37 protein-coding genes, 4 tRNA genes and 2 pseudogenes (1 of these 43 running past the window's edge) are annotated in these 57671 nt (G+C 40.5%); 22 read left to right on the forward strand and 21 right to left on the reverse strand.

The window, feature by feature from the left end; translation table 11 throughout:
• From A9267_RS07965 to A9267_RS07995, 7 genes are all read left to right on the forward strand, one after another.
• Positions 1–7538: Ig-like domain-containing protein (locus tag A9267_RS07965; protein ID WP_156669125.1), on the forward strand; the 7538-nt coding region annotated here is incomplete at its 5' end.
• Positions 7539–7627: 89 nt separating this feature from the next.
• A complete protein-coding gene (locus A9267_RS07970; RefSeq protein WP_055026136.1) occupies positions 7628–9805 on the forward strand; it encodes a type I secretion system permease/ATPase in 2178 nt (725 codons plus the stop codon).
• Positions 9802–11184: an HlyD family type I secretion periplasmic adaptor subunit gene (locus A9267_RS07975; RefSeq protein WP_065108841.1), complete on the forward strand. Its 1383-nt coding sequence runs from the start codon at positions 9802–9804 to the stop codon at positions 11182–11184. The genes A9267_RS07970 and A9267_RS07975 overlap by 4 nt, the downstream gene beginning before the upstream one ends.
• A 25-nt stretch (positions 11185–11209) precedes the next feature.
• Positions 11210–12631 carry a TolC family outer membrane protein gene (locus A9267_RS07980; RefSeq protein ID WP_065108842.1) on the forward strand — a complete coding sequence of 474 codons (1422 nt, stop codon included), beginning with the start codon at positions 11210–11212 and terminating at the stop codon, positions 12629–12631.
• A complete protein-coding gene (locus A9267_RS07985; protein ID WP_055026139.1) occupies positions 12631–13227 on the forward strand; it encodes an OmpA family protein in 597 nt (198 codons plus the stop codon). Before A9267_RS07980 ends, A9267_RS07985 begins: the two co-directional genes overlap by 1 nt.
• 24 nt (positions 13228–13251) lie before the next feature.
• Positions 13252–13962 carry a transglutaminase-like cysteine peptidase gene (locus tag A9267_RS07990; RefSeq protein ID WP_065108843.1) on the forward strand — a complete coding sequence of 237 codons (711 nt, stop codon included), beginning with the start codon at positions 13252–13254 and terminating at the stop codon, positions 13960–13962.
• An 8-nt stretch (positions 13963–13970) separates the two neighbouring features.
• Positions 13971–15893: a bifunctional diguanylate cyclase/phosphodiesterase gene (locus A9267_RS07995; protein WP_065108844.1), complete on the forward strand. Its 1923-nt coding sequence runs from the start codon at positions 13971–13973 to the stop codon at positions 15891–15893.
• A gap of 124 nt (positions 15894–16017) precedes the next feature.
• On the opposite strand, the gene A9267_RS08000 is transcribed toward A9267_RS07995, so the two are convergent.
• From A9267_RS08000 to A9267_RS08015, 4 genes are all read right to left on the reverse strand, one after another.
• A tRNA-Pro gene (locus A9267_RS08000) sits at positions 16018–16094 on the reverse strand.
• Positions 16095–16256: 162 nt separating this feature from the next.
• Positions 16257–16333: transfer RNA gene (locus A9267_RS08005), tRNA-Pro, on the reverse strand.
• 30 nt (positions 16334–16363) lie between these two features.
• Positions 16364–16439, reverse strand: a tRNA-His gene (locus A9267_RS08010).
• A gap of 38 nt (positions 16440–16477) precedes the next feature.
• Positions 16478–16554, reverse strand: a tRNA-Arg gene (locus A9267_RS08015).
• A 261-nt stretch (positions 16555–16815) separates the two neighbouring features.
• On the opposite strand from A9267_RS08015, the gene A9267_RS08020 reads away from it, so the two are divergent.
• Positions 16816–19449: a sensor domain-containing diguanylate cyclase gene (locus A9267_RS08020; protein WP_065108845.1), complete on the forward strand. Its 2634-nt coding sequence runs from the start codon at positions 16816–16818 to the stop codon at positions 19447–19449.
• A 27-nt stretch (positions 19450–19476) separates the two neighbouring features.
• Here the strand turns inward: A9267_RS08020 and rep are convergent, their stop codons facing one another.
• A complete protein-coding gene (gene rep / locus A9267_RS08025) occupies positions 19477–21489 on the reverse strand; it encodes a DNA helicase Rep (RefSeq protein ID WP_055026165.1) in 2013 nt (670 codons plus the stop codon).
• Between the two features lie 229 nt (positions 21490–21718).
• Here rep and ubiK point away from each other — a divergent pair, with 229 nt between their 5' ends.
• Positions 21719–21973 carry a ubiquinone biosynthesis accessory factor UbiK gene (ubiK, locus tag A9267_RS08030; protein WP_055026143.1) on the forward strand — a complete coding sequence of 85 codons (255 nt, stop codon included), beginning with the start codon at positions 21719–21721 and terminating at the stop codon, positions 21971–21973.
• Positions 21974–22054: 81 nt separating this feature from the next.
• Here the strand turns inward: ubiK and A9267_RS08035 are convergent, their stop codons facing one another.
• From A9267_RS08035 to ilvC, 7 genes are all read right to left on the reverse strand, one after another.
• On the reverse strand, positions 22055–23209 hold the full coding sequence (locus A9267_RS08035) for a pyridoxal-phosphate-dependent aminotransferase family protein (RefSeq protein WP_065108846.1): 1155 nt from the start codon (positions 23207–23209) through the stop codon (positions 22055–22057).
• Positions 23210–23441: 232 nt separating this feature from the next.
• Positions 23442–24977: a threonine ammonia-lyase, biosynthetic gene (gene ilvA, locus A9267_RS08040; RefSeq protein ID WP_231919060.1), complete on the reverse strand. Its 1536-nt coding sequence runs from the start codon at positions 24975–24977 to the stop codon at positions 23442–23444.
• Positions 24978–25019: 42 nt separating this feature from the next.
• Positions 25020–26879, reverse strand: coding sequence for a dihydroxy-acid dehydratase (gene ilvD / locus A9267_RS08045; protein ID WP_065108848.1), 1860 nt, complete (start codon positions 26877–26879; stop codon positions 25020–25022).
• 124 nt (positions 26880–27003) lie between these two features.
• Positions 27004–27939: a branched-chain amino acid transaminase gene (locus tag A9267_RS08050; protein ID WP_065108849.1), complete on the reverse strand. Its 936-nt coding sequence runs from the start codon at positions 27937–27939 to the stop codon at positions 27004–27006.
• A 35-nt stretch (positions 27940–27974) separates the two neighbouring features.
• On the reverse strand, positions 27975–28241 hold the full coding sequence (gene ilvM / locus A9267_RS08055; RefSeq protein WP_065108850.1) for an acetolactate synthase 2 small subunit: 267 nt from the start codon (positions 28239–28241) through the stop codon (positions 27975–27977).
• Complete coding sequence (ilvG, locus tag A9267_RS08060; protein WP_065108851.1) at positions 28238–29926, reverse strand: acetolactate synthase 2 catalytic subunit; 1689 nt, start codon at positions 29924–29926, stop codon at positions 28238–28240. Before ilvG ends, ilvM begins: the two co-directional genes overlap by 4 nt.
• A 593-nt stretch (positions 29927–30519) precedes the next feature.
• Positions 30520–32001 carry a ketol-acid reductoisomerase gene (gene ilvC, locus A9267_RS08065; protein WP_055026150.1) on the reverse strand — a complete coding sequence of 494 codons (1482 nt, stop codon included), beginning with the start codon at positions 31999–32001 and terminating at the stop codon, positions 30520–30522.
• A 201-nt stretch (positions 32002–32202) separates the two neighbouring features.
• On the opposite strand from ilvC, the gene ilvY reads away from it, so the two are divergent.
• Complete coding sequence (ilvY, locus tag A9267_RS08070) at positions 32203–33075, forward strand: HTH-type transcriptional activator IlvY (RefSeq protein WP_055026151.1); 873 nt, start codon at positions 32203–32205, stop codon at positions 33073–33075.
• 37 nt (positions 33076–33112) lie between these two features.
• On the opposite strand, the gene A9267_RS08075 is transcribed toward ilvY, so the two are convergent.
• A complete protein-coding gene (locus tag A9267_RS08075) occupies positions 33113–34123 on the reverse strand; it encodes a substrate-binding domain-containing protein (protein WP_065108852.1) in 1011 nt (336 codons plus the stop codon).
• 368 nt (positions 34124–34491) lie between these two features.
• Between A9267_RS08075 and A9267_RS08080 the strand changes: the two genes are divergently transcribed.
• The 3 genes and pseudogenes from A9267_RS08080 to A9267_RS08090 all read left to right on the forward strand — a co-directional run.
• Positions 34492–35739, forward strand: coding sequence for a YjgN family protein (locus A9267_RS08080; protein WP_080917011.1), 1248 nt, complete (start codon positions 34492–34494; stop codon positions 35737–35739).
• Between the two features lie 28 nt (positions 35740–35767).
• A complete protein-coding gene (locus A9267_RS08085) occupies positions 35768–36793 on the forward strand; it encodes a M48 family metallopeptidase (protein WP_065108853.1) in 1026 nt (341 codons plus the stop codon).
• Positions 36794–36932: 139 nt separating this feature from the next.
• Positions 36933–37592, forward strand: a pseudogene (locus A9267_RS08090) (magnesium chelatase domain-containing protein); the annotation flags it as partial.
• A gap of 26 nt (positions 37593–37618) precedes the next feature.
• On the opposite strand, the gene A9267_RS08095 reads toward A9267_RS08090, so the two are convergent.
• Positions 37619–38569: a reverse transcriptase family protein gene (locus A9267_RS08095; RefSeq protein ID WP_065108854.1), complete on the reverse strand. Its 951-nt coding sequence runs from the start codon at positions 38567–38569 to the stop codon at positions 37619–37621.
• Complete coding sequence (locus tag A9267_RS08100; protein WP_065108855.1) at positions 38547–38855, reverse strand: helix-turn-helix domain-containing protein; 309 nt, start codon at positions 38853–38855, stop codon at positions 38547–38549. Before A9267_RS08100 ends, A9267_RS08095 begins: the two co-directional genes overlap by 23 nt.
• A 1193-nt stretch (positions 38856–40048) precedes the next feature.
• Here A9267_RS08100 and A9267_RS08105 point away from each other — a divergent pair.
• The 3 genes from A9267_RS08105 to A9267_RS08115 all read left to right on the forward strand — a co-directional run bounded on the left by A9267_RS08105 (position 40049) and on the right by A9267_RS08115 (position 41888).
• A complete protein-coding gene (locus tag A9267_RS08105; RefSeq protein ID WP_065108856.1) occupies positions 40049–40738 on the forward strand; it encodes a hypothetical protein in 690 nt (229 codons plus the stop codon).
• Positions 40739–40951: 213 nt separating this feature from the next.
• Positions 40952–41323 carry a hypothetical protein gene (locus tag A9267_RS08110; protein WP_065108857.1) on the forward strand — a complete coding sequence of 124 codons (372 nt, stop codon included), beginning with the start codon at positions 40952–40954 and terminating at the stop codon, positions 41321–41323.
• A gap of 49 nt (positions 41324–41372) precedes the next feature.
• Positions 41373–41888, forward strand: coding sequence for a hypothetical protein (locus A9267_RS08115; protein ID WP_065108858.1), 516 nt, complete (start codon positions 41373–41375; stop codon positions 41886–41888).
• A 134-nt stretch (positions 41889–42022) separates the two neighbouring features.
• Here the strand turns inward: A9267_RS08115 and A9267_RS08120 are convergent, their stop codons facing one another.
• Positions 42023–43612, reverse strand: coding sequence for a hypothetical protein (locus A9267_RS08120; protein WP_065108859.1), 1590 nt, complete (start codon positions 43610–43612; stop codon positions 42023–42025).
• A 278-nt stretch (positions 43613–43890) separates the two neighbouring features.
• On the opposite strand from A9267_RS08120, the gene A9267_RS08125 reads away from it, so the two are divergent.
• Positions 43891–44184, forward strand: a complete 294-nt coding sequence (locus tag A9267_RS08125) for a hypothetical protein (RefSeq protein WP_065108860.1) — start codon at positions 43891–43893, stop codon at positions 44182–44184.
• 87 nt (positions 44185–44271) lie between these two features.
• Here the strand turns inward: A9267_RS08125 and A9267_RS08130 are convergent, their stop codons facing one another.
• On the reverse strand, positions 44272–46095 hold the full coding sequence (locus A9267_RS08130; protein WP_065108861.1) for a recombinase family protein: 1824 nt from the start codon (positions 46093–46095) through the stop codon (positions 44272–44274).
• Between the two features lie 47 nt (positions 46096–46142).
• Between A9267_RS08130 and A9267_RS08135 the strand changes: the two are divergent.
• From A9267_RS08135 to A9267_RS08150, 4 genes and pseudogenes are all read left to right on the forward strand, one after another.
• Positions 46143–47012, forward strand: a pseudogene (locus tag A9267_RS08135) (YifB family Mg chelatase-like AAA ATPase); the annotation flags it as partial.
• A 142-nt stretch (positions 47013–47154) separates the two neighbouring features.
• Entirely contained in the window at positions 47155–48051 is an 897-nt protein-coding gene (locus A9267_RS08140; RefSeq protein WP_065108862.1) for an acyltransferase, read from the forward strand.
• Positions 48052–48055: 4 nt separating this feature from the next.
• The gene (locus A9267_RS08145; RefSeq protein ID WP_065108863.1) at positions 48056–48988 is read left to right on the forward strand and encodes an acyltransferase; all 933 of its coding nucleotides are present in this window, start codon (positions 48056–48058) and stop codon (positions 48986–48988) included.
• A gap of 382 nt (positions 48989–49370) precedes the next feature.
• Complete coding sequence (locus tag A9267_RS08150) at positions 49371–53825, forward strand: EAL domain-containing protein (RefSeq protein ID WP_082972291.1); 4455 nt, start codon at positions 49371–49373, stop codon at positions 53823–53825.
• Between the two features lie 79 nt (positions 53826–53904).
• Here the strand turns inward: A9267_RS08150 and A9267_RS08155 are convergent, their stop codons facing one another.
• On the reverse strand, positions 53905–54996 hold the full coding sequence (locus tag A9267_RS08155) for a branched-chain amino acid aminotransferase (protein ID WP_065108865.1): 1092 nt from the start codon (positions 54994–54996) through the stop codon (positions 53905–53907).
• Between the two features lie 360 nt (positions 54997–55356).
• Between A9267_RS08155 and zapB the strand changes: the two genes are divergently transcribed.
• A complete protein-coding gene (zapB, locus tag A9267_RS08160) occupies positions 55357–55557 on the forward strand; it encodes a cell division protein ZapB (protein ID WP_055026159.1) in 201 nt (66 codons plus the stop codon).
• On the opposite strand, the gene A9267_RS08165 is transcribed toward zapB, so the two are convergent.
• From A9267_RS08165 to A9267_RS08175, 3 genes are all read right to left on the reverse strand, one after another.
• Entirely contained in the window at positions 55554–55766 is a 213-nt protein-coding gene (locus A9267_RS08165) for a DUF1107 domain-containing protein (protein WP_055026160.1), read from the reverse strand. The two genes, zapB and A9267_RS08165, sit on opposite strands and share 4 nt — an antisense overlap.
• 399 nt (positions 55767–56165) lie before the next feature.
• Positions 56166–56780: a thiol:disulfide interchange protein DsbA/DsbL gene (locus tag A9267_RS08170; protein ID WP_065108866.1), complete on the reverse strand. Its 615-nt coding sequence runs from the start codon at positions 56778–56780 to the stop codon at positions 56166–56168.
• A 175-nt stretch (positions 56781–56955) separates the two neighbouring features.
• Positions 56956–57671: the 3' portion of a serine/threonine protein kinase gene (locus A9267_RS08175; RefSeq protein WP_082972285.1), read on the reverse strand. 328 nt of this gene lie beyond the right edge of the window; 716 of the gene's 1044 nt are visible here — the last part of the coding sequence; its start codon lies beyond the right edge, outside the window; the stop codon is at positions 56956–56958.

Raw genomic sequence — 57671 nt, forward strand, 5'->3', positions numbered from 1 at the left:
ACGACACTGAAAACCTTGATGCCCTTTCAAGCAACATCACCGTTGATTTAGTCATCGATGGCGATAATAACGGTGACATCACTGGTACATCACAAGATATTCCAGCAGGCGGCACGGTCACTCTGGTGATCACCGATATTGCTGGCACAGCAATTACCATCACCGATGTGGCTGTTAATGCAGATGGCACTTACTCTGTTGATAATGTTGACCTATCAACGCTTGTGGATGGCGACATCACAGTTGTTGCAACTGCAACCGACAGCAACGGTAATGACCTGTCTGCCAATGACACTGAAAACCTTGATGCTGTTGATGCTGAGCTAACAGTAGACTTAGTGATTGATGCATCGAACCAAGGTGACATCACTGGTACATCACAAGATATTCCAGCTGGCGGCACGGTCACTCTGGTTATCACCGATATTGCTGGCACAGCAATTACCATCACAGATGTGGCAGTAAACGCGGACGGCACTTACTCTGTTGATAATGTTGACCTATCTACGCTTGTGGATGGCGACATCACAGTGGTCGCAACTGCAACCGACAGCAACGGTAACGACCTGTCTGCCAACGACACTGAAAACCTCGATGCCCTTTCAAGCAACATCACCGTYGATTTAGTCATCGATGGCGATAATAACGGTGACATCACTGGTACATCACAAGACATTCCAGCAGGCGGCACGGTCACTCTGGTGATCACCGATATTGCGGGCACAGCAATTACCATCACCGATGTGGCTGTTAATGCAGATGGCACTTACTCTGTCGATAACGTTGACCTATCAACGCTCGTGGATGGCGACATCACAGTGGTCGCAACCTCAACCGACAGCAACGGTAACGATTTATCGGCCAACGACACTGAAAACCTTGATGCTGTTGACGCTGAGCTAACAGTAGACTTAGTGATTGATGCATCGAACCAAGGTGACATCACTGGTACATCACAAGACATTCCAGCGGGTGGCACAGTCACTCTGGTTATCACCGATATTGCGGGCACAGCAATTACCATCACCGATGTAGCCGTTAATGCAGATGGCACTTACTCTGTCGATAACGTTGACCTATCAACGCTTGTGGATGGCGACATCACAGTGGTGGCAACCTCAACCGACAGCAACGGTAATGATTTATCGGCCAACGACACTGAAAACCTCGATGCTGTTGATGCTGAGCTAACAGTAGACTTAGTGATTGATGCATCGAACCAAGGTGATATCACTGGTACTAGTCAGGACATTCCAGCTGGCGGTACAGTCACTCTGGTTATCACCGATATTGCGGGCACTGCAATTACCATCACTGATGTGGCTGTTAATGCAGATGGCACTTACTCTGTTGATAATGTTGACCTATCAACGCTTGTGGATGGCGACATCACAGTGGTTGCAACCGCGACTGATTCAAACGGTAACGACCTGTCTGCCAATGACACTGAAAACCTTGATGCCCTTTCAAGCAATATCACCGTTGATTTAGTCATCGATGGCGATAATAACGGTGACATCACTGGTACATCACAAGACATTCCAGCAGGCGGCACGGTCACTCTGGTGATCACCGATATTGCGGGTACTGCAATTACCATCACAGATGTGGCAGTCAATGCCGATGGCACTTACTCTGTTGATAACGTTGACCTCTCTACACTTGTGGATGGCGACATCACAGTTGTTGCAACCGCGACTGATTCAAACGGTAACGACCTGTCTGCCAACGACACTGAAAACCTCGATGCTGTTGATGCTGAGCTAACAGTAGACTTAGTGATTGATGCATCTAACCAAGGTGACATCACTGGTACATCACAAGACATTCCAGCTGGCGGCACGGTCACTCTGGTTATCACCGATATTGCTGGCACTGCAATTACCATCACCGATGTGGCTGTTAATGCAGATGGCACTTACTCTGTCGATAACGTTGACCTATCTACGCTTGTAGATGGCGACATAACAGTGGTGGCAACCGCAACTGATTCAAACGGGAATGACCTGTCTGCCAATGACACTGAAAACCTTGATGCTGTTGATGCTGAGCTAACAGTAGACTTAGTGATTGATGCATCTAACCAAGGTGACATCACTGGTACATCACAAGATATTCCAGCTGGCGGCACGGTCACTCTGGTTATCACCGATATTGCTGGCACAACAATTACCATCACAGATGTAACTGTAAACGCCGATGGCACTTACTCTGTTGATAACGTTGACCTCTCTACACTTGTGGATGGCGACATCACAGTGGTGGCAACTGCAACTGACAGCAACGGTAACGATTTATCGGCCAATGACACTGAAAACCTTGATGTCACTGACGGCTCTATCACTGTCGCCTTAACGGTTAATGATGGAACTGAAACAGCAAATATTTCTGGTAGCACTGTCGATGTAGCCCCTGGAAGCACTGTAACGCTGACTCTCACAGATATCACTGGCGCAGTGCAAGTAGTGACTGGTGTAACCGTTGATAATGACGGTAACTATACAATTTCAGGTGTCGATATCTCTGGTTTAGCAGATGGTGATATCACCGTCGATGCTTCTGCTGAAGATCGTAATGGCAATACTGTTAGTGCAGATGATACTGACGAATTAGATTCGACCGCACCAACATTAGACATCACTGTCGCAGACGCCACTCTTGAGTTTGGTGTTTCAACCCTGGTTACATTTACATTTAGTGAGGCAGTCACTAACTTTAACTTAGTTGATGATGTCGTTGTTTCGGGTGGTACACTTACTAATCTCGTTACAAATGATGGCGGTGAAACTTGGACAGCCACATTCACTCCAACTGATGGTTACAGCGGCCCTGCTAGTATCACTGTGAATGACGATACCTACACAGATTTATCAGGTAACTTAGGTTCCGGTGATAGTGAAAACCTCACCATTGCAGATAACACAGTTGATGCCGTTGATGATGCTGTTGGCACCATATTCACAACGTCAGCAGACTCAGCCAATAACTGGGTAAGCCCAGTAAATGCTGATGGAGAAGCCGACTTTACTATCAGCGCAAGAAATGCTGATGGCAGCGTTGGCGCAATCTCAGTCAATGCCGCTGATAACCACATAGGCGTTGCTGGCTCGCCACGATCTGCTGGTCAAATTTCAGGACAAATTGAATATGACTCTGAAACAGGCACATCTGAAGCCATAATCATTGATTTCAATGGTCTTGTTAATCAAGCAGAATTTAGTGTTTCACGTATGTTCGCTGATGAAAATAGTGGTGAACAAGGTACATGGTACGCTTACTATAATGGCCAATTAGTGGCTTCTGAAACCTTCACAACCTCAACCGGTACAACAGGTAGTTTTACCATCAATACCGGTAACCTGGTATTTGACCAATTAGTCTTTGAGGCAGCGCCAACAATTAGCGAAGCCAACGGCGGCGCAGCACTCGCAGACTCATCTGATTACTATTTAGATTCTGTTACTGTTACAGGCCCTGCATTAGTCGATGCGTACGTTGTGCAAGAAGATTCAACCTTGGTCATTAGCGATGTTTCTGAAGGGTTATTTGCTAATGATAGTGATGCGCAAAACCATGACTTTGACATCAGTCATGTCAACGGTAACGCATACGTCTACGGGCAAGAGATTACGCTAACTAGCGGTGCTAAACTCATTATTAATGCTGACGGGACATACACCTATGATGTTAATGGTGCATTCGACAGTCTAACTGCAGGTGAATTAGATACTGATACATTTACATATACGCTAACTGATGAATATGGCGCTGTCGACACCGCCACAGTTACCATCAACATTGTTGGTGTTAACTTAGTGCCAGAAACAGTTGCAGATCAATTAGCAGTACTTGAAGGTGAATCGCTATTATTTAGTGCATCAGATCTACTCATCAATGACACAGATCCTGAAGGTGACAGCTTATCAGTAACTCGATTTGCTCCTGGCAACTCTGACGTCGATAGCATTGATGCGACACAAGCAGGACAAAGCTTCACCACCACACTGGGTGGCACCATCACAATTAATAGCGATGGAAGCTATACGTATGAAGCACCACAAAACCTCGACCATACAAGTAGCGATACACTGGTTGATAGTTTCTATTACCAAGCTACCGATGGAACTGGTGCCTCCTCTTGGACCCAAGTATCAATTGATGTAAATGATACAGCTCCTGTAGCTGAAGATGATACAGACCATGTTGGCTTTGGTGGTTTAGCATTTGGTGATGTCATCACGGCAGCAGGAACCGATGGCTCCGGAATTGATAACCTTGGCGCTGATAGTGCACAGATAACAAGTGTGACGTTTGGTGACGTGACTTATAACGGTTTTGATGCTGATGGAAACCTGACTATCACCACAGATAAAGGTGTACTCACCATCAACCAAGATGGTAGTTATCAATACCAGTCAACCCAAACTGATACGATTATTGATAGCTTATCATTCAATGACTTGGTCAATAATAATGGGGTTTCATTATATGGCTTTGGCAGTGGAGCATCGTTTAATTTCGATAGCTTAGGAGTGCCTGGTAATAACGTCGGAGATAATGGTTCTAGAATTGGGGTCAGCAACTCTACCATTAGCAATGGCGAACAACTTGTTATTGACCTTGGCTCTGAAGCTCCTTTCAATGCGTTAGACATTAGCTTAACCAATGTCGGTAACTCTGAAAGCGTCATTTGGACCGTTTATGATGCAGATGGCAATCTAGTAGAGACAGGCACAACGAATAGTAATAGCCTTAATATCTCTACCAGCTCGCCATTCCAATATCTGGTACTTTCAGCAAATTCAGGTACAACATATGGCCTTAATGCAATCACAGCTTCTTCCATTGGTGATGGTGTGATTTCTAGTGAGGAGTTTACTTACCAGCTCACAGATATTGATGGTGATTCAAGTACAGCGATATTAACTGTAAACCAAGATTCGACCCCACTTGCTGAAAATAATGCCGCTATTGTATCCGAAGCAGGTTTGGCAGGCGGTACTGAAGAAGGAACCAATTCGCACATTGCAACCGGCAACTTACTTGATAATGACTCTGGTGTTAGTAGTAGCACAGTCATTACAAGTATTGAAGGTGTCGTACCTGTCAATGGCATTATCTCAATAACGACGGCAGATGGTGTATTAACCGTTTACACCGATGATAGCAACGGCTTTAGAGCAGGTGACTATCAGTATGAATTAACCTCTTCAAATGCAACCAGTAACGATGTTTTAGAGAACTTCAATTATGTCATCGAAAACGGTGTAGGTGACACGAGCAGTGCCACGTTAACGGTATCAATTACTGATGATAAGCCGATGGTGAATGATATTGAGCAGAACTTGCAAGCAAGTGCTGCACCTATCACAACAAACTTGACCTTAGTATTAGATGTATCAGGCAGTATGGACAACAGTGCAGGTAATGGTAAAACTTACCTAGAAACAGCAATTGAATCATTAACAGCACTTATCAATGAGGTCGACTCAACGGGTAATGTGAATGTTCAAATTGTTGCTTACTCAGATTCTGTTAGTAATTCTAGCTGGCTAATTGATGATATCGATAGCGCCATTAATTACTTAAATGCATTACAAGCTGGCGGTGGTACATATTACGATAGCGCCTTGAATGAAGTGATGTCGAATGTTGTCTTACCACCAGCAGACCAAAGCTTTGTTTACTTTATCTCTGACGGTGTACCTTCAAGTGGACACAATATTGATGGAACTTTACAGGGTAACTGGGAAAGCTACCTTGATACTTATTATGATATTTCATTCGGTATCGGTATTGGCAATGCAGATTTAGATGAAATTTACCCAATTTCTTACCCTCAAACGACTGAAATAACAGAAGAAGAGCATGCGATCAAAGTTAACGATGCTGACGATTTAACGAATACAATTCTTGATTATTTCGAGTCCAATGCCGTTAGCGGCAGTTTAGGTATTCTCGGTACTAGTTCTACGGGTGTATTAGTTGGTGCCGATGGCGGTTATGTTAACCAAATCGTTGTCGATAACACGACTTACTCGATTAATATGGCAGATCCGATCCAAGTTATCACCACTGCGCTTGGCGCGACATTCACCATTGATTTCTCAACTGGTGAATATAGTTACTTTATTGATTCGACAGAAAACATTCTTAATGAGCAAGAAAATATCGAAGTCACAATTATCGATAATGATGGTGACTCAGATACATTGAACCTAGCTATCAATATCGATTACTACGCTTCACTCGATGCCAATGTAAATAATGTCATTACTAACCAAGCTCAGGGCAGTAATATCACGATTGCAACTGAGTATTTAACCCATGGAGATGCAACACCAAGCGATGCTCAGGTAACAAGTGTCAACGGAACCAATGCTTCATTAGCAAACGACGCTGTCACTGTTACTGCCGCAAATGATGAAGATTCTTTTGAATATACTTTGACAGGCAATGGTGCCAGTGACACAGCTGAAGTGTCCATTGATTATCAAAATTCCAATGTCCTCACAGGTACAGCAGAAAACGATATTATCATTGCGACGTCGACTGCTGTTAATTCGGCATCGTCTTTGATTAAAGCGACAGTGAAATCTGGAAATACCTATAACGCTTCCAACCAGTTCGGTTTTGAAGCTGCATTGCTCGCTGCAGGAATATCTATCACCCAAATAGAAATTAATCTCAGAGGTGGAGGAGATACTAATGCGATAGTAGACGTCAGTCAGTCTAATTTAGTAAAAGGAACTGACTCTGTTGGCATTAATGACAGTGATTCAAATATCTTTGCCAATATGACGCAAGATAGCGGAACACTGACCGCTGTATTTACGGCAGGAGACTTCACGAACGGAGATGAATTCTGGTTTGCGTTTGATACCGATAATTTAGGTAGTGACACTGGCGCAAGTTTAGTTGGTGCGACATTCACGATTACCTTAAGTGACGGAACCATCCAAACTGGTACGTATATTTCCGATGGAAATTCAGGAGCAACGGGCAGCTTGTACTTTGCTGACGCGATTCTTGAAGGCGGAGCCGGTGATGACGTACTCATTGGCGGTGAAGGTAACGATCTGCTTATCGGTGGTTTAGGTGATGATTTGCTTATCGGTGGCTTAGGTGATGATGTCTTAATTGGCGGTGAAGGAAGTAACACCTTCGCATGGAATGCCAATGACACCGGCAGTGACACAATCACTGACTTCGACACCAGTAAAGATAGCTTAGATTTACGCGATTTATTGGTGAATGAAGATCTATCTAACTTAGAAGACATGCTGAGCTTCAGTTACGACGGTAACAATACCACTATTGATGTCGACGTTAATCTAGATGGCACTGCTGATCAAAAAATCGTGCTAAACGGTGTCGATTTAACTGACATCTACGGTAGTTCAGCTAATGGCGAAATCATTAACGGACTGCTAGATGACGGCGCTTTAATCGTCGATACATCAGATAACGCACCCGCACAAAATGCTGCTGCAATCGATCCATTGGAAAATAACCTGGATGGTAATATTATTCCTTAAATACAACAATTTGTTGACGCTACGTAGTAATATGTTAGCGTCTGCACATTGTGCTTAACAAAACTATAATTACAAAGGATAAGTAATAAGTGCCAGCAACTGCGTCTGACCAACAAGAACAGTGGACGATTTCGGCTTCACAGCGAACAACTGTCGATCCCCTGCTTGATTGTCTTGTGTTAATGACTGAACATTTTGGTTCGCCTTGCTCAAGTGATTCACTTGCGGCAGGCTTACCATTGACTAGTGCTGTCATTACTCCAGAGTTACTGCCACAAGCCGCTTCTCGTGGCGGTTTATCTGCAAAATTGACCCGTAAAGATTTAAATCAAATCTCGGATATTTTGCTACCTTGTATTTTATTATTGAAAGATAAAAAAGCCTGTATTTTACGAAAAATTGATATTGATGCGGATCAAGTCACTATTCAATTGCCAGAAACAGGCGGACAAGAAACCCTCACAGTAGAAGAACTCGAAACCCTTTATGTGGGTTATTTATTTCTTGTGAAGCAGGAGTTTCGTGGAGATAACAGCTTTGATGTTCATATCCATGACAATAGCACTCACTGGCTAATTCAAAGTATTAAAGACTCTGCTCCCATTTATCGAGACGCATTAATCGCTTCAGTATTAGTCAACCTGTTTGCACTGGTATCTCCTCTATTTATCATGAATGTCTATGATAAAGTGGTGCCCAACCTAGCATTTGAGTCTTTATGGGTATTAGCGATTGGGGCAGGAATCGCCTATTTGTTTGATTTAATTCTACGTCAGCTTCGTAGTTACTTGATTGATATAGCTGGTAAAAAAGTTGACATTATTGTGTCTTCAAAGTTATTTGCCAAAGCCATTGGAATCCCACTATCAAAACGCTCTCCCAGTGTCGGCGGTATGGCTCGACAGCTCAGTGAATTCGATAGTATTCGTGAAATTTTAACCTCAGCAACCATTACAACATTGGTTGATTTACCTTTTGCACTCTTGTTCGTGACCATTATATATATTGTGGCGGGAGACCTAGCCGTCATTCCAGTAATAGGCGGTATTATCATTATTGGTTTTACGCTCTTTATTCAGCCCAAACTCAAAGCTGCTATTGAAGAAAGTAACCGTTTCTCAAGCCTCAAACATGGTCATTTAATTGAAAGTCTCACAGCTCTTGAATCGATTAAAGCCAATGGTGCTGAAGGGCTTGTTCAAAAAAGCTGGCAGCAGATGATAGGCCATACTGCTAACTGGCAATTAAAATCAAAAAAACTAACAAACTCAGTCAGTAATGTTGCTAATTTTATTGTACAGCTCACCGTGGTTTGCGTCGTTATATTAGGGGTTTACCGCGTCGCTGATAATGCAATTTCAATGGGTGGCATCATTGCAGCGGTGATGCTTTCAAGCAGAGCGATTTCACCCATGGCACAGTTAGCAGGTCTGATTACGCGAGGGAATCAAACTGCCAGCTCATTGCGACAACTTGATGAAGTAATGAATCAAGAAGAAGAATTTGAAAATAAAGGCCATCTCGTTAGCAAACAGCGCTTACAAGGTAAAATTGACGCAGATAATGTCGCATTTACTTTCCCAGAAGCTGAAAAACCGGTTTTACATCCACTTTCTGTGCATATTAAGCCAGGTGAGAGAATTGCCATCATTGGCCGCAATGGTTCAGGTAAAAGTACCTTAGCAAAACTGCTGGTTGGTCTGTATAAACCAACACAGGGTAGCCTTCGATATGACGGATTAGATTCAGGTCAAATTCACCCAAGTGACTTACGCAGTAACTTTGGCTACTTACCGCAAGATGTCACCTTATTTCATGGTTCAATTAAAGACAATATCTTGTTTGGGACCCGTCAAGTCACCGAACATCAACTGATCCGAGCGGTGCAACTATCTGGGGTCAGTATGTTTACCAACCTTGAGTCAGAAGGCTTAGATCAACAAGTTGGTGAAGGTGGCTTATCGCTCAGTCGTGGCCAACGACAAACTGTGGCTCTTGCTCGAGCGACACTCAATGACCCACCCGTACTATTAATGGACGAACCTACTGCTAGCCTAGATGCACGAGCAGAAAAACAATTTATTCGTTCAATGGAACATGTCAGTAAAGACCGCACACTATTACTGATTACCCATAAAATGCATTTATTGCGTTTAGTGGATCGCATTATTGTCTTAGACAAAGGCCATGTAATAGCTGATGGGCCAAAAGACAGCATTTTAGAAAAGCTCAATAATGGATTACTTGCAGGAGGTCGTGCCTCATGAGTAATAAATTATCGAATCACGACTTAGAGATGGTTGATGATGTCTATGGCGCCATGATGACAGACTCCCCTCGTGGCCATAGTCTTATCATATGGTCACTGGCAGCCATGACCTTATGTTTCTTTATTTGGTCTTATTTTTCTGAGTTAGATCAAGTGACATCTGGAATGGGAAAAGTGATCCCCTCCTCTCAAATTCAACTTATTGATAGTCTCGATGGCGGTGTACTGCAAGAGATATATGTGCAAGAAGGTATGATCGTCACTAAAGGGCAACCACTAGTTAAAATTGATGATATTCGTTTTCGTTCAGACTTTGCCCAACAAGAACAAGAAGTGTATAGCTTACAAACCAATGTTATACGCATGCGCACTGAACTTGATAGCATCGTTATTTCTGATATGTCGTCTAACTGGCGAGAACAAGTCAAAATCACCAAACAACCTTTAGTGTTCTCTGATGAAATTATTGAACAAGAACCTGACTTAGTTAAAAACCAGCAAGCAGAATACTCAGGCCGTCTTGACAACCTTACCAATCAACTGGAAATTTTGGTGCGTCAAATACAACAGCGCCAACAAGAAACAGAAGAGCTGACGTCTAAAATCTCTACGCTAACTAAAAGTTACCAGCTTATTTCTCGTGAGCTTAAATTAACGAAACCATTAGCCCAAAAAGGGATTGTACCCGAAGTTGAGTTACTTAAACTCGAACGTACGGTCAACGACATCCAAGGTGAATTAAAAACAATGCGCTTATTGCGCCCTAAGCTAAAGGCATCGATGGATGAGGCAATTTTAAAACGACGTGAAGCTGTATTCGTTTATGCTGCTGATTTACGTGCCAGTTTAAACGAGATGCAAACTAAGCTTTCTCGTATGAACCAAGCCCAAATTGGTGCTTTTGACAAAATTAATAAAGCTGTGATTACTTCGCCGGTAAACGGAACCATTAAAACATTACATATCAATACTCTAGGTGGCGTAGTTCAACCCGGAGAAGAGATTATTGAAATCGTACCTTCAGAAGATCAGCTATTAATCGAAACTAAAATTACACCACAAGATATTGCATTTTTGCACCCAGGCTTACCCGCTGTCGTCAAAGTCACTGCTTATGATTTTACCCGTTACGGCGGCCTTAAAGGCACTGTTGAACATATCAGTGCAGACACCAGTCAAGATGAAGAAGGCAATAGCTTCTATACTATACGTGTCAGAACTGAAGAATCGAATTTAACAAAAAGCGATGGCACAAAGATGCCAATTATTCCCGGCATGCTCACATCAGTGGACGTCATTACCGGGCAAAGAACTATCCTTGAGTACATTTTGAACCCGATATTACGGGCAAAAGAAACAGCACTTAGAGAGAATTAGCCAAAAAACCGGGAGGGTTTTTTACATGAAAATTAACATTAACCAATGCAGTAAATTAAGTATCTTCGCATTGGCAATGTCAGCAATTTTTGCAACGCCTTTGCTTAACGCACAATCGTTAGAGCAGGCTGTTGCACACACTCTGGATACCAATCCTGAGCTTCGTATTGCGTTTAACCGTTTTAAAGCACGCGAAGAACAAGTTAACCAAGCCATTGCTGGGTATATGCCAACTGTAGATTTAACAGGGGCCTATGGATGGGAACAAACTGACAGTCCTTCAACTCGTCGTAAAAGACAGCCAGGAAATGACAATCTGGATGAAGGCGTCATGGAACTTGAACGAGGTGAAGCTGGATTTAGTATCAAACAAATGCTGTTTGATGGTTTTTATACAAGTAGTGAAGTTGACCGTTTTTCTTTCGAAGCGAGTTCTGAGCAATGGGCGTTATTCGCCGCTGCAGAAGATATCGCACTCGAAGTCAGTAAAGTGTACATGAATTACATTAAAGCTGAGCAACTGTTGGTGCTTTCAGAGAAAAACTTAAATAGTCATAAAGAAATTTATGAGCAAATTAAGGAACGTACTGATTCAGGTTTAGGCTCGATTGCTGATTTATCGCAAATCTCTGGTCGACTGGCTCGTGCAAATGCCAACCTGATGTCTGCTAAAAACAACCTTTCTGATGCAAGAGCCCAATATATTCGCATCGTTGAAGTTGCACCTGAAAACCTAGTTGTTCCTGTGCCTGATATAGACTTACTCCCTGCTAACATCGCAGAGAGTGTCATCATGGCCCAAGACAACCACCCAATATTAAAATCAGCAAGTAGTGATATCAAAGCCGCCGATAGTGAGCGCAGTTCAGCACAATCTAATTACTATCCAAAATTCTCATTAGAATTAAACGGTAACTGGAATAATAACCTTGATGGTGAAGATGGTTATGGCACAGGAACCACACTTGACCCTTATGTGAACGGTTACAGTAATGATCTGGTTGGTATGGTTCGAGTGAAGTACAACTTATTCTCTGGCGGTAAAGATCTCGCACGAGAAAAGGAAGCTGCCTATAAAATTAACGAAGCGAAAGAAATTCGCCAACGTGCTCATCGTCAAGTCGTTGAAGGTGTGCACCTTTCATGGAATGCTTATGAAATGTTAGCGCCGCAAAAGCAATATATTCGTGATCATGTTATTGCCTCAAAAGATACCCAAGTTGCTTATGCTCAGCAATTTAACCTAGGGCAACGTAGCTTGTTAGATTTACTTGATACTGAAAACGAACTTTATCAAGCCCGTCAGGACTATCTACAAACAGAATATGATGAAACGATTGCAAAATATCGCTTATTGAATGCAACTGGACAGTTACTAGATTCATTACGTGTTACTCGACCAGATATTTGGCAAGGCGAACGTGATTACGAAGGAGGAGTAAAATAATGAAATACCTCATTTTACTACTCAGCATGACACTAACGGTGGGCTGTTCAATGCGTGATATCGTCACCGCAGACAGCCCAACTGAGCAGCAATTCGATTTAAACGATAACGATAAAGATGGCGTTATTGTGGCACGTGAGCGCTGTTTAGATACCGTCATTGGCGCAGGCATAGATAATTATGGCTGCCCAACAATTAGCGAAATCAACGAACGCCAAGAGTTAGAGATTTTATTTGAAAATGACTCAGATCATATCAACACACGCTTTTACCAACAAATAGAAGAAGTGGCTGACTTGATGAAGTTATACCCTAATACGGTTGTGACTATAGAGGGACATTGCAGTAAAACTGGAACATATGAGCACAATTTAACGCTTTCACAAGCACGTGCTGATAATGTTGTGAATGTCTTAGTTGATACCTTCAATATCGATAGATCACGTTTAACGGCAATTGGCTACAGCTATGATCAGCCAATTGATTTAAGTGGTACGCCTGAAGCAAATGAAGCAAACAGACGTGTTATTGCTGAAGTTACAGGCGATGATCAAAGAACAGATATGAAGTGGCACATATACACGGTTGATCAATAAGCTTTTAATGTAAGGAACTGATTTTTGCCAAAGCAGGGTTATTCGCAATTACAAAGTGTTACGCGAGCTTGCCGTTACCCATTATTGGCATCTATTTTCATTGTGTCGGGGCTTTATGCATCAGCTCCGGCAACAATCGATGCACAGAAAACGATCAGCGCCTTATCAGATCAATACGGTGAACGCGCCGGAAAGCGTGCTAAAGCTTGGTTTAAAATCGTCAATGACGCGCAAAACCTTGACGATATAGCCAAGCTTGAAAAAGTGAATAGCTTTTTTAATTTATTTAAATTTGTCGATGATAATAAAGTCTGGGGGGAGTCGAATTATTGGGCCTCCCCTATGGAGTTTATCGGCGTCAATGCAGGCGACTGTGAAGACTTTTCCATCGCCAAATATTTTACGCTCCTTCAGGTCGGTATTGCTGAAGATAAGTTACGCATTACTATGGTTAAAGCAACATCTGTAAACCAATACCATATGGTCTTAGCTTATTATGAAACCCCTGGGGCAATCCCATTGGTGCTAGATAATTTAGACCCAGTGATTAAGCCTGCTACCAAAAGAAATGATTTGCTGCCTGTTTACAGCTTCAATGGTAAGCAATTATGGCTTAATAAAGAAAAAGGACGAGGTGTGCTTGCGGGCTCTTCCTCACGTCTAGAAAAATGGAATGATTTAAAATTAAGGTTGGGCATAGACCGGTTACGGCAGCCCAAACAAAAAATGGAGTAGTGGCCAAGATGACCCTTTTTCGTCAAATCTATGCGTTACTGTTTGGTTTATTTTTATTGGTTATAACCAGTCTAGGTTATGTTCAATTTACAGAAACCCAAAGCTTTCTCGTTAAGCAAATGGATTCAGATCTCAACAATGCCAGTCACTCGCTTGGTATTATGCTGGTGCCTGCTTTAGAAAGTGGCGATGACGTTGCGGCTGAAACTTTAGTGAATGTCATTTTTGAAGGCGGTTATTATCAGCAAATCAAATTGACTTGGCTGGTTGACGGTAAACAACAAGTTTGGAATAACGCCATTCGTATCGAAGGTGTGCCTCAATGGTTTATCGACTTAGATTTGTTTACGACCATCACTAAAGAAAGTGTTATTACTTCTGGTTGGTTACAACTCGCTAAAATTGAAATTACCGCCCATCCAGGCTTTGGTTACCATGAACTTTGGCGCATTATTTCTAATACAATTATCATTTTTTCAATTCTATTTTTACTTGCCATCGTTTGCGCACGTTTTGGCTTAAGCTACATTCTCAAGCCATTACACGCACTATCAGAACATGCTAAAAAGATCGCAAACCGTCAGTTTGGCCCTGATATGCCAGCGCCAAAAACTAAAGAACTACAAGAGTTAGTCGGCGCATTTAATAGTATGTCTGCACAGCTAAAACAAGTCTTTAGCTCATTAGATGAAGAAGTATCAGCCCTACGTAAAAAGAATTTAGTCGACCAAGTATCTGGGTTACCGAATCGACAATACATGGTCAGTCGAATAAATGGCTGGTTAGGTGAACCGAGTAGTGGCGCAATATTTTTAGCTAAGTTTGATTGGCTAGAAGAAGTACACAGTAAGTATGGCTATCAAGTTCGTGATGAAACCATCAAGTTATTATCACAAAAACTTGAGCATCATTTAAACGAGGTATCCCCATCCGTCATTGCCCGAATTGCTGCGTATGAATTCGCTTTTCTAGTCACGGATGTAGAACACGATCAACTCACTAAGTACTTACAGACCTTACTAAGAACCTTGAATAAAGAAATTTCTAAAGCAGGCTGTAAGCCTAATGAAGGTTTCGCAATTGGTGTGGCTGAACGTACAGGGCACATGACGGTCAGTGATATTTTGGCTCAGGCTGATAATGCGCTGCAAAAATCATTAAAAGACAACAAGGTATTCCATTGGTTTGAGACCAATGAGCATCAACTATTTAGCCGCGAACAATGGCGAGATAACCTCACTGATGCCATTAAAAACAAAAAATTCCAATTTAGATGGCAGCCCGTTTTACTAACTGAAAACGAAGAAGTCTGTCAGCGTGAGGTATATTGTCAGTTGATGGTTAACGATAAACTTCAACATGCCGGTCAATTTATGCCTTATGTGGAGTTACTGTCTTTAGGTACCTTAATGGATCAATGCCTCATTGAAACCGTGATTGATAACCGCCTGCTTGAGCGAAACTATGAGCCGTTAGCGATTAACCTCACATTCCAGAGTATCAGTGACCCGCATTTCCATTCATGGCTACAAGGTTTACTGCGTAATACCGCATTCCCTGAAAGGATCTGCTTTGAAATCCCTGAGGCCAGTGTGTATAGCGACTTAGATAATTGCGAAAATCTGTGTAACATTATCAGAGATAATGGCGCCAAGTTTGGTATTGACCATTTTGGTCGCCAGTTTGGCTCAATGAGCTACTTACAAAGCCTACGTCCAAGCTATGTAAAACTCGATCAATCTTTTGCCTACATGGAAGATGACCAACATAATACTGAGCTATGTCGCGCCTTAGCAAATGTCGCCAAAGGCTTAGATATCCAAGTTATCGTGACAGGTATACAACAGCAAGAGCAGCTCGAGCGATTTACTTCAATGCGCTTAGATGCATATCAAGGGTTTATTGCTCCGCCTATCGCAATTACCTTTTAAGCTGTTTACTGCTATTAAAGTCACTCACTGAGTGGCTTTTTTATGACTTTAGCCAGCATGAGATTTAAGCTGACTGAATATCAGACACAAAAAAGCCACTCAAAGAGTGGCTTTTTTGTTTATTTGGTCGGTGATAGAGGATTCGAACCTCTGACCCTCTGCTCCCAAAGCAGATGCGCTACCGGGCTGCGCTAATCACCGGAAATCGTATTGATATGTTGAGTCTAACAAGGCAAGCCTTAGCTCCACTCTAATAGAGTGAGTGATACGTAATCAATAAACGCTAATCACTAAGTTGTAAATTAATACGGTAGGCCAATTTGAAAGGATCAAAAATAAATCACTAATTGGAATACAAAAATTTGGTCGGTGATAGAGGATTCGAACCTCTGACCCTCTGCTCCCAAAGCAGATGCGCTACCGGGCTGCGCTAATCACCGAGATATTCTATAAATAGAATGTAGATTGAATGGGGTGACTGATGGGGCTCGAACCCACGACAACCGGAATCACAATCCGGGGCTCTACCAACTGAGCTACAATCACCACTGATTTCAATCTTGCTAACAAACGACCTTACCGAATGGTGCGCCCAGAAGGATTCGAACCTTCGGCCTTACCCTCCGGAGGGGTACGCTCTATCCAGCTGAGCTATGGGCGCTCGTCTTGGTTAGCGACGCACATAATAGGGATAAATCACCTTCACGTCCACCTTTGTTTAAAACTTTTTTGTTCGTTTGCTCAAGTTTTGAGTAAATTGTGAGGTTTTTAAGCAATTTTCAAAATAAACGACTAATACTTAGCTGCTAAAAAGAGATATTTTCATATTTCAGCCTAAAGGACTAACTAATAGTTCCCTTTGTTGCTCAAGCTTCATATACTCAAGTGTGGGTAGTTAGCATAAAAGGATTGAAGGAGTCATATGGAAAAGGGAGCCTTCCCTAATCACTCTAATAATATCGAACATCTACAAAGAAGGGTGTCGAGGCTTAGACGTTTAGCGACAAAATATAAGCGCGCAGAAATCATTCAAAATGCGCTATTAGAAATTTCCAATATTGCTACCCAAGCGATCTCACTTGACGCTTTCTATAAAGGTGTCCACAGTCATCTGCAAAGCTTGATCCATGCCGATAATTTTTTCATTGCCTCTTTTGATAATCAAACTGGCACCATATCCTTACCTTTTTTTGCTGATGAGAAAGATCCCCACCCTTCAGAGCTATATCCAGATGAAGAAATATCATCATTATTAGAGCGTGGCATTACAGGTTATGTGCTAAAAACCGGTGAACCACTTTTTTGTAATGAGCGACGTTTTAATGAATTGGTCGAAGAAGGAAAAATTGATGGCTTAGGTTCACCTTGCCTTCAATGGCTCGGCGTTCCCATCAAACACAATAACCATGTCTCAGGAGTATTGGTCGTTCAAAGCTACAGCGACGATATTATCTACGGTGAACTCGAACTCGAATTAATGGGCTTTATTTGCCACCATATTTCAGGTGTTATGGAGCGACTGCGTCACAATGAAGAGCTTGAAATAGCAATTATTGAACGCACTAAAGAACTCAGTGAAGCGTATGACAAAGTAAAACTTGAAGTTACTGAGCGTGTTAAAGCAGAGAAACTGCAAAAGTCATTATTTCAAATCGCTGATTTATCCGCATCTGATGTGACTCAAGCCGAATTTTACCCACAAATCCATCAAGTCATCAGCCAATTACTGCCTGCTGACAACTGTTTTATTGCATTAGTGCACAAGCCATCACAAACCTTATCTTTTCCTTTTTATGTCTCGCAGATGAACGCCGAAGCGCCTAAACCAAGGGCGTTAAAGGATGGCTTAACAGAGTATATTTTAAAGCACCAGCAACCACTATTGTTAAATCAGCAAGACATTAAAAGGATGATTACTGCGGGTGAGATTTATGGCAGTAATCCCGATTTAAACCACACTCAAACAATGAAGCAATGGATTGGTATTCCGTTATTCATTCACGGGGAAATTGCCGGCGGATTAACGATTTACAGTTTAACCGACAAAAACTCCTTTGCCACTAAAGATTTAGAGCTACTCACCTTTGTCTCGCAGCATATTGCCAATGCAATTGAGCGTAAACTTGCCGCTGAGCAGTTAAAGCGAAGCTATGAGCAACTTGAGGATAAGGTCGAAAAACGCACCAAAGCGATTGCTGAGATCAATGACAACTTACAACGTCAAATCATGCAGCGTAAAAAAATCGAAGCTCAATTGGTTTACGATGCTAAACATGACAATTTAACCGGTTTACCTAACCGTAGCTTTTTCATGGAGCGGCTATCACAAGCCATTAAGCATGTTCGACGTCATCAAAACGAGCAGTTTTCTCTGTTATTTATTGATTTAGATGGCTTCAAGCAAATCAATGACACCTTAGGTCACCTTGAAGGTGATCGCTTTTTGATTGAAACATCAACTCGGCTAAAAATGTGTATTCGAGACAATGACACTTTAGCTCGCTTGGGCGGTGATGAATTTGTCATTTTACTCGACTCCATCCACCAGCACCAAGATGCCGAAGATGTATGTGAGCGCATCTTGCAAGCTATTGCAGAGCCATACACATTAGCTCAACAGCAAGTGATTTCTGGTGCCAGTATTGGCGTGGCTTACAGTTCTGTTAACACTTCAGATAACAGTGAGTCAGTATTGCGTAATGCCGACACTGCAATGTATCAAGCAAAGTCAAAAGGCAAAGGCTGTTATGTTGTTTTTGACCAGAAAACCGAATACAGCTTCAATCAACGTATCGCGCTGGAGCAAGACTTTTTACACGCCCTAGAGCGCAATGAAATCATAGTAGAGCTAACGCCCATCGTCACTTTCGATCAAAGCCATATTTTAGCCTATGAGCCAGTTAGCTACTGGCACCATCCTAATGAAGGGAAGATTGATAACCATCAGTTAAAAGCGCTTGCCGAGCAAACGCAAAGCATGATGATGTTAGACGATTATATTTTTCAATATATTGATCAACACTACCAAGCTTTAGCAAATGGATTAGGCGACAACATTCACTTTCATATTCCACTATCAAGTCAGCACATTAAGCATAAGTACGGCCTTCGCAGCTTAAAGAACACCATTAAGCGCAGTCGTATCTGTGCCACAAAGCTATGGGTATTCTTTCATGAGAAGTCATTTGTGCAAGACAGCACTAACCATATCAGTGCCTTTGAGTCTTTAACCGAAATGGGTGTCAATATTGGAATAAATGGTTATGGAACAGGTTATAGTTCACTGAGTAGCTTAAGCTTTTTACCGATTAAAGCGTTAAAACTCGATGCCGATGTTAGCCAACACTTACTCAATGAAAAACAACTGCAACTGGCTAAAGCCTATCAGCTTATCGCTCAAACATTGGGGTTTGATATGTATGCAGAAGGTATAAATACTTCAGAGCAGAAGCAAAGTTTATCAAAACTGGGCTATAGCCAAGGGCAAGGTAACGTTTTTTCTATCGTTAATATTGTCCTAACAGATCATAATGACGTTAAAGAAGCCGTAAGCTAACCTCGCACTCAACCTTGGCATTACCGTTTACTTTTTAAACATATCTCTTAGGTTAGCAATATTCGCTTTAGCAGATTGCACCTTCTCTTGTTCAGTTTGTTTAGGCTTGCGGTTTTCCCAAATCAAATCGTCTTGAGGTAACTCCATTAAGAAGCGACTCGGCTCACAACGCATAGTCTCACCAAACTGACGACGTTCACGGCACATAGTAAACCACAACTCTTTTTGCGCACGTGTAATTCCGACATAGGCGAGACGACGTTCTTCATCGACATTATCTTCATCAATACTCGATTGATGAGGCAAAATTCGTTCTTCAGTACCTACCATAAAGACATAGGGATATTCCAACCCCTTTGAGGCGTGTAACGTCATCAACTGAACTTGGTCACCGCCTTCATCTTCTTGGTTTCGTTCCATCATGTCTCGCAACGTAAGACGTGTTACCACCTCAGGTAGCGTCATCGGTTCATCAAGCTCATCACCTTCCAGCATTTCCGTCACCCAACGATAAAGCTCAGAAATATTCTTCATCCGCATTTCTGCAGCTTTGGCGCTGGTACTGGTTTCGTACAAGTAATCTTCGTAATTAATTTTACGAATTAACTGCTTGATCGCATCTACCGGCTCACCACGTGTTGCTATCTCTCCAGTATCGACAATAAACTTTCCGAATTGATACAAAGATGACATCGCCGCTGGCGCTAAATGGTGATTCAGCTCAGCTTGAAAAATCGCTTCAAACATCGAAATATGTTTTTGGTTCGCATAGTTGCCTAAGCGCTCTAAGGTAGCTGGGCCGATTCCACGCTTAGGTAAGTTCACTACACGTAAAAACGCATTATCATCATCTGGATTAACGACCAGACGCAAATATGCCATGATATCTTTAATTTCAGCTCGAGCGAAAAATGATGTGCCACCAGACAATTTATAAGGGATACGGTTGGTCATCAATGCCCGTTCGAGTAAACGAGACTGGTGATTTCCTCGATATAATATGGCGTAATCACCAAATTTAGTTTTGCCGACAAACTTATGACGAACAATTTCAGCAACGACTCGCTCAGCTTCTTGCTCTTCATTCGCGGCAAACAACACACGCAGTGGCTCACCATAAGCAAGTTCACTGAACAGCGTTTTATCGTACACATGGGGATTGTTAGCAATGAGAATGTTGGCAGCTCTTAAAATCCGCTGACTTGAGCGGTAATTTTGCTCCAACTTAATCAGTTTAAGTTTAGGGAAATCTTTACCCAGTAAGACTAAGTTCTGCGGTTTTGCTCCCCGCCATGAATAGATGGATTGATCATCATCCCCTACCACGGTAAAGCGAGCACGTTCACCCACTAACAGCTTCACTAGCTCATATTGACTGGTATTTGTGTCTTGATATTCATCGACTAGCAAGTATTGAATACGGGTTTGCCAGCGTGTTCTGACTTCTTCGTTATGACGCAATAAAAGCGTTGGCAATAAAATCAAATCATCAAAATCAAGCGCATTATAAGCTTTCATATGTTGGGCATAACGTTGATAAAGCTTGGCAAACAATTGTGTTTGCTCATCTCCACCTCGTTTAATTGCCACATCAGGCACGACTAAGTCGCCTTTCCAATTTGAAATCGCACCGGCTAGCGCTTTAATTAAATCTTTGTCTTCTTCAAGTTCATCCTCAGTTAACTCTTTTAATAGCGCAAAGGTATCTTGATCATCAAATAATGAAAAACCGGCCTTTAGTCCAACCACTTTATGTTCACGCTTAATGATCTCAAGCCCTAATGTATGGAACGTTGAGATCCATAATCCTCTGGCTTCTTTGCGTCCCATGGACTGAGCCACACGCTCTTTCATCTCTCGTGCCGCTTTATTAGTAAAAGTCACCGCGGCAATATTGCGTGCTTTATAGCCGCACTTTTCAACTAAGTATGCAATTTTGTTAATAATTACCCGAGTTTTACCACTGCCTGCACCCGCTAATACTAAACAAGGTCCAGAAACATAGTGAACGGCATCATTTTGCCCAGGATTTAACTTCATGCTGACGACTTTACCAATAACCAAAATAAACGGAGTGCGATCATACCAGAAAGCCACGATCGACAATCAATAAATTTAAACGTCTACTGCGATCAAAAAGCCAATGACGATCGTATCACTCCACTAAGGTGAACCCACCCACAGGCTTAATCGATAACTTTGGACATGGCCGGTTGCTGAGGTACAATTACCCCATAGACTAGAAACCTAATTTAATATGGAATTGATGATGATTAATCCAAAAAAACTTGAAGAAGTGGCTAAGCAGTTAAGTGAAAACCTTCCTAGCGGCGTTAAGCAATTCGCTGGCGAATTTGAAGAGCGTTCTAAGCAGGTGCTTCAAAGCCAACTGATGAAGTTAGACGTGGTTTCTCGAGAAGAATTTGAAGTACAACAGCACGTGTTATTAAAAACTCGTGAAAAGCTCGAAGCACTGCAAGCACAAGTCGACGAATTAGAAAAAAAATTGTCTGCTGACGCTTAATACATAATGATCTAACAAAAATGGCATCCTTTGAGATGCCATTTTTTTAACCTTAATTTATCTCAACTGATTGTATTAAGATTAGTTAAGCACTTCATCTAGCGCGCGTAGACATAAGGCTACGTTTTCACGTCGAGCCCCAAAACCCATCAAACCGATACGCCATGCTTTACCAGCTAATGCACCGAGTCCAGCACCAATCTCTAAATTATAAGTATTGAGTAACTGCTGACGCACTGCGGTATCATCCACCCCTTCAGGAATATAAACCGCATTTAATTGCGGTAAACGGCACGCTTCATCCACGACGAAAGTCAGCCCTAACTGCTCAAGTCCATCACGTAATATTTGATGCATATCCTGATGACGTTTCCACGCATTTTCCAAGCCTTCATTAGCCAGTAAACGCAGTGATTCATGTAGTGCATATAAGGCATTCACTGGTGCAGTATGATGATAACTGCGTTTAGCGCCGGTATCTTTATTACCCCAATAACCCATCACTAAGGTTTGATCTAAAAACCAGCTTTGGACAGGGGTCTTGCGACTTTTAATCTTTTCTACTGCTTTGGCTGAAAATGACACTGGAGAAATACCTGGAACACATGAAAGACATTTCTGACTGCCCGAATAAATCGCATCAATGCCCCATTCATCCACACGCAGCTCCACCCCACCTAGTGATGTCACTGCGTCAACAATGGAAATACAATCATGTTGTTGAGCCAAGGCACATAGGCTTTTGGCATCTGATAAAGCACCGGTTGAGGTTTCAGCATGAACAAAAGCTAAAAACTTAGCGTCAGGATTTGCATTTAACGCAGCTTCTACTGCTGAAACAGATACAGGTTCGCCCCATTCATTATCAACGACAACCGCTGTAGCACCTACACGCTCAACATTTTGGCGCATGCGCTCACCGAACACACCATTACGGCAAACAATGACTTTTTCACCCGGCTCGACTAAATTAACAAAACACGTTTCCATTCCCGCACTCCCAGGGGCAGAAACAGCTAAAGTCATTTCATTATTGGTTTGAAAAGCATATTGAATTAAGGATTTCAGCTCATCCATCATTGCAACAAACAATGGATCTAAGTGGCCTATTGTTGGCCTAGCTTGGGCGGCTAACACTTCAGGATACACATCCGAAGGGCCTGGTCCCATAAGGGTACGGCGAGGTGGCATAAAGGCGTTTATGCCAGATACAGAATTAGTGGGTACAGATAACATCAAAGTCTCCTTGGCTCGAGGTCAGTTGTAATAGCTCAATGAAACCTACATTTTTTATTTTACTTAACGCCACCGAATATCATTTCGTTTGTGGCTATCTCGCCTCTTTGGGCAGAAATGACAATAACACAGACTATGTATTGAATCTGTATCCTATTGAAATTTATTAGCTTGAAATCGCCTTTTTATCTAAAAGGCTCCCTATGTAGGGAGCCTTTATTCGCGATTTAATTTAGTGACCGGAATTTAAAAACAATTGATAAGCAGGGCTATCAGTTTCCTCTTGATACACAAAACCGAGCTCTGTTAAAAAACGAGCAAACGCTGCTTCGTCAGAAGATGGGACTTCAAACCCAGCTAGCACACGCCCAAATGCAGCGCCGTGGTTGCGATAATGGAATAAACTGATATTCCATTGGCTTTGTAAGGTGGTCAAAAACTTCAACAGTGCACCAGGGTGCTCAGGAAACTCAAAGCTAAATAGACGCTCATCTAATGGCTCTGGTGGTCTGCCACCAACCATATAACGCACATGCAGTTTGGCCGTTTCATCTTCTGATAAATCTTGCACCTGAAAGTCTTCCGACTCTAGGTTAGCAATTATCTCATCTAACTCTGCTTGACCTTGGCTTATACGAATGCCAGCAAATACCACCGCACTGTCACGACTGCTAAATCGATAATTAAACTCGGTCATTGCACGTTTATTTAAAATTTGGCAAAAACGTAAAAAGCTCCCTGGTTTCTCAGGCACTTTAACCGCTAAAACAGCCTCTTTTTGCTCGCCTAATTCACAGCGCTCAGACACATACCGAAGACTATGAAAATTCACATTCGCCCCACTTAAAATTGCGGCGACGCGCTCACCTTTACCAGCCTCTTTAKGATGTTGTTGCAAGTATTTCTTTAATCCTGCAATAGACAATGCCCCAGCCGGTTCTGAAATTGCACGGGTATCTTCAAAAATATCTTTAACTGCGGCGCAGATTTCATCTGAGGTGACAGTAACCACATCATCAACATAATGTTTTGCGATTCTAAATGGCTCTTCACCGATACGTTTAACTGCAACTCCATCTGCAAATAGCCCAACTTGAGATAGAGACACTGGCTCGCCTGCATCTAACGCCGCTTTTAAGCAAGCGGCATCTTCTGGCTCAACACCAATAATCTTAACTTGTGGCATCACAGCTTTATAATAAGCAGCGATGCCAGCAATCAGTCCACCACCACCGACAGGAACAAACACGGTATCGATATCACGTTGCTGTTGTAGCATTTCTTGTGCAACAGTGCCTTGACCTGCAATGACATGTTCATCATCAAATGGGGCAATGTAAGTGCGCATTTCACGCTCAGCAAGTTGCTTTGCATGTTCGTTTGCTTGATCAAACCCTTCACCAAACAACACCACATTGCCACCAAGGCGCTTTACCGCATCAATTTTAATATCAGGCGTGGTGCCAGGCATAACAATCACGGCATCAATACCACGGCTTGCCGCCGACATCGCCACACCTTGCGCATGATTACCAGCTGACGCACAAACCACCCCATTCTTACATTGCTCAGGAGTCAGTTGCGCCATACAGTTATACGCGCCACGTAGTTTAAAAGAGTGTACCGGCTGCATATCTTCACGCTTTAAGTACACCTGACACCCCAATCTGGCTGACAGTTTATTTAAGCTCGATAACGGCGTTACTTTGGCCACATCATAAACTGATGATAACAGCGTTTTTTGCAAATATTCTTGTGCTAAAGACATAGGCCTCATTCCATCAGTTTTAGGTTAACGCTCATGTTTACACTAGCCTTCTAGCTTGCTGCGATCTCTTACTGCACCTTTATCGGCACTGGTTGCCAATAATGCATAAGCTTTGAGTGCTAATGACACATAACGCTCGCGAGCTAGTGGTTTCCAGGCTTGTAGCCCTTTGGCTTCCATCGCTGCTTTACGCTGCGCTAATACATCATCAGATACCGCGAGATTGATCGAGCGTGAAGGAATATCAATTTCTATTTGGTCGCCATTCTCAACCAAGGCAATGGTGCCACCCGCCGCAGCTTCAGGAGAAATATGACCGATAGATAATCCTGACGTCCCACCAGAGAATCGGCCATCAGTAATCAATGCACAGGCTTTACCTAAACCTCGAGATTTAAGGTATGTGGTTGGATACAGCATTTCTTGCATGCCTGGGCCACCTTTAGGACCTTCATAGCGGATAACAACCACATCACCAGCAACCACTTCGCCACCTAAAATGCCCTCAACAGCATCATCTTGGCTTTCATAAATACGTGCCGTCCCAACAAAAGTCAGGTTTTCTTCATCCACACCGGCCGTTTTAACAATACAGCCATTCTCAGCAACGTTGCCTGACAACACAGCGAGTCCACCTTCTTGGCTAAAGGCGTTTTCACGAGTACGAATACACCCTTCTTGACGGTCATCATCCACACTATCCCAATAACAGTCTTGGCTAAATGCAGTTTGTGTTGGAATGCCTGCTGGTCCTGCACTATAAAAGCGGCGAATCGTTTCATCTTGAGTTTGGGCAATATCATACTTTGCTAGAACAGACTTTAAATTGCCGCCATTATCAGCAGCAACATGCGGCACATCCGTATGCAGTAAGCCAGCTCTATCGAGCTCACCTAGAATGCCCATGACACCACCCGCACGATGCACATCTTCCATATGATATTTAGGTGTAGAAGGCGCAACCTTACATAAATGAGGCACAAGGCGTGACATTCTWTCGATGTCAGCCATCGTAAAGTCCACTTCACCTTCTTGAGCCGCTGCAATCAAATGTAAAACGGTATTAGATGAACCGCCCATCGCAATATCGAGTGCCATAGCATTTTCAARTGATTTAAAAGACGCAATATTACGAGGTAATACGCTGTCATCATCGTCACGGTAATAGCGTGTCGCAAGATCCATGATACGGCGACCTGCTTCTAAAAATAAATTACGACGTGCCGCATGCGTTGCTAAAAGAGAACCATTACCCGGTAAAGATAAGCCGAGGGCTTCGGTTAAACAATTCATCGAGTTAGCAGTAAACATGCCTGAACATGAACCACATGTAGGACAAGCACTACGCTCAATTTGCTTACTGTCTTCATCACTGACATTGGTATCAGCACCTGCAACCATAGCATCAACTAAATCAAGCTTGATGATTTGATCTGAAAGCTTAGTTTTACCCGCTTCCATCGGGCCACCTGATACAAATATCACCGGGATATTCAATCTTAATGCCGCCATCAACATACCAGGAGTGATTTTGTCACAGTTAGAAATACACACTAAGGCATCGGCGCAATGGGCATTCACCATGTATTCAACACTGTCGGCAATTAGTTCACGAGACGGTAAGCTGTAAAGCATGCCACCGTGACCCATTGCGATACCATCATCAACTGCGATGGTGTTAAATTCTTTAGCAATACCACCAGCCTCTTCAATCGCGCCAGCTACTAATTGCCCCATGTCTTTTAAATGCACATGACCTGGAACAAATTGGGTAAATGAATTCGAGATCGCAATAATCGGCTTACCGAAGTCTTTTTCTTTTACACCCGTCGCTCGCCAAAGTGCACGTGCGCCAGCCATGTTACGACCTTCGGTACTGGTTGCTGAACGTAGTTTAGGCATTGTCTTTTCCTTCCTGTGTCGCTTTACTGGGATGAAGCCATCAGTAAAACCTTAAAAATATTCATTATGAGTTATTGTTGTGTATATCAGTCTTATATTGACTGCTTAACGATGCTTAAATCGCTTAGTCTGATACGACTAATGGCTCTAACCAGCCCCATTTATCTTCAGTTTCTCCGTTAAATAAACCAAAGAAAGACTGTTGAACTTGCTGGGTAACGACACCACGCTTTCCTGAGCCAACTTCAATTCTATCGACACTTCTGACTGGAACAATTTCAGCCGCTGTTCCTGTCATGAAAATTTCATCTGCTACGTATAAAAACTCTCGTGCCATGGCTTCTTCAATAACCTCGTAGCCTAAGTCTCTTGCCAACACCATGATGGTGTCTCGGGTAATGCCTTTCAAAATAGCAGCGGTAGCCGGCGGGGTATAAATCTTATTATTTTTAACAACAAAAAGATTAGCCCCTGCACCTTCACTCACTAAGCCATTGGTATCAAGTGCAATACCTTCATCAAAGCCATTACGTTTAGCTTCTGTCGAAATTTGTAATGATGATAGGTAATTACCACCAGCTTTAGCGCCAGTCGGAATCGTATTTGGTGCTAAACGTTGCCATGAAGTAACGGCTACATCAACGCCAGCATCCATACTATCAGCTCCTAGGTACGCTCCCCACTCAAATGCTGCTACCACTAATTCACATTGTGCATCGCTAGGCGGTGTTATCCCCATTCCGACATTTCCCATAAAGATAAGCGGGCGAATGTAGGCACTTTGCAGATTATTCTTAAGGACGGAGTCACTGCACGCTTGCATGACTTGCTCAAAATCATATGGCACATTCATGCGATAAATTTTGGCTGAATCAAATAAACGCTGTACATGATCGGTTAACCGGAATCCTGCCGGGCCAAGGTGCGTATCGTAAATACGAATGCCTTCAAAGACAGACGTGCCGTAATGCATTGCGTGTGTCATCACGTGTACCGTAGCATTTTGCCAAGGCATGATTTCACCATTAAACCATATCAGTTCTGATTGAGTCGCAGCCATTTTCTTTCCCTTCTATCGAATATTGATGAAATGCATTAAGCAGTTGCGCAAGTAGAAGCCGTTTGAGGCTTAGATGGCATAACCACTTGGCAATTAATCACATCAAATAATTTACCTAATTGATGCGTTAATAATTCAATGACTCTGTCACTATTAACGGTAAAGTTAACCTTAAACTCACCCGATTCTGTGACTGTCATGTTCAGTTCACTGATTGTAAAACCACGATGACGAGTTACTCGTAATACTCGTTCTAACACTTCAGGTTGCGCCGATAGCAACAGCTCTATTGAATGCATCATGTTTGCTTCTCCATTTGGTCCATCATGTCACTATTGCACGCTCCTGGCGGCACTAAAGGCCAGACATTAAATGCATCATCAATGGCTACATGCAGCATAAAAGGTCCAGGTGCAGCAAGCATTTCATCGAGTGCAGCTTCTACTTCTTCTGCACGATGTATGGTGCGGCCCGGAATATCAAATGCCGATGCCATTAACACAAAATCAGGATTGTCAGATAAATCGGTTTCACTATATCGCTGCTCAAAAAACAATTGCTGCCATTGCTTCACCATGCCTAACTTTTGGTTATCGATAAGCAAAATTTTCACTGGTAACTTGCGGCGCTTAATGGTTGTCAGCTCTTGCACATTCATCATGAATGAGCCATCACCCGATACCGTCACGACTGTTGCATCTGGGCGGGCAACTTGTGCACCAATTGCTGCTGGCAAGCCAAATCCCATTGTGCCAAGACCAGCACTAGACAAGTGATCTTCTGGACGGCGGAACCACATATGCTGAGCTACCCACATTTGATGCTGACCGACATCACAACTCACAACACTGTCTTCAGGTAATTTATTCGCTAAGCGGCGTAACATTGCTGGCGCATAGATTAAATCGCCAGGATGTTGATAATCCCATTGATGCTCACGATAAAGCTCTTCCACCTCTTGTTGCCACTGTGCTAACTCATGTGATTTAAGTTCAAGTGAGTTAGACAATGCGGGTAATACTTGACGAAAATCAGCTGAAATAGCCACATCCGCTTGGCGTAATTTATTGATTTCAGCGATATCAATATCTAGATGCAGCACCTTAGCGTTACCTGCAAACGTAGCTAAACGTCCGGTAACACGGTCATCAAAGCGCGCACCGACCACTATCAATAAATCACAGTTTTGCACTGCGAGGTTAGCGGCTTTGCCGCCGTGCATACCTAACATACCCAAATAGCCTTTGGTGCCGTGCTCAATCGCCCCCAAGCCCTTTAAGGTTGCAACCGAAGGTATGCCTGTTTCATTGATAAATTGACGCAAATGATCAACTGCGCCAGCCATACCAACACCACCACCAACATAAAGGATAGGTTTACTCGCTTGTTGTAATAGTGCTCGTGCTGCCTCGATATCGGTTAATACTGGAGCAGGCTCTTCAACCACTGAAAGTAGAGGTGTTTTATATTCAAGCTCAGCGATTTGAATATCTTTTGGGATATCAACCAATACAGGGCCTGGACGACCAGATGCAGCGATTTCAAACGCTTTATAAAGTGTAGGAATTAATTCATTAATGTCTGTCACCATAAAGCTGTGTTTGGTGCATGACAGCGACATCCCGAGTACATCTATTTCTTGAAAAGCATCGGTTCCAATTACAGCGGTAGAGACTTGCCCCGTTATCGCAACCACAGGGACGGAATCGAGTAAGGCGTCCGACAATGACGTTATCAAGTTCGTCGCACCAGGCCCTGATGTTGCAAAGCACACGCCTGTTTTGCCACTGGCTCTGGCATAGCCTACAGCCGCAAAGGCCGCGCCTTGTTCATGACGACTCAGTAAGTGCTCAACAGGATGACCATATAGCGCATCATAAATCGGCATGATTGCCCCACCAGGGTAACCAAAAATCGTCGTCACACCATGTGCCGCTAATACTTTGATAACGGCATCGGCGCCGCGCATTGTCTGTCCTGATTCCATATTGATAGTCTCGTATTTCATCTGCATTTACTGAGCTAAGGTCAGTGCGTCTGATAAATCGTTATTGCCACTTATTGGCTCTCATTTAACCTTGCTTATGTGAAACAAAATAAACCCTAGAAAACAAAAAACCCCCGGTCCTTTCGGAGCGGGGGTTTTGCAAATTCTGACGATTAACTCTGTCTCTTTGCCAAACGCCACCCCCGCGGTGACTTAATAATCACGACGGTAATAATCACAATAATGAGCTGGGCAGCTTGGTTAAACATGGTTAACTGATTCCTAAAAAATAATTGTTTATTTTTGTTGAGTCAGGCTCCGTGCCGGACTTGTTTATAATTTATCCTCTATAGGAGTACCATAAAGTGATTTATAAACACAACAAAAAATCATGTGTTGTAAAAAAAATTCAGCTTCCCTGCCGAGACAATGCAAACAACAACAAAATCTAAAGCTATGATGATTAGGACATAATCCGTCTTTATCATCCTAATTTTCTATAGATTGTTTCTTCTACGCATTCAGCAAATGGTAGATAGATGCCTGCTCGATAGCTTAGCTGAACAGGTATTTCACAACACAATCAACAAATATTAGCTAGCTTCAACAATACCTTTCATGTCAGTCATGTAACCGCGTAACTCTGCACCAATGAACTCAACATCGGTATGACGAATCGCTTCATTTACTTCAATCAAACGCTTGTTATCAACACTGTTTGAGCCTTCTTTTAGACCAGCTCCTAACAATTCTGAAGACATGCCAGCTACATAGTCACGTAATAATGGCACTGCAGCATGGTTAAATAGGTAACAACCGTATTCAGCAGTATCAGAAATAACCACGTTCATTTCATATAAACGTTTACGTGCAATGGTGTTGGCAATAAGAGGCGTTTCATGCAGTGACTCATAGTAAGCCGACTCTTCGATAATGCCCGCAGCAACCATAGTATCGAACGCTAATTCAACACCTGCTTTGATCATAGCAACTAAGAAAATGCCTTTATCAAAGTAAGTTTGCTCGTCGATATACTCATCAGATGCCGGTGCATTTTCAAATGCTGTTTCGTTGGTTTCAGATCTCCAACGCAGTAAATTTGCATCGTCATTAGCCCAGTCTTCCATCATGGTGCGAGAAAACTCACCACTGATAATGTCATCCATGTGCTTTTCAAATAACGGCTTAAGAATCACTTTTAGTTCTTCAGCAACTTCAAACGCTTTCACTTTGGCAGGATTCGATAAACGATCCATCATGTTCGTGATGCCGCCATGTTTCAGCGCTTCGGTTACTGTTTCCCAACCTTGTTGGATTAACTTACCCGCGTAACCTGGCTCAACACCATCAGCAACCATTTTCTCGTAACCAAGGATTGCACCAGTCTGCAACATGCCACAAAGGATGGTTTGCTCGCCCATTAAGTCAGACTTAACTTCGGCAACAAATGAAGATAACAACACACCAGCTCTGTCGCCACCTGTTGCACTTGCATATGCTTTCGCAATGGCAAGACCATCACCTTTAGGATCATTCTCAGGGTGAACAGCAATCAATGTCGGCACACCAAAACCACGTTTGTATTCTTCACGAACTTCAGTACCAGGACATTTAGGCGCTACCATCACAACGGTGATATCTGAGCGAACCTGCATACCTTCTTCAACGATGTTAAAACCATGAGAATATGACAAGGTTGAACCTTGCTTCATTAATGGCATAACTGCGTTAACAACATTTGAATGCTGTTTATCTGGAGTTAGATTTAATACCAAATCAGCATCAGGAATAAGTTCTTCAAATGTACCGACTTTAAAGCCGTTATCAGTCGCTTGTTTCCAAGAAGCACGCTTTTCAGCAATCGCTTGTGGGCGAAGTGCAAATGAAATATTCAGTCCAGAGTCACGCATATTGAGACCTTGGTTCAGGCCCTGTGCCCCACAACCTAAAATCACAATGTTCCAATCTTTAATAAAATTACAACCGTCACTAAACTCATTACGGTCCATAAAGCGGCATTGAGCTAATTGAGCTAATTGTTGACGTAAATTCAGAGAGTTAAAATAGTTAGCCATCTGAGATACCACCTTTAATTCAGAAATTTGAGACACAACATTTTGGCAATCTCACGGCACAAAAGTTGTGATTGGGATCACTATAGCGTAAGCTGCTCATTGCTTAAAATGATATATTCGGGATGCTATATTGCATTTTATGCAACACTAAAAATGAGCCATTTCATACTGTTTTTTTACTCATTTATTTAAGGTTGATTCATGGATATTCGTGCGTTAAAACTGTACTTACACCTATGTGATAGTCTGCATTTTGGTAAAACTGCAGAACAAACCCATGTGAGTCCATCTACGCTCAGTCGAGCGATGCAGCGATTAGAAGAAGAGGTGGGCTGCAAATTATTTGAACGAGATAACCGCAGTGTCAGTATGACCCATGCGGGAACTGAATTTAGGCGTTTTGCAGAACAAACCTTATCCGAATGGCTCAACCTGAAAGGTCGAATTGACCCGGACCAACCTCTACTGCACGGACGGATCAATTTATATTGTTCAGTTACAGCAGCATACAGCCACCTTCCAGCCTTGTTAGATCGATTTAGACGTGAACATCCTATGGTAGAAATCACCCTTAATACAGGTGATGCAGCTAATGCTGTAGATGAAATTCAGCATAACCGCGCTGATATTGCCATCATCGCCTTACCTGATTCATTGCCGAGTAGTCTCCACTTTGCAGAAATTGATCAAGTGCCTTTGCATGTTTACGCTCCGACAATTAATTGCCAAGTACAGCAAATGGTTAATACCGTTCCCATTGATTGGGCAAAATTACCCTTCATTGTGCCGGATCATGGCCCTGGGCGACGTCGAGCTGACAACTGGTTTAAAGCAATGGGATTCAAACCTAATATTTATGCTCAAGTATCAGGTCAAGAAGCGATAACTTCTATGGTGGCGTTAGGGTGTGGTGTCAGTATCAGCCCAGAAGCTGTGGTTGAAAATAGTCCAGTAAGAGAACGACTGGTTAAATTAGATACACAGCAAAATATTGCCCCATTTCAGCTTGGCTGTTGTTGTAAACAAAAACGCACCCACGAACCCATTTTACATGCCTTTTTAGAGGTCATTTAATCACTTAGGTTATTGATTTAGAGTTGAAGACGCTGCGCTAATTGACACTGCATACCGCTTTGACTTCTTGCTCAAGGATTTGGTGCCATTGATTGTTAACAATCATACGAAATAAAGGGCATTCAAGTGTTAAGTGACGATAAAAATTATGTTCAAGGCATAGGTCAAACGTTTGTTTTTGCTGATGACGAGCAATATTCAGCCCCACCACACCTGCTAATAAAAATGAGCCTCCTCCTATCGCATTGACGTCACCATTTTTAAGTAACTCATATGACAAGACCGAAGGGTTAATCGCCAATACTTTAATATCTTCACCCGGTTTTCGGTGGGTTTCTTTTAAGGCTTTAACGACCCCAACTGCCATTTCATCATTGCCAATCCATAAGCCGTCTACCCCAGGAAAACGATTCAGCAATATATGCGTTTGTTCGTAGGCTTTATTGGCTTGCCAATCTGCATAAACGACCAGCTCCAATACGGTATTCAAATGCAGGTTAAAATACCCCTCCATTCCTTGTGTGCGTAGTAGCGATGTTTCCCTTACATCATCTCCCGCTACAGCCACCACATGTGCGGGCGTAGTCGTAAATAATTGAGTTAATGCTGCAGCAGACTCACGACCAATATGATAATTATCTTCAATAACTGCAGGTAATAAGTACTTTTTCCAGTGGGGATCGTTCATTAACTGCAACCTAAGTGGCTGCTCAATATCATTAATCATAAAAATAATGTGGACGGGTTTTTGGTAAAAAGTATCAAGCACTTTTTTAGCAACATCTTTATCGTTAACCATGACAAGATAGTCCGGTAAAGATGCATGATTAGAAATTTCAACCGCCTGATTTAACATCAAATTACGATCACGATTTGAATGTAAAACCGTTAAATTAAAATCTTGATCTTGCGCTGTAACTTGCATGACATTATCGATATGGTGCCAAAATGAATCATCGGCTGCACCGGGATTTAAAAACACGACATTAGTACTCGCCAGCACTGAATTTGAAAGCATGAATAACATAAAAATGAGCAAAGCTCGCATAGTGACATGTCCTTTTTCAACTAATACCTATCGCAGTTATCTGAATAAAGCATAGTCTAACGGCATACAACACAGCCTAACTGTATATAACATAGTCTGTTTGAGTAATGATTCGCCTCCGCAAACTAAAGCTTGAATGTCATTTAACTTAATTATGTCTGTAAATAGCACACCTTGCGTGATTAAGTTCTGTGAGAAAGCTTACTTACCATGCAATATGCTACTGATAAAAACCAACCCGCCAAAACCGCTTATTGTGACTCAGTGTAATTCACAAAATAAAGCGACAAAAATATGATTAAAAATATTGATTTATATCACTTTTAACGTTTTAATAACCAGCTCAATTCCAACGGAAGGAAATCTAAATGAGTACCATAGACTCATCACAAGGCAGTACCGCCTCTACAGCTTCGACATCAACAATATCTTCAGACACATCAACAACCAGTACTCCATTTAAATTTCACGGTATTGGCGGTGAATTTTTTGGTATTTGGATAGTCAACGTTTTACTCACCATGGTGACATTCGGCATTTACTCAGCCTGGGCCAAAGTGAGAACCAATAATTACTTTTACGGAAATACTGAATTAGGCGGCGACAGATTCGAATACCTTGCCAAGCCAATGCAAATCTTAATTGGCCGAATTATTGCCGTATTCCTATTGATTACATGGTCAGTGCTCAGTAGCACTATGCCTCCTGTCGCTGTCGCATTAGCCATCATATTCATGTTAGCAGTACCATTTCTAGCCGTTAGAAATGCCCGTTTTGATGCTCGTATGACACGTTTTCGCAATGTTAGGTTTGATTTTGCTGGCTCTTATGGCGGTGCATATATCAATCTACTGCTAAAACCCATTGCGGCATATATTATTGTTGTCGCCGGTGGATTTGGTATTGGTGTTGTGACAAGGTTAATGACAGATAACCCCATTGCTATCGGCATTGCAATTACCGCAGGCGTGGTATTTTTCTTTGTTGCTGCTATTTATTCTTACGCTTGGGTTAGCGCTGGAATGGCACAATACTTAATCAATGGTTATCGCTATGGTGATAAGGCATTTAATGCCAAACTTGAAATCAATCAGTATGCCAAAATTGCCGTCACCGCCATTGGGTTATTCTTCGGTGCAGGCTTACTTTTTTCAGTTTTTGCATTTGCTTTTGGCATGATGGGGTCGATTGTTGAGCTAATTCAAAGTGGCGCCTCTGAAGAAGCATTTAAAAATAATGCTTCGTTGATAGGCATGGTGTTCTTCGGATACTTCTTCATGTTTATTCTATCAATGCTCATCGCAGCCTATGTTCAAGTCTGTGTTCGCAATTATGTCTTTAGCCAAACATCTATTAATGATGACTTACAAATGACATCGACAATGAAAACCTCAAGTTTCTTATTCTTAGTTGTCACTAATCTACTGCTTGTTATGTTCACCTTTGGCATGGGTAAAGCTTGGGCTGATGTCCGTTTTGCTAAGTACATGGCAGAAGTCACTGCAGTTGAAGGAAACTTAGATGCTTTCACAGCTCATGACCATAATGAGCAAAGTAGCACCGCTGTAGCAGATGAAGTGGCAGATGCCTTTGATATTAATATTGGCATAGTTTAGCAATGCCAAGGTTTGCTGGAATAAAGCTGTGATAGAACAAGTTAATGGGCATATTCTTGCCCCTAAACAAGCCACAAAATACCCAGCAACATTAGTGCTGGGTAAAAATGGAATGCTGACATTGGCCTCTGACGTTCACCGAGGGCAATTTCAACTAGACCAAACCACTGTTACAGATCCTATAGGTAATATGGCTCGTCATATCACGTTTTCCAGCGGACATGTTTTTGTTTCAACAGATCCTCAACAGCTTAATCAATGGCTCAACATTCACGCTAAAAAAAGCTGGATAGCCCAGCTAGAAAAAAACCTTGGGCTGATTATTATTGCAACCTTGGTTTCACTCGCTGCGCTGTATTTTATTGTTGTGCATGGCATACCTGCTGCTTCTAAAACCATCGCCCAATTATTACCGGATGCCGTAGTGGAAGAAGTCGGTGAGCAAACGTTCAGCTTAGTGGAGTCCATGGGATTCACCGAAAGCCAAATCAAGCCACAAAGACAAGTTGAACTGCAGCAGTTATTTCAGCAGACATTAGATAAACTGCATCAAGAGCAAATAGTATTTTCAATCCAACCTTCTTTGTTAATCTATAACAGCAAAGATGGTGCTAATGCTTTTGCACTTGCAGACGGTCAAATTATATTAACGGATGACATGATTAACCTCGCAAAAAACGACCAACAACTTGAAGCGGTTATTTTGCATGAGCTGGGTCATGTTCATCACAGGCATGTACTCACAACGTTAATACAGTCATCAATCCTCTCTGTTGGCGCTGCGCTAATTGTCGGTGATGCCAGCGGGATCTCGGATATGCTTGTCAGTGTCACGGTATTAGGGACCAGCTTAACCTATTCTCGAAATCATGAACGAGAAGCCGACAAGTTTGCAGCATTGCAACTTCAAACTTGGTACAAAAATACCGACTCTATCGTCGAGCTATACCAGTTATTGCAAGCTGAGCATAATCTCGACATACCAGACTGGGCCAGTACTCACCCCGACATTGACGAACGCATCAAAACCTTACGCTCTGATTCTATTCAATAAATACTCATCCTAACCCACTTATTTTTGTTATAGGTGGGGTTTGACTACAGCGATTTATTTACCTGCTACACTTAATGGGCTTAATAACCTCATTAAGTGTCATTAAATATCTGTAAACGAAAAACAAAAGGATTTGTTTATGGCGATTGCCTGCGTTGTCACACGTGCTTGCTGCGGCGTTGAAGCTCCTAAAGTCACAGTCGAAGTTCACCTAAGTAATGGATTACCTGCTTTTAATTTAGTCGGATTACCAGAAACCTCAGTAAAAGAAGCCCGTGAACGGGTTAGAAGCGCATTAATCAACGCCGGCTTTGAGTTTCCCATGCAGCGCATTACCGTTAACCTCGCTCCAGCCGACCTCCCCAAACAAGGAGGTCGATATGACTTGCCCATTGCAATCGGTATTTTAGCGGCTTCAGGCCAAGTGCCGTCGGATAAATTGGCTCACAGTGAATTTATTGGAGAGCTGGCGTTATCGGGAGAGGTTCGTCCATGTATTGGCATACTGCCAGCAATCATTGCAGCCAAAAACCAACAACATCAATTGTTTATCCCTTTAGAAAACAGACGAGAAGCAGAGTTAGTCGGCTTTGAGCAGACTCACTTTGTTGCCCATTTACAACACCTTGCCGCCTTTATGCATGGTCAAGCTCAACTACCACTTGTTGACCAGCAACCGCAATGGTTTGAAGATGAAGCAACAGGCCCGCAGTTATGCTTAAGCGAAGTCATAGGCCAATATCAGGCCAAGCAAGGGTTAGAAATCGCTGCAGCAGGTGGGCACAACACTTTGCGGTTGTGTCAATTACCTACTCATTGACGTAATTAAATTTTCACTTTGTAGCTGGTAACACTTTTAGCTTTATCTTTAAGCTTTGGATCTATCATAGAAAGAGCATTCAACCGACCTAATAACTTTGGAGTTATTAATCCTGCGATTAACGGCTCATCTCTACAAGCTCTCCAGTCAACAAATGATTGGAAGATCAACTTGTTTTGTTTGTTAGTTATCAGAGTATTATTCCCATTAATCACTACCCCTGTAATCACCTTGATGTCTTTTTTTCTAAAGATTTTAGTCTTTTCTGGATGGGCAGTATGACAATTTGAAGTAATAATCTTTCTTACAGTCGATAGAAACAGTCTATTAATTGAATTACCAGAAAAGGTGATATCGTCAACGTATACGGACATATCAGCGCTATGCTTTATAGATAGTTTTTCAAGTTGGTCGAACATTCTGAAATTAGACCAAAAAGCTAAAGGCATACTTAATTGGCTTCCTGTTGGAATATGGCCATTATATGTACAGATATGGGATAGAGTATCAGCCACATCTGAAGAGCATTTCATTATGTTTAAGAAAAAGCAGAAAACTTTGTCTCTGCCTGTTGATTGGAAAAAAGAGGAAATGTCGGTAGTTAATACTCTTTTTTCACCTAAATGTTGATTGGCATTAGTTATGTGAGAGTGCAGTTTCCTTCCTGAGTGAAGGTAATGTGGGACTTTTATTCTAATAAGTAGGTTTGCAAGGCGGCAATGAATTTCTTTATGTCGATCTTTAGGGTGCTGAATGGTTCGAGACTTACCATTTTTTCCTATTTGCTCAAATACCACATAATTATCAGTATCTTGGACAGCAATTACAGCTTCTTCTTTTGATATATGAAGTAAAGAGAGAAGCTTTTTTTTGCTTCTTAATTTGTATAAAGGGGAATCACAAATCTCATATGTTTTACGCTTTGAATTGAGCTTAAGCCTTGATTTTTTTTTCATCACGCTCTACAAACCATTCCATAACATTAATGATTTTTGAAGCAACTACTTTCTTAAATTTTGCTGATGAAAGGTTACTTTTTCCTATGTTTTCAGAGAAAAAAACTAAAGATGATACTGGGATATCAAAAATATCAGAGTATTTATTCAGCAGTTCAAAAGTGATTGGTTTTTTCCCCGATTCGATTTCTGATAGGTAAGATTTGGATATACCTAACTCTTTAGCTAAATCAGTTTGTTTACGTTCGTGAAATTGCCTAATTATTTTTAGTGCTTTGTTGATCATATTAATACCTCAAAAAAAAGAGGGGAACACTAACTCAAGTCTTCCCCTTCGAAGAATCTCCAAGCTTTATAGATAAAGCCGCAGACTTTTACTAATCCCTTAAAAAGTTTCCAGATTAAGGCTTTAGTCTTCTTAGGTTTGTTCTTACGTTGTGTCTGTTGAACACGAATAGCATTTTTTTCTAGCATAGTTTTGTTTCTCCAAATTACCCATCTACGAAATTGCAGATGGTTTCGCCCTAATTCAGAGATATGAGAGAGTCCAACAGTAAACCCCTAATTTTCACACAGTGGTTCGCCCACTGTGTGGAGTCCCAACGGTATTATCACGTTACTAACCATCGGATGATGATGGAAGCAGGATTGGCGCAGGGAAAAAGTTAGAAAGCGTTAACTTTCCACGAGTATTAAAAAAAATACTCAATTATTTGGCGAGTTCCTCTCAATGCTGTCGCATATTTACAATACAAGTATCATATTTGGGTGTCAATAAAAAGTTCGCAAATAGCGAACTTTTCCATGCGGGAATTCAAAGAAGAGAGTAAAAGTTGTTTTTCTGGTGAGCAGTGGTTAACAGATTTGGTTTTTCACCTATTTGAGAAAATGTAGCAGTTATGGATTCTCTAGTTCAAATACAAACCCCTCTCTGCCACTCTTAAATGTCATTACAAGGAACTTTTATTTGAAGCTTATCTAATTGGATGGGCTTTTCATTTAATTGGCTTAAAATGGATTTTAGAACCTCATTCGCAAGTTCCTTCGGAAAATCAGATAATTTTTTATGCTTTGGCCTCAGGCCGATAAAAATAAATAATAAACTTATTTTCACTGTGTATTAAAAATATTCTTTTTTAAAGATCTGAATTAGTTTTAATTATGATCTTAGAAGGATGACAAGTAACTAGGTCGATGGGTGACAAGTAACTATACTTTCGGGTGACAGGTAGCTATGCTTTTAGGTGACAACTAACTAAGCTTGACTAAATAAAAAAAAGTGCTCTACTGAAATCAAGACGAAAAAAAAGCCACCTGCTAAGTGACTGTCTTTAACTAAACTTCTCATTCCCAAGAGATATTAATATTAATTACCAGAAAATTACATTTTGTAAAGTAAGTCGGTGATAAATATTTTAATAATTCTTTAATTTTAGAAGTTTATACAACAACAAAAAATTAAATTAAAGGATTATTACAATGGAAAACAACAAGATATTTTTAAGGCTACCCAACACTATCATGAACGCAAAACACGATTTACATAAAGAATTATTTAACGTTGAAACAGCGATGGAACAAAAAGTTTTCATCGCTGTATTGGCTATCGCTAGTGCTCTATTTGTAAAAAATAAAAAGAAAGGAGTCCAACATTTTTCAACCGTTGGACTTCTTTCCGACAATAGATTTTTACCTGCAAACTTGGTCTATTCTACGTTAGAAGAAATAATAAATAATATTAACTCTCCATTTTTTGATACTTTGGTAATTGAAAATAAAATGGTCTCTTTTGAGTTTTCAAAACGCTATAAAAAAGAAGCAATAAAAACAGGTTTTCAACAAATAAATCTAATGAGTTTAAAATCTTGTAATACTCTACGTTCTACCCAGGTTGCAATAATGATAATGATGAGACCAAATGCTTATTTGAATCTAAACTACTTACTTGATGTATTAAAAGTAAATAAAGGGATAAAAAGAACATCAAGGATCAGAGAAGTGAAAAGAGTTTTTAAATCGCTTAAAAAACAAGGATTGCTGACCGAATGGGAGTATAAACACCCTGCAACAAAAAGTGCAGAGGTTCTACCTGAGCATTATAAATTTCATTATAAAAATGTAGTTGTGAAATCGGTTCTTGAAGAATTGGTAGAAGAAAAAGCTGGTTAAATGATTTATCTAAATTACTGGAAAGTATAAACATTCGAATTGAAGAAGTTTAAAATCGCCTTTTATCATCCTAAAAAACTGCATAAACACACATCAACTTACCGTTATTTTTTGCTGTCTATTTTTCTAATTATCTTCTTGGTGGACCCTTGTTAAACAGCTTGGTCCTGATAAAGTTTGCTACATCGTTTGTGGTGGATAAGGGTTTTAGGTGTGTTAGATAGGGTTGGAAAAGCTAAAATTTCGACAGAGTATTATACCGTTGGAGTCAGCAATTGTTTGTTTGACTTAATGAACGAGTATCGAAGTTTGGATCCTGTTTTATCCACATTTGATGACCGAAAATTAGCCCTTTATATTGTAAATCGAGCGATAGAGGAGCAAATAGAAATTGCTACAGATGAAATTAAATTGTCCCGAACAAAGGACATTAAGCTTAAACAAACCCGAAAAATTACAAACCACTTTGAATCTGTAAATCAAACCTATAAAAACTATGGTGTGAACATTAGTTCAAGACAATATTTTCATCGGCTTATTTTATCGCATATAAGAAATAGACTGAGTGAAATAATCAATGTTTAGGCATTTATTGGTGGTTCATAGATATACAATTTTCTGAACAGGATAAAAAATGGATTTAGATAAAATTAAAAAGACAGTTAATGATACAACTGAACAAGCCAAGGGCAGTCTTAACGCTGAAAATTTAAGTCGCTTCTCTTTAAAGAATAAAGTATTGTTGGGCGGTGGTGCTATTACTGCGCTTGTCTTAGCTTTTTCTGTGCTAAGTGGTGGAGCGCCTTCAGTTTCTCTTGATGATATTAAAAAGCCTTTTCCGCCTGATGGTTCTGTCAAAGAGCAATGCACAGCTGTATCTATGACTGATTATACATTTTGGCGCTTAATGAAGGATAAAACTGAAAGTAAAGAAGATATTATTGCCGCTTACGCCAGTGTCGCTGAAACTTTCGATCAAAGTAAAGTTCAAAGTATGAATGAACTTGAAAAACGTTATTGGAATACTGTTCGCCCTATGAAACGTAACGTAGAAAAAATATACTCTCAAAAAGTTAAAGAAAAACGTGTCAATTATGATATGTATCTTAAAATGATTGACCACTGTATAGAAAATCACAGCAAGAAATAAATTTTTTTGACAAATATCTTTTACGTGATATTAAATATAATGTCAACATATAATCCTTTAATATGTTGTTCATTATTATTAAAAAAGCAAAACAACCTCTGGTCATCTTAATAACAGCCAGAGGTTTTTGTTATTTAAAACCCTTTAAATCTATTCCTTTTACCATTTCTGATTTTACTTTTCATTTCCTTAGTTGGTTGGATTTCTATCGCTTTTTCTTCAACCTCCAATGATAAGGATTCACTGTATATTTTTATATCTTCCTGTCTTTCTAGATAAGTTTTTAATGATTGAGGCAAGCTATTCATTGCATATTCAACAGCACTAGATAAAGCCTCAACTACTTTTTTATTTATACTATCTAAAAGATCATATTTTCGTTCTATGAAATTGTTTATTTCATCAAGTTTATTTTTAGCTAAATGAGTTTTATCTACAGTTTCTTTTTTTATTTTTATCGCTTTATTTGCTTCAATGATTTTTCTATTTCTTACTTCTTTAATTTCTACTAATTCAACTTTTTTATTATTAACAAATTTATTCGCTTTTAAAGCTTTTTCTATGTTTTCTTTTGTCTTTTCTTCAAAATACGAATGCATATTTTGAACTCGTTGGGATTTTGGCAATGTAGATTGTTCCTTTAAAAAAGTTCTTAATTCCTTTTCTTCTGGTGTTAATTCCTTTTTTTCAAATCTAAAATCATAACCTAATTTTTTAAGCCTCTTATTTGCAAAACTATAAAATTCTGTTTGTAATGCTTCGCTTGCGATCGTTCGTAAATCTTCGGTTGTTTCATTAAACTTTTTACCATCAGTGACAAAATCAACACCTTGCTTTTTTGCCATTTCTAAGCCTTTTTGATGTGTAAAATCGGGTAAATCAAAACGCTTGGTATCTCTGTTGAACCCTGATCTTATCAAATGAAGATGATCATCAACTGCATTTCCTTTTGTCGTGCGTTCGTCTTTGTGAAAAGCACCGCCCAACACCTGAAAATTGGCGTAATGCTCATCGTTCCAGTCTTTTATGATAGATATCATATCGACATCTTTAAGGCTTTTATCGTTATGTTTAGGGATTTTAAAAAGGACTTCTTCAAAGCCAATTGCACGAGTTGAGGCGGTCGCCCTGCGATCATTCGCTACTTTCATAGCATCGACATTTCCAAGAATTTGAGTAAGATTTTTTTTCTTGGCGTTAAGAGATTTAACTTTTTTATCTTTCGGTATATTAGAATAAAAATCTAATGCTGTTTGGATTTCCTTTTTATCTATTACTGAATAATCTTTATTATTTTTATCTTGAATTTTAAAATCCAAACATTTACTTATTACAGGAGTGATATCTATTTCTAAATCATGATCATAATTTTCTAAATTTGAAAAATAATTTATAGATTTGATCGTTTTGTCTTTTTCAGATCTTGAAAGTGATATTTTCTGAACTGCAAATTTATCAGCATCAATCAAAGATTGCTCTAAATTATCCTTGAATAATTTAGATTCTAATTCTACTTGGTTGAACCAATCACTGCCCTTTTCTTTAATTTGAAAATCAGAACCAATCAAAAGGTTTTCTTTCGTGTCTTCTGGGTTGAAGTCTCTTTTGTATTGTATTGTTTCTGGTTTGTAGTTTCGCATTATGTGATTAACTAAATTATTTAATTTGGTTTTTTCACATATTCGATATCGTCTTGTTTTTTGCAATACGGTTGAGGTTTCCATTTTAAAATTCCTTTTCTTTTGCTCTCCATCTTTTAGCGATTGAACGGCACGTTTACCCTTTCTGTAAGACACATTATCAACACGTAGTGGTGAAATGTGGCTGACAGACTAAAAAGGGTTTTTATTAGTAAGCTACTCTTCGAGCCACTTACATTATTTATATGCTCACAATTATATTTACTGTCAAAATAATTTGTATTTTTGTTGTTGTCTAATTTGACAACTTTAAAAAACATGATATCTAAATAGTAATCAATTATAAAAATAGGATGTTAAAAATGAAGGAAGTTGAATATAAAGAAAATATAGAAACTAAATTTTTGATGGGAATGCTGATTAAGTTTTTCGAAGACGGTGTTAAGTTGTCAAAAACTGATTTGAAAGTTTATTTTAATATGTATAGATATTCTGATAAATATGATTACTTTAAGTTTGATAAGTATTCTGATGTTAGATTTTGTATTGGAGTTGATAAACATCAATTTTCAAAAAGTATTAAAAAGTTAGTTGCTGCTGAATGTGTTGTCAAAAATGACAATAAATTTTATTTAGTAGGTCAAATACCATTTTAAAAAAGGAGAATAAATTACCTTCGTAATCGTATAAAAGGCTTAGAACTCGCTCTATGGCTTTCTGATTGGTTTCTTCTGAGTTAATGATCATTGCTTCATCTCTATTTTTGCTAAAACTTTATGAGCTTTCTCTATTTGGAAAAGAACTTGATTAAATAATTCAATTTCTTGTTCAAGAATTATTTTGCTGATTAGTTTGTTAATTCTATTTAAATAGTTGTCTAGTTTCTTATCATGAATGTTTTTGCAACTGTCTATCAATATTAGAAAGTTCTCTTGTATCTGCCAAATCATTTCGTCAATCGGTGTCCGATCACCATTCAAACGCTTATATGTCATATGGTTGTTTGGTAATGAACAACCGCCAAAATTATATTGTTCATCAATCATAACCGTATGAACGTGCTGATCTTTCATCTTGAACAAAATGAAATTACTATAATCATTAAATAAGTATGCTGATTCTATTTTTTTTGATAGATAACTATTATAAGTCATTCTATTAGATGATAGTAAAACGGAATCATTTTCAAGTATTACATTCTGATATAAATCTGAATATGTGTAGTCAGGCTTGAAAGTTAAAATTTTGTTTTCAATATCTTCAATTTCTGATCTGTATCGTTCTATTTCTTTTGATAATACTCCTATTTTTTCTTTGATACTGGGGATTGTAAAATCACCATCTAACAAAAAACTAAGTTTAGATTCTGCTTTTTCATTAAGGTCTTGAAGCTTTGAAAGTCTAAGATTTAGCTCTGTTGGTGTCTCAGGTTTAGGCATAAAGCCGTTTTCTGTTGTCAAATGTAACAACATTAATTCTAGTGGTAAATACTTGTAATGCTTGTTATGAGTGCATTCACCGCCACGCTTTGCATTGGCACAACTTAGATACTTTCCACCTTTTGAACCCTCTCCTTTGTCTACATATTCAACTTTCCCATCGCAATATCCACACCGTAAGATATTACGAAATAAGTTAGAGAACTTGTTTCTGTTAACCTTGCCACGTCCTATAGTTCTGCTTTTCCGTGCTATTTGAGCCTTTAAAAATGTTTCTTCATTAATTATCTGTGGATAATAATCTGGGATTGGGTCGCCCAATGGCTTACGTTTTTTATCACCGATACCGTTGTGTTTTCCAATGTGAGGTTGATATTCACCTAACACGGCTCGATCTGTAAGTATTCTAGAAAGGCTCGTCCTAGCCCATAGCTTACTTTTATGGGTTGGAGTAGGGAATTGGGTTAAGTTCTCATTTAAGTGCCTTATAAGCTGAGATACGCCCATTCCATTGATAGATTTATCGTAAATGTATTTTATTATTTTTACTTTATCGTTTTTGATGTGAAATTTTGTTCTATCTTCTGATAATTCTAACCAATGTGGGATTAAAGAAGTTAGTTTTTTATTCTCAATGTTTTTCCTTTTCGAATCCCAACTTTCTTTCAAGCGTTTTTTCTTGGTTTCACTTTCTTCGTAAGCCCTAGACATTATCAAAACACTTGAAACAATCGCTATTAATTGAGCATTTCCATCTAGATTATCATCATTGGAATAGTGTTTTTCATCTTGAGTTGTGTAAATATCAACATAATTTAGGATAGTTAAAAATTGAAGCATAGCTTGATTTACTTTTAATCGAGATAATCGATCAAGGTTTTCAACAATTAACAAACTACCTTTTTTAACCTTACCTGTGACACAATCATCAATGAAATTATTTAAGATTTCTTGAGAACCGATTTCTGATGCCGAAGTGCCTAATTCTTGATAAATAGCTAGTTCTGTATCAAGCTCATATCCATTCTTCTCACAATACGCCTGTGTAGCTGAAAATTGTCGTCTAAAACTGTCACCTTTCGCTTGTTGAGGTGATGAGTAGCGTATGTATGAATAAGCTTTTTTCATTGCTAAAATCCGTTTTTATGGTGTTAGTAGGATTATAACATAACTAGTTATTTTTAGGCCCTCCCGGCACCGGCAAAAGTATGCTCGCTAACCGAATCATTCCGCTATTGCCCAAGCTCAGCTATGAAGAAGCGATTGATGTTGCCGCTATTCATTCTGTCGCAGGGTTAAACATCAAACCAAACGCTTTTCTTGAACGTCCCTTTAGAGCACCACACCACACATGCTCATCAATTTCATTAGTTGGCGGTGGCAGCATCCCAAAGCCAGGTGAGATATCACTAGCCCATAGAGGAATATTGTTTTTAGATGAAATAGCCGAGTTTCCACGTAAAGTATTAGATTGCCTACGTGAACCTATGGAATCTGGCGAAGTCGTCATTTCTCGCGCAGCAGCAAAAGTAAAATTCTCGAGTCGTTTTCAATTAATTGCAGCCATGAACCCAAGCCCTTGTGGCGATGTAGATAATGCCCGCTCAACCCCCGACCAAATTCAGCGTTATCTATCTAAACTTTCAGGTCCATTTTTAGACCGTTTTGATTTAACAATCGAAGTCCCTAAACTGCCAGCAGGCACTCTCACCCAACCCCAGCAAACGGCTGAAAGCAGTGAAAGTATTGCCAAAAGGGTCAATCAAGCAAGACAGATACAGTTATCACGCGCAGGTTTGCTCAACAGTGAACTGTCCCCTTCACTGTTAAAACAGCATTTAAACATGAACCAAGCTGACTTAGAGTTTTTAGACGCAAGTGTGCAGCAGCTCGGTTTATCTGTGAGAAGCTTTCATCGGATCCAGCGGGTTGCTCGAACCATCGCAGACCTACAACAATCCAAAACAACTGAAAGACGTCATATTGCCCAAGCATTAGGATATCGAGCTATGGATAGATTGATGCATCGATTGAGTCAGCAGTGAGTACGAACAATCATCATAGTAAGTCAATGATACAGACTGAACAGCGTGTAATTTTTGCGTAAAAATTGCGATATTATTGTCCTTCGGATTGAGCCAAATCATTTCACGGAGTAACATAAGCCTCCATTCACAGGAGAGCTAGATGCCGCTGTTTGCAAAAATTAAAGGATCGATAGCATTTATTTGCTATGTAATAAATACCGTATTCTGGGTAATACCTATACTTATATTTAGTATATTCAAAGTGTTACCAATAAACATCATTCGTAAAATATGCAGTTATATTTTAGATAACTGTGCCAGTGCGTGGATCACTGTTAACGGTGTGATTGAGTCAATATTGCACCCAACGAAGATAAGGTTAACTGGCGATAGTCAGTTTTCAGAAAAAGAATGGTATATGGTCATTGCCAACCACCAATCTTGGGTCGACATCTTAATTTTACAACGAGTATTTAACCGCAAAATTCCTTTTTTGAAATTTTTCTTAAAGCAGCAACTCATTTATGTTCCAGTGTTAGGGCTAGCTTGGTGGGCGTTAGATTTCCCTTTTATGCGCCGTTATTCCACAGCACAACTTAAAAAGAACCCTAAACTTAAAGGGAAAGATATTGAGATAACTCGCAAGTCATGTGAAAAATTCAAGCATAAGCCTGTAAGTGTAATGAACTTTGTCGAGGGAACTCGCTTTCATCCTGGCAAACATACAAAACAAGCCTCTCCTTATCATCATTTATTAAAACCTAAAGCAGGCGGAATGGCATTTGCCCTTGACGCAATGGGCAGCCAAATTAATAAATTAGTCAATGTCACCATTTATTATCCTGATAAAATACCTTCCTACTGGGAATATATTTGTAATGGCCTCGATGAAGTCCATGTTGATATTCAAGTGACAACGATTCCTGACGCAATGCGTGGTGACTACAGTAAAGATCGTGAGTTTAAAATTGAGTTCCAAAATCAACTCAATCAACTATGGCTCGAAAAAGATAACAAAATCAGCGAAATGGCTGACAAAATAACTAGAGGTATTTAGCTCCATGCTAAGTTTTTTACCAGGTCCGATACTGTTCTTTATCAGTTCATTACTTTTAATTATTAACACTGTCGTATGGGCAGGATTAATCAGTATTGGCGGCATCATTAAATTATTCGTGCCAGTGGCTCTAGGTCGTAACCATATTTCACGATTAATGAATCGCTTTATGTGGGCTTGGGCATCATGCAATGGCGGCATTTTAAATTTAATCGCCAAAATTGAATGGGACATTGAGGGACTAGAAGGACTGGATGAAAATGGCTGGTATTTAATTATCAGTAATCATGTCAGTGGATTTGATATTGCTGCACAAACGTATATTTTGCGCAACAACGTACCAATGATGAAGTTCTTTTTAAAACGAGAGCTCATATTTGTCCCATTTTTAGGATTAGGCTGTTGGGCATTGGATATGCCATTTATGAACCGAACCAGCCCAGCCAAACTAAAAAAGAATCCTAAACTCAAAGGCAAAGATTTAGAAACGACTCGCAAAGCATGTGAGAAGTTTATCCATATCCCAACGTCAATCATCAATTATGTTGAAGGTAGCCGTTTCACTGAAGATAAACATCGTCGCCAACAATCACCTTATCGTCATTTATTGCGTCCTAAAGCAGGTGGAATTGCGTTTACTCTTTCAGCTATGGGTGAGCAGTTTACTGGCTTATTGAACATGACATTGGCCTACCCTGATGCTGATGCTAAAGCAAAAGAAGGCATTTTGTACGAAGTCATGTCAGGGCGGGTGAAAAAGATTGTCGTACGTATTGAGCAAATGCCTGTGCCAGAAGTCGATTCTGAAGTGTATTTCTCGGAAGCTGAAACCCGGGTTGAATTTCAACGTTGGTTAAATCAAGTTTGGTTTGATAAAGACCAGCAGCTTGAGGAAATTTTCCAGCAACATGCCCCTGATCAAAAACAAGATAATTAATAGCATTATCGAACATGACTAAAAACACGCTATTCAGCGTGTTTTTTACTTTATTGCGTTAACTTTTAAGTAAATTGTTAACTCTATTAAGCTTTTGCAACATCCATCCTACGTAAAACTGAAATGTAATTTGAAATAAAGCATATAGCTACGTAATATGGTTGCTTAAGACGATTTAAATGCTTTTTTTTGTGTATTTAACAAACGGATAGTGTGTTATTTCTCTCCGCTATGACTATTCTTGTTAAGCATTTACATCCTAACTAACAATATGCAACCAACATCACTAGGTGTTTATTCTAATTACTAAAGGTGCAGATTGAATTTACGTTTAGCCACATTATTTAGCACGTCTTTTGTCATTGCGATGTTTATCATCTCAATGACAATTCAAGCTATCGCAATCACACCTAAAAATGATAATCATTTATTGTCGTTTGATCAGTTCGAAGGCTCTAATGAGCTGAACCAAAACTCAGTCACCAAACTGTTTATGGATAAGGCTGGTATGCTATGGGTCGGAACCCAAGATGGACTGCATAGCTACAACGGAATCGAGTTTGATATTTTTCTCAATGACAGTAACGACCCGTCTAGCATTGTCGGTAATTACATTATTGATATCTTGCAATCACCCGACGATAGCTTATGGGTTGCAACCTTCTCTCAAGGCCTCAGCAAACTAGATTTAGCCACTGGCAAGTTCACCAACTATGGCTTAGAAAGCGGACTAAATGACTTACGCTTAACCAGCTTAAGTTTAATTGGTGACTCATTATGGATTGGCACCAAAACAGGCCTTTATACCCTCTCGCTAAAAACCAATAAAATCACCAAGATTAGTATCAGTAATAGCATTGACCCCAGTATCAGTTATGTCGCCAATGTCGATGATAAATATATCTTTGTTGGCACTGAGCAAAGCGGCACATTTGCCATTGATAGCAATACCATCATTCGCTTAGATATCCCTGCAGATTTAAGAGTCAATAGCATTCATACTAACGCTCAAGATGACTCTGTTTGGTTCGCGATAGGTAACGAGCTAGTTCGCTATGATCTCATCACCCATGAAAAAACACTCGTATGGACTAATCAGCAGCCAACCATCTTTAACGAAATTCATGATTTTGTCATCAGCAATAGCCAACAAGTATGGGCTATTGGTGCTAATGCAGGATTAATACAACTTGATTTAATCGACGGTCAGTGGCGCAGTAAAGTCCATAAATATGACCCTAATAGCCGTCATTCAATCAGCGAAAATAACTTACAAACCATCATGCTCGCGCCCGATGGTACATTGTGGTTAGGCACTCGTTATTCTGGTATTAACAAGCTTAATCTTAACCAAGTCTATTTTAATCATATTTATGAAATGCACCCATCTAAGCCCAAAATGGCTAATATGATCAGAGCTATATTTCGTGATAGCCAAGACAGACTATGGGTTGGAACCGAAAGCGCAGGCGTTAAAACCTTTGATGAAAAACAAGGCCAATTTTATTATTACAATGACTTGTTTGCCACTGCATTAAACCTTAATGAATCTGAATTAAACATCACGGTACATGCAATAACTGAAACGCCCGATGGCAACTTATGGTTCGGAACAGATCATGGTTTAGCCAGACTGACACCGGATCAACAGCTCAGTTTTTTACCGGCATTTGACCACCTTATTCCCAACACTTTGCATATACGCTCGCTCGCGTTAGACGACAAACAGCGTTTATGGGTGGGGAGCAGTAATGGACTGTATTTTGTCTTACCTGGCGAAGGGGTACTACATCAATATCAATTTGATTACCAAGAGACGTACTCTCCTCAAGAGCGTTCAATTCTTTCTCTAAAATATCATCAAAATAACCTTTGGATTGGGACAATGGCAGGCCTAGTAAGGCTAAAGCCAGATGATAAAAAACTCACGTTAAAAGTTCGCCAACCCGCGGACGAATCAACACTGAGTGATAATCGTATCCGTGATTTTATTGCTACCAGCACGGGTGACTTTTTAATGGCAACCCATAGCGGTGTCGACAAAATTATTGAACTGGCAGACGGTAGCATTCACTTTGAAGCTTTAAATGAATCATTAAAGCAACACACGGTCTATGCCATTCTCGAAGATAACCAGCAAAACCTCTGGTTAAGCACGAACTCAGGCATCATTCGTGTCACTCCTGATAATCAACTCGTGGCATTTAATGTCTTTAATGGTGTGCAAGCCAACGAATTTAATGGTGGGGTCAAGTTTAGGGATGCAGATGGTGACTTATGGTTTGGCGGGATTAATGGCATTAACCAATTTACCCCAGATGAAGTCCCCGCAGAAAGGCCTGATGTCAAATTAGCGCTTACGAGCTATACCATTGGAAATGAGCATCATCAATTGCATGACTTATCTCATCCTCCTGAGCTGACTATGCCATTTTCGAATAATGTCATTCGTTTTGAAGTCAGTGCGCTTGAATACAATTACCCAGGATTTCACCAATTAAGTTATAAATTAGTCGGGCACAATAACGATTGGGTTGAACTTAACAATACCAACAATATTACTTTTACAGGTCTTGCACCTAAAGAGTATGAGTTACTGGTGCGCTTCACGTTAACAGACAACAGTTTTAACCAAGCTCCGTTTAGTATCAAATTTACAATCGTCCCACCGTTTTATTTAAGTAAAGCAGCTTACGTCATCTATGGTATTGCCATCATGCTGGCGATTACTTTCCTGATTTATCTTAAACAGCTAAAGCGTGAACAACAGCGTGAATTTGAAATCAGTATCCGCGCCTCTGAAGAGCGCCTGAAACTGGCGCTATGGGCGTCTGGTGATGGCATGTGGGACTGGAACATACGTGAAAATAAAGTCTACCGAACGGACATGGTGCCACCGCTGCGCCTTGGTAATGAAGATCAAGCTTTGATTAATAATATTCACCCAGAAGATAAACCTAGGGTGTCGAAAATTCTTAATCAACATCTTGAAGGTAAACTTGAGTTCTTTGAAGCTGAATATCGTGTTGAAAAACAAGCGGGCAAATGGATCTGGTTAATCGATCGAGGCAAGGTTGTTGAATGGGATCAACAAGACAGACCGGTCAGAATGGCAGGAACCCATAAAGACATCACTGTCAGAAAAGAAACTGAAAACGAGCTAAAACTCTCCACTCAAGTACTGCACAGTATGAATGAGGCCGTAGTGGTGGGAGAACTAGATTACCGTGTTCGCTCGGTAAACCCTGCTTTCAGTCGAATAACAGGTTTTGAGCCTGATGCCATCGCGGGCAAGCATTTCTTATTCCTCGCCCATGGAAAGCGTTCTCGAGATTTCTACCATAATGTCGAATTACAGCTACTGCGTAAAAAGCATTGGGCCGGTGAAATCAACATTCGAACTAAAGATAAAAAAGGTATTTTGGCTTGGCTAGAAATCAACCAAGTCATTGATACTAAGGGTGAGACCAGCCACTTTGTTGCGGTATTTACTGACATCACGAGCCGTAAAAAAGCGGAAGAAGATTTGCGAATTTTAGCAAACTTTGACCCATTGACAGGCCTGCCAAACCGAACCTTATTCCAAGATCGACTTAATCAAGCTATCACTAAGGCCCATCGTTCGAGATCAATTGTTGCCTTGTTATTCCTTGATTTAGACCGCTTTAAACACATCAATGACTCCATGGGACACCATGTGGGTGATTTACTGCTAAAAGCCGTTGCGAGTCGATTGCAAAATGCTATTCGTGAAGGCGATACCGTTGCCCGTCTAGGCGGGGATGAGTTCACCATTATTTTGGAAGGGGTCGCCAAGTTAAAAGCGGCTACCATCATTGCTGAAAAAGTGCTTAAAGCCTTTAAAGCGCCTTTCTTACTTGAAGATAAAAATATTACTGTCTCGCCTTCTATCGGTATCAGTTTATTCCCTAATGACGCTGACGACAGTACCTCACTGATCAAGTATGCAGATACCGCCATGTATCATGCAAAATCTTTAGGTCGCAATAACTTCCAGTTTTACACCGAAGAGCTAAACCAATATGCCACCCGTCATGTTGAGCTTGAAGCTGGGCTTAAAGAAGCGATTCAAAGTAACGAGCTCTATCTGGTTTATCAGCCTAAATACGATATTAAAACCAAGCAAATTTTAGGCGTTGAAGCGCTACTGCGTTGGGAAAGTAAAACGCTTGGCTTTATTTCACCCGTTGAATTTATTCCATTGGCAGAAGAAACTGGGATGATCAACGCCATTGGGCACTGGGCCATTGATGAAGCGTGTAATCAACTTGCTGAATGGCATAAACAAGGCTTTGAAGATATCTCAGTTGCCGTCAATCTCTCAGCAAGACAATTAAAAGCGGATATTATTTCAACCATTGAAGTCGCATTGGCCGTCTCAGGGTTACCTGCTGGAGCATTAGAGCTTGAGTTAACCGAATCGATGATCATGGGTAATCCAAAGGATTCAGTGGAAGTACTGTCGCAACTTAAAGCCTTAGGACTCACCATTGCTATTGATGACTTTGGGACTGGGTATTCGAGCTTGAGTTACTTAAAACGTTTCCCTATTGATACGTTAAAAGTCGACCGAGAGTTCGTGCGCGATATCATTGAAGATCCTGATGACGCAGCAATAACCAGTGCAATTATTACCTTAGCCCATAGTTTAGAGCTGAATGTCGTTGCTGAAGGGGTAGAAACCCAAGAACAACTCGACTTCTTGCAGTCAGAAGGCTGTGATCAAGTCCAAGGCTTCTTGCTGAGTAAACCTCTGCCAGCAGATGAATGTTTGGCCGTATTACAGCAAGACAAACTTGAGAAAGCTAATAGTTAACAGGCATGCGATAGATACACAAAAGGCTCCCTTAGGAGCCTTTTTATTGGTCAAAACACCTGCACTAGGTATTATTCTACTACGTATTAGGAGCCACTCGCTCAACACGTTTAACCCAGCCTTCAGGGCCTTCAAGCTGACCATTTTGTAGTTCAGTAAAGATTTGGTAGATTCGCTTAATACACGGGCCGACCTCACCATCACCAACAGTTACCACTCGTCCATCTTCAAAAATGTACGATCCCACAGGTGACACAACTGCTGCGGTGCCAAAGCCACCTGCCTCAACAATTTCACCCGCCTCGATATCAGCAATAAACTTATCTAGCATGATCGTCTCTTGACGCACTTCACAGCCTAATAGGTGCCCTAGCTCAAGCATTGATTGCGAGGTGATTGATTTTAAAATCGTATCAGTAAATGTTGGGATCACTACAGTGCCATCTTTAAGCACATGGAAGTGGTTCATAGCGCCCACTTCTTCAATCTGTTGATTGTTAGCATCAAGATATAACACTTGAGCAGCGCCATATTCAGCAGCAGCTTGGCCCGCTCGCAGTGATGCAGCGTAGTTACCCGCCGCTTTCGATGCGCCGGTGCCACCCGATACTGCACGGTGGAACTTCTTACTAATAAGTAAACGAATCGCTTTGCTTACCCCATCAGCATAATAAGCGCCACTTGGGCTTAAAATGACACAAAAGGTAAAATTCAGGCTAGGACTCACCGATAGACGATCTTCGGTCGCAAAAATGAAAGGACGAATATACAAACAAGCGCCATCTTGCATCGGGAACCACAAACGATCCACATCAATAAGCGCATTAATGGCTTCAAGTTGAATCTCTTCATCAAGGTTAGGAATACATAAGATATCTGCAGAGTTGTTTAAACGTTCCGCATTCTTATTCAATCTAAAGGTATAGATTTCACCGTCGTCATGCATAAAGGCCTTTGCGCCTTCAAAAATAGACTGACCGTAATGCAATGAAATTGCACCTGGCGCAATCTCAAAAGGAGCATAAGGTTCGATACGTGGATCGCACCATTGGCCATCTCGATAATCCATTAAAAACATATGATCAGTTCTGAGATTACCAAATCCAACATTACCTTCTGGATGAAATTGCTCAGTACGGCGTGACGATTTTAAATTATATTTGATGTCCATTTGCTACCACCTTGAAAACAGAGCTAGCAGACTATGAATCATCAGTTGTAATGTCAAGCAAATGGACAATGTGGATGACATTTAACCGTCAATCGTTCTGCACAAGATGACAATTCCCAAAAAAGGCCGTTTTAAAACGAGGTTTATCTAATGAGTAAGACTTTCATGGGACACTGAACAACAGGGATTGCTGCTAGATATCAGTAAAAAATTACCGAAATACAGCTCAAGGTGATTAAAGCTTAGAAAATAGTAGTAAAACTGGTACTTTTTTTAACCACTTAACAGATTTGTCTATTCCTTAAACCCCAGTCACTGCTAGAATCAGCATTCCATCCAGAAACTATTAGGACTCCCGATATGAGCCTTGAATTATTGTCCCAACTGGAAGCCAAAATCCAGGCTACTCTTGAAAATGCTGAGCTACTTAAAATGGAGCTTGAAGAAGAGAAGCAAAAGAACGCTCAGTTGACTGAGACTAATCAACAACTACAACAAGACCTCAACTCTTGGAATGACAAAGTTAACGGTCTTGTTGGATTACTTAATAGCGAAAGCTAAATAGCATTAGCTTCATTATGCTGAGCAGCTAATAGCTCATTAAGTTCTGAAACAGCCTGCTTTACTTTTGGCAGGCTTTTTTTTGGCATTAAAAAACGTCCCTTCTTAAACTCTAAGCAACCTAGATCTTTAACCCAAATAACCCCTGTAAGAAAAATACGTGCATGTTTGACAATAAGCTTAGGTGCGTAAACGGGGAACCTTCTCATGAGAACTCCTCAAGCATGTTGTTATTGGTTTTTGATGACTTCACTTTGACAATATAAATCCCCAAAGAGTTTCGTAAAGTTAAACATTTTTCACCTTAAATTCAGCGATTAAGTTCAAATAATGAAATAACACAAAAATGACACTTGCCATTTTTTTGACGCTTTGATAGAGTATTTAACGTTACTCAGGGTAAATAACGAGCCAATTGGCTCAACACCGTATCGTTTTGAAATGAATAATTTTGAAACCTACGGTTTTTTTTTGCTTTTTTTCAGGTAGTTGGATAATCAACCTCACAAAATACAGACATAAAAAAAGAGCCACTGCTGGCTCTATTTTTTTATTAAATTATCGAACAAATACTGCGTCAATAATTCGTCTTAGTTAATCTTAATCGATTACTTATCTTTAGACGTTAAGTAGTAAGCGATATCTAAAAGCTCGTCATAAGACTTAATTGAACCAGTCTCAACACGATATTTACCGTTAACCACTAATGCAGGCACACCTGATAGTTTTGCGTTTTCAGTATCACGCTTCATTTTAGACATTTGTGCATTCACCATGAATGAGTTTGCTGCCGCATCAAAGTCTTTACCATCAACACCGTTAGCAATAAACAGCATACGGATATCATCTTGGCTAGTGAAACGTTGCTTAGTATCGTGAATAGCAACGAAAATTGCATGTTCGATTTTCTTTTCAACATTTAACTGGTGAGCAATCGCAAAAGCACGAGACATTTCAGTGCCCATTTCACGGCCAATAAACTCTACGTGTGCTTGGTTAAACGCAACACCTTCTGGCAATGTTTTCTCAATTTTTGGAACAACTGTTTTTGAAAAGTTATAACAGTGGCCACAGAAGAATGAGAAAAACTCTGTAATTTCAGGCTTAGACGTTGCAGGGCCTTCATTAACCACAGTGTAATGTACACCTTCTTTATAATCTGCAGCAGTTGCCGCCAATGGGGCTAAAAGTAGTGCCGCAGCCATTAATAGTGCTTTTTTCATTTTGCTTCCTTTAGTGTGCAATCTTAAATTATTTTTTAATTTTAAAATTTGCCATCTATTGCCTGCTTTACGCAGAGCTAATGTATGTATTACCTAAACCGTATCATAATTTAGGTTATTGCAATATCTCAAGACCTTATCAAGAACATTTGTAACAATCTACGTTAGTTAACACCTAGTATCCCATCAAGCTTAATGGTGCTTCATCTAACGCTGCAAGTTGTTCTTTAAACGCTAAGGTTTGTTGTTCCCAGTATTTGATATCACCAAACCATGGAAAGTTCATTGGAAATGCGGGATCTTGCCATCTTTTACTTAACCAAGCGTTATAGTGAAGCATGCGCAAGGCCCTTAGAGGCTCAACTAAAGCGAGCTGACCTTGGTCAAAATCGTAAAACTCTTGGTAACCTTCTAGCAAGACGTCTAATTGTAACAGCCGTTGAGATCGATCACCCGTTAGCATCATCCATATGTCTTGTACTGCAGGACCTTGCCTTGCATCATCTAAATCCACAAAGCCTGGGCCATCGGGCGTCCATAAAATATTACTGGGATGCAGATCTCCATGCAGACGAATCGTTGGAAATTGATGCCCTGACATCGCACTTTTAGCTTTATCTAACACTTGCTCTGCCACGGTAAAAAACTGCTGGCTAATGCCATCAGCCACTTGACCAGATTGTTGTAAATACGCCAACGCATCATCACCCAAAATCTTTGATGAAACTGGCTCTCTATATTGGAATGCTTGTTTACTGGCATATTGATGAATACGGCCAATGAAGCGACCAACAGACTCTAATTGGTCGAGATTATCGACCTCAAAAGCACGCCCACCAATAGAAGGAAATAGCGTAAATTTATAGCCTTGATAGTGGTGTAAAGTCTTAC

Source organism: Shewanella sp. UCD-FRSSP16_17, assembly GCF_001675935.1.
Classification (GTDB): Bacteria; Pseudomonadota; Gammaproteobacteria; order Enterobacterales; family Shewanellaceae; genus Shewanella; species Shewanella japonica.

Bases quoted from the DNA above. Each gene is read 5' to 3' on its own strand.
- ilvG (WP_065108851.1), bottom strand. From the start codon at position 29,926: ATGGAATCAGGACAGACAATGCGCGGCGCCGATGCCGTTATCAAAGTA.
- ilvC (WP_055026150.1), bottom strand. From the start codon at position 32,001: ATGGCTAACTATTTTAACTCTCTGAATTTACGTCAACAATTAGCTCAA.
- A9267_RS08150 (WP_082972291.1), top strand. From the start codon at position 49,371: ATGACAATTCAAGCTATCGCAATCACACCTAAAAATGATAATCATTTA.
- zapB (WP_055026159.1), top strand. From the start codon at position 55,357: ATGAGCCTTGAATTATTGTCCCAACTGGAAGCCAAAATCCAGGCTACT.
- A9267_RS08105 (WP_065108856.1), top strand. From the start codon at position 40,049: ATGGAAAACAACAAGATATTTTTAAGGCTACCCAACACTATCATGAAC.
- A9267_RS08130 (WP_065108861.1), bottom strand. From the start codon at position 46,095: ATGAAAAAAGCTTATTCATACATACGCTACTCATCACCTCAACAAGCG.
- A9267_RS07995 (WP_065108844.1), top strand. From the start codon at position 13,971: ATGACCCTTTTTCGTCAAATCTATGCGTTACTGTTTGGTTTATTTTTA.
- A9267_RS08140 (WP_065108862.1), top strand. From the start codon at position 47,155: ATGCCGCTGTTTGCAAAAATTAAAGGATCGATAGCATTTATTTGCTAT.
- A9267_RS08080 (WP_080917011.1), top strand. From the start codon at position 34,492: ATGAGTACCATAGACTCATCACAAGGCAGTACCGCCTCTACAGCTTCG.
- A9267_RS08155 (WP_065108865.1), bottom strand. From the start codon at position 54,996: ATGGACATCAAATATAATTTAAAATCGTCACGCCGTACTGAGCAATTT.
- ilvM (WP_065108850.1), bottom strand. From the start codon at position 28,241: ATGATGCATTCAATAGAGCTGTTGCTATCGGCGCAACCTGAAGTGTTA.
- ilvY (WP_055026151.1), top strand. From the start codon at position 32,203: ATGGATATTCGTGCGTTAAAACTGTACTTACACCTATGTGATAGTCTG.
- A9267_RS08100 (WP_065108855.1), bottom strand. From the start codon at position 38,855: ATGATCAACAAAGCACTAAAAATAATTAGGCAATTTCACGAACGTAAA.
- A9267_RS08120 (WP_065108859.1), bottom strand. From the start codon at position 43,612: ATGGAAACCTCAACCGTATTGCAAAAAACAAGACGATATCGAATATGT.
- ubiK (WP_055026143.1), top strand. From the start codon at position 21,719: ATGATTAATCCAAAAAAACTTGAAGAAGTGGCTAAGCAGTTAAGTGAA.
- A9267_RS08095 (WP_065108854.1), bottom strand. From the start codon at position 38,569: ATGAAAAAAAAATCAAGGCTTAAGCTCAATTCAAAGCGTAAAACATAT.
- A9267_RS08165 (WP_055026160.1), bottom strand. From the start codon at position 55,766: ATGAGAAGGTTCCCCGTTTACGCACCTAAGCTTATTGTCAAACATGCA.
- rep (WP_055026165.1), bottom strand. From the start codon at position 21,489: ATGAAGTTAAATCCTGGGCAAAATGATGCCGTTCACTATGTTTCTGGA.
- A9267_RS08125 (WP_065108860.1), top strand. From the start codon at position 43,891: ATGAAGGAAGTTGAATATAAAGAAAATATAGAAACTAAATTTTTGATG.
- A9267_RS08170 (WP_065108866.1), bottom strand. From the start codon at position 56,780: ATGAAAAAAGCACTATTAATGGCTGCGGCACTACTTTTAGCCCCATTG.
- A9267_RS07980 (WP_065108842.1), top strand. From the start codon at position 11,210: ATGAAAATTAACATTAACCAATGCAGTAAATTAAGTATCTTCGCATTG.
- A9267_RS08035 (WP_065108846.1), bottom strand. From the start codon at position 23,209: ATGTTATCTGTACCCACTAATTCTGTATCTGGCATAAACGCCTTTATG.
- A9267_RS08075 (WP_065108852.1), bottom strand. From the start codon at position 34,123: ATGCGAGCTTTGCTCATTTTTATGTTATTCATGCTTTCAAATTCAGTG.
- A9267_RS07985 (WP_055026139.1), top strand. From the start codon at position 12,631: ATGAAATACCTCATTTTACTACTCAGCATGACACTAACGGTGGGCTGT.
- A9267_RS07975 (WP_065108841.1), top strand. From the start codon at position 9,802: ATGAGTAATAAATTATCGAATCACGACTTAGAGATGGTTGATGATGTC.
- A9267_RS08145 (WP_065108863.1), top strand. From the start codon at position 48,056: ATGCTAAGTTTTTTACCAGGTCCGATACTGTTCTTTATCAGTTCATTA.
- A9267_RS08115 (WP_065108858.1), top strand. From the start codon at position 41,373: ATGGATTTAGATAAAATTAAAAAGACAGTTAATGATACAACTGAACAA.
- A9267_RS08050 (WP_065108849.1), bottom strand. From the start codon at position 27,939: ATGGCTGCGACTCAATCAGAACTGATATGGTTTAATGGTGAAATCATG.
- A9267_RS08020 (WP_065108845.1), top strand. From the start codon at position 16,816: ATGGAAAAGGGAGCCTTCCCTAATCACTCTAATAATATCGAACATCTA.